The 51,619-nt window shown below is 67.5% G+C and carries 41 protein-coding genes; 22 read left to right on the top strand and 19 right to left on the bottom strand.

Translation table 11 applies throughout. The annotated features are described in order from the left end of the window. Positions 1-630: 630 nt before the first annotated feature. The 3 genes from ABD231_RS22280 to ABD231_RS22270 are packed head-to-tail and all read right to left on the bottom strand — an operon-like array spanning position 631 to position 3,898. Positions 631-1,608 (bottom strand): uroporphyrinogen decarboxylase/cobalamine-independent methonine synthase family protein, encoded by a 978-nt coding sequence (locus ABD231_RS22280; RefSeq protein ID WP_344155131.1) that lies wholly within the window; start codon positions 1,606-1,608, stop codon positions 631-633. After that, positions 1,605-2,696 carry a tRNA 2-thiouridine(34) synthase MnmA gene (mnmA, locus tag ABD231_RS22275; protein WP_344155128.1) on the bottom strand — a complete coding sequence of 364 codons (1,092 nt, stop codon included), beginning with the start codon at positions 2,694-2,696 and terminating at the stop codon, positions 1,605-1,607. The genes ABD231_RS22280 and mnmA overlap by 4 nt, the downstream gene beginning before the upstream one ends. After that, positions 2,696-3,898, bottom strand: a complete 1,203-nt coding sequence (locus ABD231_RS22270; RefSeq protein ID WP_344155125.1) for a cysteine desulfurase family protein — start codon at positions 3,896-3,898, stop codon at positions 2,696-2,698. Before ABD231_RS22270 ends, mnmA begins: the two co-directional genes overlap by 1 nt. 181 nt (positions 3,899-4,079) lie before the next feature. Here ABD231_RS22270 and ABD231_RS22265 point away from each other — a divergent pair, with 181 nt between their 5' ends. Genes ABD231_RS22265 through ABD231_RS22240 form a run of 6 tightly spaced genes read left to right on the top strand, consistent with a single transcriptional unit; the run spans position 4,080 to position 12,751 of the window. After that, entirely contained in the window at positions 4,080-7,391 is a 3,312-nt protein-coding gene (locus tag ABD231_RS22265; protein WP_344155122.1) for a serine hydrolase, read from the top strand. Beyond that, entirely contained in the window at positions 7,391-8,467 is a 1,077-nt protein-coding gene (locus ABD231_RS22260; RefSeq protein ID WP_344155119.1) for a M20 family metallopeptidase, read from the top strand. The genes ABD231_RS22265 and ABD231_RS22260 overlap by 1 nt, the downstream gene beginning before the upstream one ends. Beyond that, the gene (locus tag ABD231_RS22255) at positions 8,464-9,246 is read left to right on the top strand and encodes a GNAT family N-acetyltransferase (RefSeq protein ID WP_344155116.1); all 783 of its coding nucleotides are present in this window, start codon (positions 8,464-8,466) and stop codon (positions 9,244-9,246) included. The genes ABD231_RS22260 and ABD231_RS22255 overlap by 4 nt, the downstream gene beginning before the upstream one ends. After that, positions 9,243-10,340, top strand: coding sequence for an o-succinylbenzoate synthase (gene menC, locus ABD231_RS22250; protein WP_344155113.1), 1,098 nt, complete (start codon positions 9,243-9,245; stop codon positions 10,338-10,340). The genes ABD231_RS22255 and menC overlap by 4 nt, the downstream gene beginning before the upstream one ends. A 48-nt stretch (positions 10,341-10,388) precedes the next feature. Next, the gene (locus tag ABD231_RS22245; RefSeq protein ID WP_344155110.1) at positions 10,389-11,960 is read left to right on the top strand and encodes a PucR family transcriptional regulator; all 1,572 of its coding nucleotides are present in this window, start codon (positions 10,389-10,391) and stop codon (positions 11,958-11,960) included. Next, positions 11,954-12,751 carry a MerR family transcriptional regulator gene (locus ABD231_RS22240; protein ID WP_344155107.1) on the top strand — a complete coding sequence of 266 codons (798 nt, stop codon included), beginning with the start codon at positions 11,954-11,956 and terminating at the stop codon, positions 12,749-12,751. Before ABD231_RS22245 ends, ABD231_RS22240 begins: the two co-directional genes overlap by 7 nt. On the opposite strand, the gene ABD231_RS22235 is transcribed toward ABD231_RS22240, so the two are convergent. Both ABD231_RS22235 and ABD231_RS22230 read right to left on the bottom strand, forming a co-directional pair. Further along, the gene (locus ABD231_RS22235) at positions 12,748-13,404 is read right to left on the bottom strand and encodes a nucleotidyltransferase domain-containing protein (protein ID WP_344155104.1); all 657 of its coding nucleotides are present in this window, start codon (positions 13,402-13,404) and stop codon (positions 12,748-12,750) included. The genes ABD231_RS22240 and ABD231_RS22235 overlap by 4 nt on opposite strands. 46 nt (positions 13,405-13,450) lie before the next feature. Then, on the bottom strand, positions 13,451-14,242 hold the full coding sequence (locus ABD231_RS22230) for a class I SAM-dependent methyltransferase (RefSeq protein ID WP_344155101.1): 792 nt from the start codon (positions 14,240-14,242) through the stop codon (positions 13,451-13,453). Positions 14,243-14,325: 83 nt separating this feature from the next. On the opposite strand from ABD231_RS22230, the gene ABD231_RS22225 reads away from it, so the two are divergent. Further along, positions 14,326-15,000, top strand: coding sequence for a TetR/AcrR family transcriptional regulator (locus ABD231_RS22225; RefSeq protein ID WP_344155098.1), 675 nt, complete (start codon positions 14,326-14,328; stop codon positions 14,998-15,000). Here ABD231_RS22225 and ABD231_RS22220 read toward each other — a convergent pair. Both ABD231_RS22220 and ABD231_RS22215 read right to left on the bottom strand, forming a co-directional pair. Then, entirely contained in the window at positions 14,981-15,928 is a 948-nt protein-coding gene (locus tag ABD231_RS22220; protein ID WP_344155095.1) for an electron transfer flavoprotein subunit alpha/FixB family protein, read from the bottom strand. The genes ABD231_RS22225 and ABD231_RS22220 overlap by 20 nt on opposite strands. Positions 15,929-15,943: 15 nt before the next feature. Continuing rightward, positions 15,944-16,717: an electron transfer flavoprotein subunit beta/FixA family protein gene (locus tag ABD231_RS22215; RefSeq protein WP_344155092.1), complete on the bottom strand. Its 774-nt coding sequence runs from the start codon at positions 16,715-16,717 to the stop codon at positions 15,944-15,946. A gap of 234 nt (positions 16,718-16,951) precedes the next feature. Between ABD231_RS22215 and ABD231_RS22210 the strand changes: the two genes are divergently transcribed. After that, positions 16,952-17,692, top strand: coding sequence for a DUF2382 domain-containing protein (locus ABD231_RS22210; RefSeq protein WP_344155090.1), 741 nt, complete (start codon positions 16,952-16,954; stop codon positions 17,690-17,692). A gap of 72 nt (positions 17,693-17,764) precedes the next feature. Then, positions 17,765-18,499: a class I SAM-dependent methyltransferase gene (locus ABD231_RS22205; protein WP_344155088.1), complete on the top strand. Its 735-nt coding sequence runs from the start codon at positions 17,765-17,767 to the stop codon at positions 18,497-18,499. Here ABD231_RS22205 and ABD231_RS22200 read toward each other — a convergent pair. From ABD231_RS22200 to ABD231_RS22175, 6 genes are read right to left on the bottom strand one after another with little or no spacing between them, the layout of a single operon-like run. Beyond that, positions 18,486-19,292, bottom strand: coding sequence for a hypothetical protein (locus ABD231_RS22200; RefSeq protein WP_344155086.1), 807 nt, complete (start codon positions 19,290-19,292; stop codon positions 18,486-18,488). The two genes, ABD231_RS22205 and ABD231_RS22200, sit on opposite strands and share 14 nt — an antisense overlap. Then, entirely contained in the window at positions 19,285-20,055 is a 771-nt protein-coding gene (locus ABD231_RS22195; RefSeq protein ID WP_344155084.1) for an acyltransferase, read from the bottom strand. The genes ABD231_RS22200 and ABD231_RS22195 overlap by 8 nt, the downstream gene beginning before the upstream one ends. Before the next feature lie 9 nt (positions 20,056-20,064). Beyond that, a complete protein-coding gene (locus ABD231_RS22190) occupies positions 20,065-21,012 on the bottom strand; it encodes a class I SAM-dependent methyltransferase (RefSeq protein WP_344155082.1) in 948 nt (315 codons plus the stop codon). Continuing rightward, complete coding sequence (locus tag ABD231_RS22185; RefSeq protein WP_344155080.1) at positions 21,012-21,791, bottom strand: enoyl-CoA hydratase/isomerase family protein; 780 nt, start codon at positions 21,789-21,791, stop codon at positions 21,012-21,014. The genes ABD231_RS22190 and ABD231_RS22185 overlap by 1 nt, the downstream gene beginning before the upstream one ends. A 48-nt stretch (positions 21,792-21,839) precedes the next feature. Continuing rightward, the gene (locus tag ABD231_RS22180; RefSeq protein WP_344155078.1) at positions 21,840-22,877 is read right to left on the bottom strand and encodes a Gfo/Idh/MocA family protein; all 1,038 of its coding nucleotides are present in this window, start codon (positions 22,875-22,877) and stop codon (positions 21,840-21,842) included. Beyond that, on the bottom strand, positions 22,874-23,881 hold the full coding sequence (locus ABD231_RS22175) for a Gfo/Idh/MocA family protein (protein ID WP_344155076.1): 1,008 nt from the start codon (positions 23,879-23,881) through the stop codon (positions 22,874-22,876). Before ABD231_RS22175 ends, ABD231_RS22180 begins: the two co-directional genes overlap by 4 nt. A gap of 146 nt (positions 23,882-24,027) precedes the next feature. Here ABD231_RS22175 and glgX point away from each other — a divergent pair, with 146 nt between their 5' ends. The 6 genes from glgX to ABD231_RS22145 all read left to right on the top strand — a co-directional run bounded on the left by glgX (position 24,028) and on the right by ABD231_RS22145 (position 30,508). After that, entirely contained in the window at positions 24,028-26,088 is a 2,061-nt protein-coding gene (gene glgX / locus ABD231_RS22170) for a glycogen debranching protein GlgX (RefSeq protein WP_344155074.1), read from the top strand. A 72-nt stretch (positions 26,089-26,160) separates the two neighbouring features. After that, positions 26,161-26,931 (top strand): SGNH/GDSL hydrolase family protein, encoded by a 771-nt coding sequence (locus ABD231_RS22165; RefSeq protein WP_344155071.1) that lies wholly within the window; start codon positions 26,161-26,163, stop codon positions 26,929-26,931. Positions 26,932-26,971: 40 nt separating this feature from the next. Continuing rightward, complete coding sequence (locus ABD231_RS22160; protein WP_344155068.1) at positions 26,972-27,793, top strand: MerR family transcriptional regulator; 822 nt, start codon at positions 26,972-26,974, stop codon at positions 27,791-27,793. Continuing rightward, positions 27,793-28,662, top strand: coding sequence for a transglutaminase-like domain-containing protein (locus ABD231_RS22155; protein WP_344155065.1), 870 nt, complete (start codon positions 27,793-27,795; stop codon positions 28,660-28,662). Before ABD231_RS22160 ends, ABD231_RS22155 begins: the two co-directional genes overlap by 1 nt. 46 nt (positions 28,663-28,708) lie before the next feature. Next, positions 28,709-29,284 (top strand): TetR/AcrR family transcriptional regulator, encoded by a 576-nt coding sequence (locus ABD231_RS22150; protein ID WP_344155062.1) that lies wholly within the window; start codon positions 28,709-28,711, stop codon positions 29,282-29,284. Positions 29,285-29,317: 33 nt separating this feature from the next. Next, positions 29,318-30,508, top strand: coding sequence for a Cmx/CmrA family chloramphenicol efflux MFS transporter (locus tag ABD231_RS22145; RefSeq protein ID WP_344155059.1), 1,191 nt, complete (start codon positions 29,318-29,320; stop codon positions 30,506-30,508). Between the two features lie 303 nt (positions 30,509-30,811). Here the strand turns inward: ABD231_RS22145 and glgP are convergent, their stop codons facing one another. After that, the gene (glgP, locus tag ABD231_RS22140) at positions 30,812-33,409 is read right to left on the bottom strand and encodes an alpha-glucan family phosphorylase (RefSeq protein WP_344155056.1); all 2,598 of its coding nucleotides are present in this window, start codon (positions 33,407-33,409) and stop codon (positions 30,812-30,814) included. Between the two features lie 221 nt (positions 33,410-33,630). Between glgP and ABD231_RS22135 the strand changes: the two genes are divergently transcribed. After that, positions 33,631-35,619, top strand: coding sequence for a maltotransferase domain-containing protein (locus ABD231_RS22135; protein ID WP_344155053.1), 1,989 nt, complete (start codon positions 33,631-33,633; stop codon positions 35,617-35,619). A gap of 227 nt (positions 35,620-35,846) precedes the next feature. Here the strand turns inward: ABD231_RS22135 and ABD231_RS22130 are convergent, their stop codons facing one another. Next, the gene (locus ABD231_RS22130; protein WP_344155050.1) at positions 35,847-36,806 is read right to left on the bottom strand and encodes an FAD-dependent oxidoreductase; all 960 of its coding nucleotides are present in this window, start codon (positions 36,804-36,806) and stop codon (positions 35,847-35,849) included. Next, a complete protein-coding gene (locus ABD231_RS22125) occupies positions 36,803-38,203 on the bottom strand; it encodes an NsdA family TPR-like regulatory protein (RefSeq protein ID WP_486336022.1) in 1,401 nt (466 codons plus the stop codon). The genes ABD231_RS22130 and ABD231_RS22125 overlap by 4 nt, the downstream gene beginning before the upstream one ends. 124 nt (positions 38,204-38,327) lie before the next feature. On the opposite strand from ABD231_RS22125, the gene ABD231_RS22120 reads away from it, so the two are divergent. The 4 genes from ABD231_RS22120 (at position 38,328) to ABD231_RS22105 (ending at position 42,517) form a co-directional block, all read left to right on the top strand. Then, the gene (locus ABD231_RS22120) at positions 38,328-38,693 is read left to right on the top strand and encodes a hypothetical protein (protein WP_344155044.1); all 366 of its coding nucleotides are present in this window, start codon (positions 38,328-38,330) and stop codon (positions 38,691-38,693) included. A 121-nt stretch (positions 38,694-38,814) separates the two neighbouring features. Then, the gene (locus ABD231_RS22115) at positions 38,815-39,933 is read left to right on the top strand and encodes a hypothetical protein (RefSeq protein WP_344155041.1); all 1,119 of its coding nucleotides are present in this window, start codon (positions 38,815-38,817) and stop codon (positions 39,931-39,933) included. 24 nt (positions 39,934-39,957) lie between these two features. Then, the gene (locus ABD231_RS22110) at positions 39,958-40,533 is read left to right on the top strand and encodes an AAA family ATPase (protein ID WP_344155038.1); all 576 of its coding nucleotides are present in this window, start codon (positions 39,958-39,960) and stop codon (positions 40,531-40,533) included. A 43-nt stretch (positions 40,534-40,576) separates the two neighbouring features. Then, on the top strand, positions 40,577-42,517 hold the full coding sequence (locus tag ABD231_RS22105; RefSeq protein ID WP_344155035.1) for a PEP/pyruvate-binding domain-containing protein: 1,941 nt from the start codon (positions 40,577-40,579) through the stop codon (positions 42,515-42,517). A 44-nt stretch (positions 42,518-42,561) separates the two neighbouring features. Here the strand turns inward: ABD231_RS22105 and ABD231_RS22100 are convergent, their stop codons facing one another. Then, positions 42,562-43,140, bottom strand: a complete 579-nt coding sequence (locus tag ABD231_RS22100; RefSeq protein ID WP_344155032.1) for a dihydrofolate reductase family protein — start codon at positions 43,138-43,140, stop codon at positions 42,562-42,564. A gap of 66 nt (positions 43,141-43,206) precedes the next feature. Beyond that, positions 43,207-45,795, bottom strand: coding sequence for an ATP-binding protein (locus tag ABD231_RS22095; protein ID WP_344155029.1), 2,589 nt, complete (start codon positions 45,793-45,795; stop codon positions 43,207-43,209). Between the two features lie 67 nt (positions 45,796-45,862). Between ABD231_RS22095 and ABD231_RS22090 the strand changes: the two genes are divergently transcribed. Continuing rightward, positions 45,863-46,321: a pyridoxamine 5'-phosphate oxidase family protein gene (locus ABD231_RS22090; protein ID WP_344155026.1), complete on the top strand. Its 459-nt coding sequence runs from the start codon at positions 45,863-45,865 to the stop codon at positions 46,319-46,321. Here ABD231_RS22090 and ABD231_RS22085 read toward each other — a convergent pair. Next, positions 46,299-46,901, bottom strand: coding sequence for a winged helix-turn-helix domain-containing protein (locus ABD231_RS22085; protein ID WP_344155023.1), 603 nt, complete (start codon positions 46,899-46,901; stop codon positions 46,299-46,301). The two genes, ABD231_RS22090 and ABD231_RS22085, sit on opposite strands and share 23 nt — an antisense overlap. Positions 46,902-47,189: 288 nt before the next feature. Between ABD231_RS22085 and ABD231_RS22080 the strand changes: the two genes are divergently transcribed. Then, a complete protein-coding gene (locus tag ABD231_RS22080) occupies positions 47,190-51,599 on the top strand; it encodes a S8 family serine peptidase (protein ID WP_344155020.1) in 4,410 nt (1,469 codons plus the stop codon). Positions 51,600-51,619: the final 20 nt, after the last annotated feature.

Below are 51,619 nucleotides of genomic sequence, written 5' to 3'. Positions count from 1 at the left end.
CCACCTCGCCCCCAAAGAGCAGCCCTCCGCTCCCCAACACGCCCGCTGCTCTTTGTGCACCCCACTCATCTTTGGGAACCCACCAACCACTTCGAGCCCACGAAAATGGTTGGTGGGTGCACAAAGTTGGACCTCGTGCACAAAGAGAAGGCGACCCACCTTTGGGGGTGGGGAGGGTGGCGGGTGGGCGTTTCGGGCGGGCGGGTGGGCGTCTCGGGCGGGTGGTTGGCTGTCTGCGCGCCGACAGGACGTATGGGCGTACTGGGCCGGATCCACGCCCAGTACGCGGCGGATCCACGCTCGGTGGGCGGCGGGTGGCACGCTGGCGGGCGTATCCGTCCTGTCCGTTGGAGGATGGGAGAGCCAGCTGCAAGCGGTTAGCCCACCCGCACTCACGTGGGTCAGCCCCAAGGCCGGTTGGTTAGCCGGTTCGGGGTGGTGTCAGGAGCGGTGCTGTACGGCGCGGCTGGGGAGCGCTACCCCACCGAATCGGCGGGTAGGGCTCCCCGGTCCTGGGGAAAGCGTGGTGGTGGTCCCGCCCGAACCGGTTTGGGGAGTTGGGTCGCCCGAGCCGCCTTAACTAACCGGCCTTGGGGTCAGCCCATCAAATGGGGAGGACCAGCCGGGATGTCAGGCGTCGGCGGCTTCGCCTACTACGTCGACGATTTTGCGGAGGAGGTCCAGGCGGGCTCGGGCGTCGCGGGGTGAGGGTGACGCGGCGAGGCCGCAGGCGGGGGTGATGACCACCTGCTTCATGAGTTCGGGGTCGAGGCCTAGCTCGCGCCAGCGACGGATCAGCGGGGCTGCGGCCTGCTCCTGGTTCGGCAACGCACCGGTGGTGGGTACCAGGCCGGCGTAGATGGTGGCGCCGGCTTCGGACGCGATGGCGAGTTGGTCCCAGCCGGGCTCGTTGAGCAACGAGATGTCCACAGCGATCCCGGAGGCACCGGACTTGGTGAACACCTCGATCGGCGGCCGGGCTGCGCAGCAGTGCACCACGGTGGGTCCAAAGCCGGTGAACTGGCTCAGCAGCTCCACCGCACCCGGCCCGTCGACAGACCGATGCTTGCTCCAACCAGATGCGGTCGGGATAGCTCCAGCCAGTACGGCGGGCAGTGCGGGCTCGTCCACCTGCAGTACGACGTCCGCCCCGGGCACGCGTTTGCGAATCTCGGCCAGGTGCTGCTCAACGCCGTACGCCAGCGCCTGAGCGAGGTCACGGCGTGCACCGTGGTCCGCCAGCACCTTGTCACCGCGCGGGCGCTCGACAGTCGCGGCCAGAGTCCACGGACCGGTGACCTGCACCTTCAGCGGACCCACATAGCCGTCGGCGTACTCCTCCAGCACGTCCAGGTCTTCCCGCAGCAGTGCACGCGCCCTGCGCTGGTCCAGACTCGCGGTGGCGTCACCGCCCCCAGTCAGCCGCCACCCGGCTGGCTGCAGGTCCGCGGCCAGTTCGGTCACCAAGGCGATCGCCCTGCTCAGCATGTCGCCGTACGGGCGTGCCGGGAGCTCAGCCAGGAACGGGATGTCGACCGCTTCGAGCAGGACCTTGGTCCACTCGCGCATGTCCTCGCCCGGCAGAGAGCCCAGGCCAGTCGTCGTCACGCGTGCTGCGCAGCTACGCGAGTGACCGCGTCGATGGTGGCAGACCCGATGACGCGGGTGCCGTCGTACAGGACCACGGCCTGTCCGGGGGCTACTGCGGAGGCCGGCTCGGTGAAGTCGACCAGGACCTGGTCGCCCTCGAGGCGTGCGGTCACTGCGATCTCCTCGCCGTGCGCACGCAGCTGGGCGGTCACCTGCAGCTCGGACGTCGGCATCGGACCGCACCAGCGCGGCTTCGAGGCAGTCAGCCCAGTCACAGCGAGCTCTTCGCGCGATCCGACCGTCACCGTGCGGTCGACCGGGCTGATGTCCAGGACGAACCGCGGCTTGCCGTCCGCGGCCGGCGTACCGATCCGCAGGCCCTTGCGCTGGCCGACGGTGAAGCCGTGGGTACCGCTGTGGTCGCCGAGCTTGTTGCCCTGCGCGTCGACGATGTCACCGGGCGACTCCCCCAGGTGCTTGCTGAGGAAGCCGGCAGTGTTGCCGTCGGCAATGAAGCAGATGTCGTGGCTGTCCGGCTTGTCCGCCACCGACAGCCCGCGGCGCGCGGCCTCCTCGCGGATCTCGGTCTTGACCGTGTCACCGAGCGGGAAGAACGCATGGGCCAGCTGCTGCTGCGTGAGCACGCCCAGCACGTAGGACTGGTCCTTGGCCGGGTCCACCGCGCGGTGCAGCTCACGACCGTCCGGAGTGTCGACGATGCGCGCGTAGTGACCGGTCACCACCGCGTCGAAGTCCAGTGCGAGCGCGCGCTCGAGAACCGCGCTGAACTTGACCTTCTCGTTGCAGCGCAGACAGGGGTTCGGTGTGCGGCCCGCGGCGTACTCGGCGACGAAGTCCTCGACCACATCGGCGTGGAACCGCTCGGCCAGGTCCCAGACGTAGAAGGGGATGCCGATCACGTCCGCGGCACGGCGTGCGTCCCGGGAGTCCTCGATGGTGCAGCACCCACGCGCACCGGTCCGGTACGACTGCGGGTTGCGGCTCAGCGCCAGGTGCACTCCGACGACGTCGTGCCCGGCTTCGGCCATCCGCGCCGCCGCGACGGCGGAGTCCACTCCGCCGGACATGGCTGCGAGTACCCGCATCAGGTGTTCCTTCCCACGTTCTGCAGACCGGCGGACTGTGCCCGCTCCACGACCGGTCCGATGTTCTCCAGTACGGCGTCGATGTCGGCCTGACTCGACGTGTGTCCCAAGGTGAAGCGCAGCGACCCGCGTGCGCGCTGGTCGTCGTACCCCATGGCCAGCAGCACGTGGCTCGGCTCGGCGACTCCGGCGTTGCAGGCGGAACCGGTCGAGACCTCGATCCCGCGGGCGTCGAGCAGCAGCAAGAGCGAGTCGCCCTCACAGCCGCTGAACGACAAGTGTGCGTTACCCGGCAAGCGACCGGCCGGGTCACCCGACAGTTGCGCGCCGTCGACAGTCTCCAGGACACCCTTGATCAGTGTGTCCCGCAGTCCGGTCAGCCGGGCGGCCTCCAGCGGCTGCTCCTTGATCGAGTGCTCCACTGCGACCGCGAATCCGGCGATAGCCGGCGCATCCAGCGTCCCGGAGCGTACGTCGCGCTCCTGGCCGCCACCGTGCTGCACCGGGGTCAGCTTGGTCTCCTTGTGCACCACCAGCGCGCCCACGCCGTACGGGCCGCCCAGCTTGTGCGCGGAGACGGTCAGCGCGTCGACACCCAGCGCAGCGAAGTCCACCGGCACCTGCCCGATCGCCTGGACGGCGTCGGTGTGCACGGGGATCCCCCACTCGGCGGCCAGCGCAGCCACCTCCCGGACCGGCTGGACCGTGCCGACCTCGTTGTTGGCCATCATCACCGTGACGAAGGACACCGTCTCCGGTGCCGACTCGATCGCTCGCCGTACGTCGTCCGGCCGGACGCGGCCCAGGTCGTCGACCGGCAGCCACTCGAGCTGTGCGCCTTCGTGCTCGGCGAGCCAGACCGCCGGGTCCAGTACGGCGTGGTGCTCGATCCCGCTCAGCAGGATCCGGCGGCGGCGCGGGTCCTCGGCCAGGCGTGCCCACCACAGCCCCTTCAGGGCCAGGTTGTCCGCCTCGGTACCGCCGGAGGTGAAGACCACCTCGCTCGGCTGCGCTCCCAGCGCGGCGGCGATCGTCTCGCGCGACTCCTCGACGGTCCGGCGAGCGGCCCGTCCGGCACCGTGCAGCGAGGATGCGTTCCCGGTGCGCCCCAGGTGCGCCGCCATCGCCTCGATGGCTGCGGGCAGCATCGGAGTCGTCGCAGCGTGATCGAGGTAGACCGCACGAGGGCGCAAAGAAGTCATAACACCCTCAAGGGTAAGTCCTGCCGGGATGTTCCCGATCCGCCGCCGGGATTCCGGACACGCCGGGCACTTGGTCTGCCCAGACGAATTGCGCCCGATCACTTGTCGAATCCGACAAGTGCATCCCTGGGTACCGCCACCTAGCATCGCCTCAGCAGCTGCTGCCACCGAGGAGGACTTCGTGACCCGACGTCTGCGCATCGATGACCTGGCCGAGCTCGCCGTTCCGGAGCAGCCCACGCTGTCACCTGACGGCAGCCAGATCGCGTACGTCCTGCGGACCACCGATCTGAAGGCCGACCGCGACCTGCGGAACCTCTGGCGAGTCCCGGCGGCAGGTGGCGAGCCACGGCAGCTGACCCGGTCCGACGGCGACAGATCGCCGGTCTGGTCACCGGACGGCACCAAGCTCGCGTTCCTGCGAGCCAAGGACGGCCCGCCGCAACTGTGGGTGCTCCCCACTGACGGTGGTGAGCCGGAGCAGCTCACGACGCTCCCACTGGGCGCTGGTGCACCTAAGTGGAGTCCGGACGGCACGCGGATCGCCTTCAGCGCACCGGTCGACATCGCGCCGGTCGAGGGCGGCGGCCAGGACGCACCGATCGTCACGGATCGGTTGGACTACCAGTCCGATGGCGCCGACTGGCTGCGGACAGTCCGCCGGCACATCCACCTGCTAGAGGTCTCGTCGAAGCAGATCCGGCAAGCCACCGAGGGTGACTGGAACGCGGGCGCCCCGGCCTGGTCACCTGATGGGACGAAGCTGGCGTTCGGCGCAGCTACTGCGACAGATGCGGACCTCACCGCGAAAGCACCGGCGTACGTGCTGGATGCGACCGATGCAAAGGCCACGCCACGCCTGGTCGGTCTGGCCGACGGACAGGTCGCAGCGTCCGGCTGGACGGCCGATGGCGAGTCTCTGCTGCTGGTCGGCAACTTGCACGGACCAGTGGGCCACAGCCGCCTGCTGCGACTGGAGCTGGCGTCCGGCACGGTCACTGAGCTGGCGGAGTCCTTCGACCGCAACGTGATGGTCGGTGAACCGGCCTACCCAGGCGGTCACCCGGTTCTGATCGACGAGGGCAACACCGTCCTGTTCTGTGCGCGCGACCGCGGCTGCACCCACCTGTACGCCGTACCGGTGGCTGGTGGCGTTCCGAGGCGAGTACTGGGCGAGGCGGGTCAGAACGTCTCCGGTATCAGCGTGGTGGGCGGTGTCGTCACGACCACGCTCACCACCGAGACGTCGTACGGCGAAGTTGTCACCGCCGACCTGGAATCCGGTGCGAGCACCACACGGACGTCGTACGGCGAGAAGCTCAAGGACGTCGAGCCCTTCCGCCGAGTCGAGCGCGAGTTCACCATCTCGGACGGGACCGTGGTCGCGGCCTGGCTGATCCGCGACCCGGACGCGACCGGAGCCCAGCCGCTGCTGCTGGACATCCATGGTGGTCCGCACGGCGCCTGGAGCGCTGGAGCCGACGAGATCCACGCCTATCACCAGGAGCTGGTCTGCCGCGGCTGGAGTGTGCTGCTGGTGAACCCTCGCGGCAGTGACGGGTACGGCGAGGAGTTCTTCACCGGTGTGGTCGACGGTTGGGGGACGTCCGACGGCAAGGACTTCTTGGAGCCGATCGACGAACTAGTTGCCGAAGGCATCGCAGACCCCGATCGGCTCGCAGTCGCCGGCTACAGCTACGGCGGTTTCATGACGTGCTATCTGACGAGTCGGGACAACAGGTTCGCGGCGGCCGTCACCGGCGGAGTGATCAGCGACCTGACCAGCATGACGGGCACGTCGGATCTCGGGCACTACCTGACCGCCTTCGAGCTGTCTGGTGGCGACCTGGCCGCGATGTCACCGATGACCCAGATCGATCAGGTACAGACGCCGACGCTGATCATCCATGGTGACGCTGACCGCCGCTGTCCGCTCGGGCAGGCGCAGCAATGGCACACCGCACTGCGGGAACGCGGTGTGCCCGCCCAGCTGGTCCTCTACCCAGACGCAGACCACCTCTTCATCGTGCAGGGCAAGCCATCGCACCGCCTCGACTTCAATCGCCGGACGCTCGAGTGGGTCGAGCAGTACGCCGGTAGTGCGACCGGACCGCGTCGTCCGCGGATCGATGCGGCGCACTGGCAACGCAGACTGACCACACTGGCCGCCAAGCACGGCGTCGTGGGCGCAACGCTCGGAATCCTGCGTGCAGACGAGCTGGTGCAAGCCGCGACCGGCGTACTGAACCAGCAGACCGGTGTCGAGGTCACTACGGACTCGCTGTTCCAGATCGGGTCGATCACGAAGGTCTGGACGACCACTCTGGTGATGCAGCTCGTCGAGGAGGGTCTACTCGACCTGGACGCGCCCGTGGTCGCCGTACTGCCCGAGCTGCAGTTGAGCAATCCGGATGTCGCCAAGCAGATCACCATGCGGCACCTGCTCACGCACACGAGTGGTATCGACGGTGATGTGTTCGAGGACACCGGCCGTGGTGACGACTGCCTGGAGAAGTACGTCGAGGTGCTGGCGAACGTCAGCCAGAACCATCCGCTCGGTGCGACCTGGTCCTACTGCAACTCCGGCTTCTCACTGACCGGACGGGTGATCGAGAAGCTCACCGGCAAGACCTGGGACCAGGTGCTGCGAGAGCGCATCATCGAACCGCTCGAGCTGGAGCACACGGTCACACTGCCCGAAGAGGCCCTGATGCATCGGGCCGCGGTCGGGCACGTCACTACGCCCGACACCGGCACCCAGCTGGCACCGGTCTGGGGCTTCCCGCGGTCCGTCGGGCCGGCTGGGCTCATCACGTCGACCGTCGCCGACGTACTAGCTTTTGCTCGACTGCATCTGGATGCCGGCCTTGATCCGAGCGGCAAGCGGCTGCTCTCCGAGGCGAGCGTCACCGAGATGGCCGCGCAGCACGCCGACCTGCCGGACAAGCACACGCTGGCTGACTCCTGGGGACTCGGCTGGATGCGGTTCGAGTGGGACGGCCGACGGCTGATCGGCCACGACGGCGGCACCATCGGACAGGCGGCGTTCCTGCGGATCCTGCCCACCGAAGGACTGGCCGTCACGCTGCTGACGAACGGCGGCGGCGCCGGCGATCTGTACGACGAGCTGTTCCGCGAGATCTTCGAGGAGCTGGCCGAGGTCACGATGCCAACTCCCCTGGTGCCACCGGCCACGCCGCCTACGGCCACCGTGGAACGGCACACCGGACGCTACGAGCGCGGTGGTTCGATGCAGGAGGTGCTGGTCCGCGATGGTGAAGCGGTACTGCGCACCACAGTCACCGGACCGCTGGCAGCGCTGGTGCCCGAGGTGGTGCAGGAGCGCACTTTGGTCGCGGTCGACGACAGTGGCGACCTGTTCGCGTTCCAGCCGGACGGTGTGTTGGCTTGGACTCCTGTGACGTTCTATTCGCTGCCGACCGGTGAGAAGTACCTGCACCTCGGCTTACGCGCGACACCGAAGGTGGACTGATGGATCTGCTCGCGGATATCGAGACCCTGGTGACCTGCGAGTCACCGTCGGCCGACAAGACCGCAGTTGCGGCCAGTGCGGACGTCGTTGCCCAGCTGGGGACCGAGCGCCTCGGCAAAGCACCGGAGTACGTCGTCATCGACGGCTGGACGCACCTGCGCTGGAAGTTCGGCGACGGGCCGAACCAGGTGCTCGTCGTCGGCCACCACGACACGGTCTGGCCCTTGGGCTCGCTGGCGACCCACCCGTTCCAGATCGAGAACGGCGTCATGCGCGGACCGGGGTCCTTCGACATGAAGACCGGTGTGGTGATGGCGTTCCACGCCATTGCCGCACTCCCTGACCCGAGCGGTGTCACGCTGCTGGTGACCGGTGATGAGGAGCTGGGCTCACCGTCGTCCCGGGCGCTGATCGAAGCCGAGGCGGCCGGCTGTGTGGCCGCACTGGTGCTGGAAGCGTCGGCGGACGGCGCACTCAAGCTGGAACGCAAGGGCGTCTCCAACTACGAACTCCGGATCATCGGTCGCGCCTCCCATGCCGGACTGGAGCCAGAGCTCGGTGTGAACGCCAGTGTCGAGGCCGCGCATCAGATCCTCGCAGTCAACGAACTGGGCAACCCAGCGGCGGGTACTACGGTCACACCGACCAAGCTGGTCTCTGGCACGGTCCGCAACACCGTCCCGGCCGCGGCGAGCTTCCTGGTCGACGTCCGCGCCCGGACTGTCGCAGAGCAACTCCGAGTGGACGAAGCGATGCGAGCACTCCAGCCCGTGCTGCCGGAAGCAAGGCTGGAGCTGATCGGCGGACCGAACCGGCCGCCGTTCGAACGCAAGATGGCCGAAGACCTCTACGAGCACGCCTCTCGACTCGCAGCAGAGCTCGGTCAGCCGCCACTGCGCCAGGTCTCCGTCGGCGGTGCGTCCGACGGCAACTTCACCGCAGGCATCGGTACGCCGACTCTCGACGGCCTGGGCGCGGTTGGCGGCGGCGCACACGCCGACGACGAACACGTCATCGTCGAAGAGATCGAACCCCGCACCCGACTTCTCACCAGACTCATCTCCGAGTTGCTATGACTGAGACCTCCACAGCTGTCCAGGTGCGCGAACTGACCGAACTGGCCGACCTCGAAGCGGTCTACCAACTGTTCGACGCCATCTGGCGACCGGACCCGAACAATCCGCCCGTGACCACCGAACTGTTGCGCGCGATGTCCCACTCGGGCAGCTACGTGAGCGGCGCGTACGACGGCATCGAACTGGTCGGCGCGTGTGTCGGATTCTTCGGTGCGCCGTCGGAGCGGACTCTGCACAGTCACGTGGCCGGTGTGTCCCGTCAGGCCCGCAGCCGAAACGTCGGGTTCGCCCTGAAGCTGCACCAGCGGGACTGGGCGCTGCAGCGTGGTCTCACTGCGATCGAGTGGACCTTCGATCCGCTGATCCGTCGCAACGCGTACTTCAACTTCGTCAAGCTCGGTGCGCGACCGAAGCAGTACCTGACCAACTTCTACGGTCAGATGCGCGACGAGATCAACGGCAACGACGAGAGCGATCGGCTGCTGGTGCGCTGGCAGATCGACGAGCCGGTCGGCGGTGTCGAGGCATCGGCGACAGCCATCGCCCTGGATCGCGGCAGCGACGGTCGACCGATCCGCACTGAGTTGCCGATCACCGGCCCGGTGGCAGTCGCCGTACCGGGTGATGTGGAGAGCTTGCGTGCAACGGACTTCACTGTGGCTCAGGAGTGGCGGCTGGCGGTGCGTGAGGTGCTCGGTGGCTTGCTGGCGGACGGTGCGCGGGTCACGGGCTTCGATCGGACCGGATGGTACGTAGTCGAACGAGAGGGAGTGGCATGAAGCTGACCGGAGTCGAACTGCGACGGGTGTCGCTACCGCTGGTGTCGCCGTTCCGGACCTCGTTCGGGACCGAGGTCACGCGGGACGCGTTGCTGGTCCGGGCGGTCGGCACCGAGGCCGAGGGCTGGGGCGAGTGCGTCGCCATGGCCGCACCGCTGTACTCCGAGGAGTACGTCGACGGCGCGATCGACGTACTGCGCAGATACTTCGTGCCCGCGATGGCGAACGTCTCCGAAGCCACCCAGGTGGCGCCGGCGCTGGCGAAGTTCCACGGGCATCGGATGGCGAAGGCCGCGCTGGAGACCGCCGTACTGGATGCCGAACTGCGGACCGAGGACCGGTCGCTGGCTCGTGAACTGGGCGCTGTCCACGACCGTGTCCCCTGTGGAGTGTCCGTCGGCATCATGGACTCCATTGATCAACTGTTGACTGCCGTTGACGGCTATCTCGATGAGGGATACCTCCGAATCAAGTTGAAGATCGAGCCCGGCTGGGACATCAAGCCAGTCGCCGCGGTGCGGGAGCGGTTCGGCGACATCTTGCTGCAGGTCGATGCCAACACGGCGTACGGCGTCTCGGATGCCCGGCACCTGGCCCAGCTCGACGCGTTCGACCTGCTGCTGATCGAGCAGCCGCTCGACGAGGAGGACATCCTCGGCCACGCGGAGCTGGCCCGGCAGGTCAAGACACCGATCTGCCTGGACGAGTCGATCACGTCGGCCCGCGCGGCCGCTGCGGCCATCTCGCTGGGCGCGTGCTCGATCGTCAACGTCAAGCCCGGCCGCGTCGGCGGCTACCTGGAATCCCGGCGCATCCACGACGTCTGCGTCGCGAACGGCATCCCGGTCTGGTGCGGCGGCATGCTCGAAACCGGGATCGGCCGCGCCGCGAACGTGGCCCTGGCCGCCCTGCCCGGCTTCACGCTGCCCGGTGACACCTCGGGGTCCTCGCGGTACTACCAGACCGACATCACCGCGCCGTTCACGCTGGCGGATGGTCACCTCGCCGTACCGACCGGCCCTGGCATCGGCGTCGAGCCACTGCATGAGGAGCTGGCCGCGTTCACCACCTCCACCGAATGGCTGCCCCTGTAGGAATCAACAAAGGACGGTCCGAAAGCTGTCCGGATGCACAATGGCTGAGTGACCCAACGACCCCGGGCCAGCCTCGGCCGTGTACTCGATGATCTGGGCGCGACCCTGCTCGAGCTCGTAGCCGGCGACCCGGACACGCCTATCGGCGGCGTCGTCATCCACGACCCGCTGGACGACCCGGTCCTCCCCCAGCACGCGCTCGTCCTCGGGGTCGGTCTGCACGACTCCGAGGAGATCACTCAAGTACTGCGCGACCTTGGCCGCCAGCAGGCGGCTGGGCTGGTACTGCGGAGTCCGGTCACCGTGGACGAGCAGACTGCCGACGAAACGGGCGTGGCCGTCCTCGCACTGACCAGAGGCGCCACCTGGGACCAGCTCGGCATCCTGCTGCGCTCAGTCCTGGACGTAGGCGTTGCGGAAGCCGAGACTCTCGGCGGCCTGCCCGCAGGCGACCTGTTCGCCCTAGCGAATGCCACCGCCGCACTACTCGACGCACCGGTCACCATCGAGGACCGCAGCTCCCGAGTGCTCGCCTTCTCCGGACGTCAGGACGAGGCCGACACCGCACGCGTCGAGACCGTCCTCGGCCGACAGGTCCCCGAACGCTACTCCCGGCAGCTATCAGAGCGCGGCGTCTTCCGAGAGCTCTACCGATCCGACCAGCTGGTCTATGTGGCCCCGATTCCGGTCGCTGAGCCCGAGAGCGCGATGCCACGCGTGGCCGTCGCAGTGCGAGCCGGCGACGAGGTACTGGGGTCCATCTGGGTCGCTGTCCATGAGCCGTTGAGTGCTGAGCGTTCTGAGGCGCTACGCGATGCCGCCAAAGTCGTTGCCCTGCACATGCTTCGCATCCGCGCCGGTGCGGATGTCGAACGCCGGCTACGCGCCGACCTGGTCAGTACGGCGCTCGACGGTTCCCGGGAGTCGCTCGACCGACTCGGGCTCGCCGACCGGACACTCGTCGTACTGGCACTCGCCGTACCGGAGTCGTCAGAGCGGCAGCGAATGGCCGATGCGTTCGCGATGCACCTCGGTGCGGTCTTTCCGCGGTCGGCGGCGGCACTGGTGAGTGACGTGGCCTACGGACTCGTGCCGGCCGACAGCGAGGAGCGCGCTGCGCGGGTCGCTCAGGACTTCTTGGACCGGGTCGGCGAGCGGTCCGGAGCCGTCATCGGAGTCGGCACGGCAGTGCGGTTGCCACAGGCACGGGCCAGCGCAGATCGCGCGCTGCGAGTCCTGCGGACCAGTCGGCGCGCACAGCGCGTAGCCCGCCTGGCCGACGTACAAGTTGAGGCCCTGCTGCTGGAACTGCGCGACCTCGTCGAGGCGCGCGGTGAGCAGCTGACCGGACCGATCGCGAGGCTGGTGGCCTACGACCGAGAGCACAGCGCCGCACTGGTCGAGACGCTGCGGGCTTGGCTGGATGCCTTCGGCGACGTGACCACTGCCGCGGCTGCGGCCTACGTGCACCCGAACACCTTCCGGTACCGGCTACGGCGGCTCGCTGAGGTCGGCCAGCTCGATCTGAGCGACCCGGACGCACGGTTCGCGGCAATGCTTCAGCTGAGAGTGCTTGCAGCTGACACCGTGTCAGGCGGTTCGCTGGACGCACCATGTTGAGTATCGGAGACCTCGCCCGCCACACCCGCATCTCGGTGCGGATGCTGCGGCACTACGACGCACTAGGGCTGGTTGTGCCCGAGCGCGTCGACCCGCACACCGGGCACCGGTTCTACGCGCTGTCACAGATCTGGCGTGTCGACAGTCTGGTCGCGTTGAAAGAGCTGGGGTTCACGCTGGAGCAGTGCGGCGCAATCCTCGACGAACAGCTCCCTGTCGAGGAGCTGCGCGGAATGCTGCGCCTACGGCGTGCACAGCTCGAGCAGCGGATGACTGCGGACGCGGACCGGCTGACGGAGGTCGAGCGGCGGCTCCGATCGATCGAAAGAGGACTGACCATGACCAACCGCACCCTCAAGCTCGGCCCGTTGCCCGCCATCCGCCTACTGCACCTGCAGGCCGAGGTGAACGACGAGTCCGAGATCGGCGGCGCTGTGATGGCACTGAGCGAAAAGCTGGACGCACTGCAACTGTCCGGCCAACGCGTGCACACGTACTACGGCCGCCCGGACGGCAGCAAGATCGAGGTGTCGGTCGGCATCGCGGTCGGCGCGGCTGAGAACAAGGCGACCGGCCTGGACCTGACCGACATCCCAGCCGTGCCACAGGGTGCGTCGGTGACCTACAGAGGCCCGGCAGAGGGCGTCGCCGACACCTGGCGGACGCTGGACGTCGCACTGGACGAACAGGGCCTCGAGTCGTACGGCGTCTATCGCGACATCCGCGTCAACACAGAAGACCCCGAGCAGGTCGTGGTCGAACTGCAAGCAGCTGTCCGGTCAGCCTCCTAACGGATTCGCGCCGGCCAGGGGTGGCCGGGGTGCAGGTGGTCGATCATGTCGGCCAGCCAGACCCGCTGGTCGTTGGACAGCAGTGGGAGGGCGGCGTTGAGGTCCAACTCGTCCTTCGGCCGGGCCTGCTTCGCCTTGTAGGCCAGGGCCATCTCCGGGTTGAGGTACCGCACACCGTCGGGCGCCCGCCAGGTGATGTCGTCGAGAGCGAAGTCGAGCATCGGATCGCGCCGGAACACCCAGCGCCCGTCGCGATCCGGGTTCACCACCACGTCGAACTCCCACGGCGACAGCGCATGCTTGCGCAACCAGATCTGGTCCGCATCCTCCGGCTGCTCGGGCCGCTCGTCGGTGAGCGGCTGGAACCGCCCACCGGCGTTCGACCACAGGTCGTACGAACCACGCAGGTGCAGCCGGAGCTTCTCGATGTCACGCCGCCACAACGACACGTCGACATCCTCGTGCTCCCGGTGCACTCCGGTGAACGCGTCGATGGCCCATCCCCCGGCCACCCACCAGTCCCCGTCGTACCGGCTCAGCATTGCCAGCGCATCAGCCGGCGTCGACCGCTTCCACGGACCGTGCAACCGGTGGAACGCCAAGTCCTCGGGATCCAGCCCGTCGTCGTACCAGAACCGTTCCTCGTCAGCCACCTGCCGATCTTCACACACCAGCAGCACCACCGGCAGGCGGTACGGGTTACTGAGCGGTGGCAACGATCTGGAGGTACTGTGCGCCGGCCAGCAGGGTCCCGTCGGTCGCCCGGTTGGCACGCTCGTACGCACCTTCAGCCGCCGCTACAAAGGCGGACTGCGCTGTGGCGTCGAGCTGCTCGTACAACATCCGCCACGGCGGCAGATGCGTCAGCATGGTCGCCACCTGGTCCCGTGCAGACCTCGCGAACGTCTCCTGCACCAGTACGTCGCTACTGGTCACTGCGATGCGGTCGCCGAACAGCTCCTTGTAGTGCTGCTCTGTCCCCCACAGATGCGGTGACTGCGCACCCGGCGGTGGTGGCGGCAGTACGTCGGCCAGCGCGGACTGCAGGTCTGCCATCAGCCCGGTCAAGCACCAGCTCACCAAGCCGATCCGCGCACCGGGCTTACACACCCGCAGCAACTCGTCGGCAGCCCGCTGCTGGTCCGGTGCATACATCACCCCGAACGTCGACAGCACGACATCGAAGGTCGCATCCTCGAACGGCAACTGCTGCGCATCGGCGAACTCTGTCTCGATCGACAGCCCCTCAGCCGCAGCACGCCGTACGGCGCGTTCCAGGCCGACCGGACTGAAGTCCGAGGCCGTCACCCGGGCACCGCGCCGAGCCGCAGCGAGGGCGGTGTTCCCGGTCCCGGCGGCGATATCCAGCACGCGGTCACCCCACCGGACCGCGGTCGCCTGCACTTGCAGCTCACTCGTCAGCATCGACTGGTGGGCCAGTGGTTGATAGTCGATCTCGGCACACCAGGCCGCCTGCATAGGTGTCGTCATCTCGTCCCCCGCAGTATTGATTATTTGGCACTCCGTAATTCGCTAGCCTTTGCGGCTAGTCAATTGAGGACTACGGTAGCGGGGTGGCCGACAATGTCAACCCTCGCCGGTACGCCTCGCCCGTTCGGGAACGCCGGGCGCAGGAGACGCGGACCGCCGTACTGGACGCGGCCGAGCAGATGTTCACCACCCGCGGCTTCGTCCGGACGACGCTGCCCGCGGTCGCGGATGAGGCCGGGGTATCCCTGGCGACGGTCAAGCTGGCCTTCAAGACGAAGACCGAGCTACTGCTGAACGTCTGGCACCGCACCCTGGCCGGCGGCGTGGACGATCAGGTGCCCGTTGTCCAGCGGGAGTGGCACCTGAAGCAGTACGAGATCGCCGACCCGGTCGAGCGCATTCGGTTCGCGAGTGACAACGGCGTGATGATCCGGCAGCGGATCGCCGGATTGGTCGCGGTCATCGAGGCAGGCGCGCTGGTCGACGACACGCTGGCCGAGCTACGGGACCGGATGTTCGAGGAGCACTGGCAGGTCACCCGGATCTTCGCGCAGCGGCTGGCCGACGACGGTCATCTGCGGGACGGACTGGCGGTCGAGCGAGCCACGGATGAGCTCTGGCTGCTCAACCACGTGAGCAACTACCGGCAGTTGACCGAGACGCGTGGCTGGTCGGCCGAGGAATACAAAGCGTGGCTGACCAGGTCGGTCAGCCACGCCGTACTGAAACCTGAGCTGCTCAGGACTTGCGCTTGGTGACCTCTTCGGTGGCGGCCGGGAGGACCTTGTGCAGGTCGCCGACGACGCCGAAGTCGACCAGCTCGAAGATCGGCGCCTCGTTGTCCTTGTTGATGGCGACGATGGTCTTCGAGGTCTGCATACCGGCCCGGTGCTGGATCGCGCCGGAGATGCCGGCGGCGACGTACAGCTGCGGGGAGACGGTCTTGCCGGTCTGGCCGACCTGGTAGGCGTGCGGGTACCAGCCGGAGTCGACCGCGGCGCGGGATGCACCGACCGCAGCACCGAGGGAGTCGGCGAAGGCCTCGACCGGACCGAAGTCACCGCCGGTACCGCGACCACCAGAGACGATGATCGCCGCCTCGGTGAGCTCCGGACGACCGGTGGCAGCGCGCGGCTTCGACTCGGTGATGCGCGCCGTCTTGGCGGCATCCGAGATCGTCACGTCGAACTCCTCGACCTCCGGGGAGGTCTCCGCGGCCTCGGGGGTCGCGGCGTTCGGCTTCACCGTGATGATGGCCGTGCCCTTGGTGATCTTCGACTTGACGGTGTAGTTGCCCGCGAACACCGACTGCGTGGTGACCGGGCCTTCCTGTACGTCGACGGCGTCGGTGATCAGGCCGGACTCGAGCTTGACCGCGAGCCGGGCCGCGATCTCCTTGCCCTCGGCGTTCGACGAGATCAGGATCACCGACGGCTCGATCTTGGCCGCGACCTGCTGCAGTGCCTCCGCCTTCGGCGACACCAGGTACTGCGAGAGCTCCGGATTGGTCAGCGCGATCACCTTCGTGGCGCCGTACTGACCGAGGGCGGGCAGGGCCTCCGAAGCGTTGTCGCCGATGAAGACCGCGACGGGCTCGCCGAGGCGGCGGGCGATGGTCAGGAGCTCGGCGGTCGTCTTGCGCACGACGCCCGCGGTGTGGTCAACGAGAACCAGAACGTTCGACATAAGACTGCTCGCCCCTCAGAGGAACTTGTTGGTGGACAGGAACTCGACGAGCTGACCCGCGCCGGAGCCGTCCTCATCGGTCACGATCGTGCCCGCGGTACGCGCCGGACGCGCGGTCACCTCGACGACCTCGGTCCAGGAACCGACCTGGTCCGGGGTGATCTCGAGGTCGGCCAGCGACCAGGTCTCGACCGGCTTCTTCTTCGCGGCCATGATGCCCTTGAACGACGGGTACCGCGGCTCGTTGGCCTGGTCGGAGACGCTCAGCACCAGCGGCAGCGTGCCCTCGACGGTGTCGCTCGCGGTGTCGCCGTCCCGGCGGATCCGCACGGTCGTGCCGTCGACGGTGACCTCGGAGCCCAGCGTCACGGCCGGCAGGCCGAGGCGCTCCGACACCATCGCGGGCACGACGCCCATGCCACCGTCGGTCGAGCTCATCCCGAACACGACCAGGTCGGCCTCGAGCTTGGTCAGCGCCCTCGACAGCACCAGCGAGGTGGCGACCGCGTCGGAGCCGTGGATGGCGTCGTCGAGCACGTGCACACCCCCGTCCGCGCCCATCTGCAGGCCCTTCTTCACCGCATCCGCAGCCTGCTCGGGGCCGACAGTGAGGATGGTCACCTCAGCGTCCCCGGCCTCCTTCACGGTCAGCGCGGTCTCGACGGCGTACTCGTCCAGTTCGGACAGCAAGCCGTCCACACCGGCACGGTCCACCGTGTTGTCCTCCGGGCGGAAGCGGCGGTCCGCCGTGGCATCCGGCACGAACTTCGCGCAGACGACGATCTTCATAGCGTGTGGGACCCCTTCTGGTTAACGGTCTCTCCAAGCCTGCCACGGATGTTACTCGCGAGAAACATATGCCACGTGCGAGCCCCATCACACCGCCGGCGCCTGCTCAGGCTATCCCGTTCTCCCGGCAACCTGGAGTGAGCCGTTGGTCACCCCGTGTTTGCGGATGAACACCCCGGGCACCGGACCCGGCGTTAGTTGCTACGCGCAAACAACGACACGGGGTTGATAACGATGACCATGCAGGGAATCGAGCAGGTCGTGGGCGAGACGGCGTACGACGCGACCGGGGACAAGGTCGGGTCGGTCGGCACTCTCTATGCCTCCGACACCAGCGGACGCCCGGAGTGGGTGACGGTGAACACGGGGATGTTCGGGACCAAGCACAGCTTCGTACCGCTGGACGGCGCTCACGTCGAGAAGGACGGACTGCACCTCGCGACGTCCAAGTCGAAGATCAAGGACGCACCGCGGATCGACAGCAACGGTCACCTGAGCGCGCAGGAAGCCTCCGAGCTGTACCGCTACTACGGCATGCAGCTACCGCAGACCAGCGCTGGTACGGCGCCGGACGGGCGGATGGCTGAGCACGACGGCTCGATGGTCCGTCACGAGGAGCGGCTGCGCGCCGGGACCGAGACCGTCGAGACCGGGCGGGTCAGTCTGCACAAGCACGTCGTGACCGAGGAGCAGCAGGTCACGGTGCCGGTGAGCCACGAGGAAGTGCACGTGGTCCGCGAACCGGTGGCGGACGGCGAACTGGGCCGGGCCGGTGAGCTCGGCGACGACGATCGCGAGGTCGTACTGCACGAGGAGCGGCCGGTCGTCGGCAAGGAGACCGTTGCCGTCGAGCGGGTCGGCCTCGAGACCGAGACCGTCCGTGGCGAGGAGAACGTCACCGAGACCATCCGCAAGGAGCAGGTCGAGGTGGAGGGTCTAGATGACGACGGGACCGGTCGGCACAAGCGGTCCTGACGGATAGATCCAACAACGGCGGTGTTCGGGCTGGGCGGGCCCGAACACCGCCGCTGTGCGTAAGGTGACCGCGTGACCGAGATATTGACCCTCACCGGTGAGCGAACCGCGCCAGGGATCTGGCACGAGAACTACTGGTTCGCGCGGCACGAAGCGGCGTACCGGTGGATCGTGGCCGAGCTGCTGCCGACGGCCGGCCGGGTGCTCGAGGCGGGCTGCGGCGAGGGGTACGGCGCGGAGCTGCTCCGGACCGCCGGGTCCGAAGTCGTGTTCGGGCTGGACTACGAGGACAACACCCTCCAGCACGTACGGCGGGTGTACCCGCAGGTGCACGTGATTCGAGGGAACCTCGTGCAGACCGCGTTCGCGGACGCGAGTTTCGGACTGCTGACGTCGTTGCAGACGATCGAGCATTTGTGGGAGCAACCGCGGTTCGTCAGCGAGTGCGCGCGAATCCTCGCGCCGGGCGGGATCGCCGTACTGAGCACTCCGAACCGGCTGACCTTCCCGAGTGGGAACTGGTACCACACGCGCGAACTGACGATGGATGAGTTCACCGAACTCGTCGAGCCGGAGTTCGAGATCACGCACACGCTCGGTCTGCATCACGGCTCGCGATTGCAGGCCTGGGAGGAAGAGCACGGCTCCTGCGTGGATGCTCAACTGGCCGGCCCGCATGACGAGTGGCCGGATCACCTGCGCGAACTGGTGACCAGCACGACGTACAAAGACTTTGAGATCAGGCCGGGCGACCTGGACGAGTCGCTCGACCTGATCCTCGTTGCGGTGAAGCCTACGGACGGATGAAGCGCTCGAGGATCTTGCCGGCGATCAGGTAGACGAGCGCGGCGATCCCCCAGTTCACCAGCAGGGTGTTCTTCGCGGTCTCGAGCCGGAACAGGTCCTTGAACGGGCCGACCAAGTCGTGACCGCGCTCCAGCACCCAGCGCACGATCTCGTTGCTCTGGTTGGTCTGATCGAGTGCGGTGAACAGCGCGCCCAGCGCCAGCAGGGCTGCGGCGAGCACGGCGATCAGCCAGATCACGGAAGCCAGCAGGTTCCGCAGCTGCCGGACACCCGAGCCCACCGAGCTCAGCGCCTGCTTGCCCGCGGCTGATCCCTTGGCCGGCGCCTTGGCCGCCGAGGACGACGTCGCCGTCGTGACTCGGCTGACCGGCTTGGTCACCGTGGTCTCATCCGGGGTGCTCGAGGTGCCGGACGAGCCGGACGCGGCCGAAGCTGCGGCCTCCTCGCGGGCCTTCTGCTCGGCGACGATCTCGGCCGCCGTGCGTGGCTTGGCCGTCTTGGTCGCGGTCGCCGCCGCGACGGGAGCGTCCTCGGGTGCCTTCGGTTTGTCGTCGTTGCCCACGTCACCCATCTCCTCAGCCGGGTTCGGTTCCTCACCTGCGCCCGGAACCGGTGCGGCCGCCTTCCTCCGGCGGCTGACCGGGACCGGTCGCGGCGACAACCTGCGCCGGGCCCCGGCGAGCGGGGCCGGCGCGGCGGTCGTTGTCACGTCGTCAGTCGTTTGCAGCGCTGGATCCAACGTAGCGCGCAACGGGTCGGCCTCGGATCCCTCGGGCCTGGCGTGCTCAGCCACGCTGCGTCTCCTCTCCGACAACCATCCGGTCGTGCGGGACATAGTGCCCGACTGATGAGTAACTTGAGAACCCCTCGGCACCCTTCGTGCCGGAGCGCAGCCGGGCGGCGGTCGCTGCGTTCACCTCGGCGAGCTCGGCCAGGTAGGCACGGCGCGGCGCGTCGGCGGCATAACGGGTGGTGCGGTCGGCGACGACGACCGCCGGAACCCCGGCGGCGACGGCGTACGCAGGAATGTTGCCACGGGCAACGCTGTTCGCGCCGATCACCACGCCGCGACCGATGTCGGTTCCGCGGGTGACCGTGACCTTGGTGGCCAGCCAGCAGTCCGGGCCGATCCGGACCGGCGACTTGACCAGCCCCTGGTCCTTGATCGGCAACCCGAGGTCCTCGGTCTTGTGGTCGAAGTCGCAGATGTAGGTCCAGTCCGCGATCAGGGTGGACGCGCCGATCTCGATGTCCAGGTAGCAGTTCACCGTGACATCGCGGGCGAACACGACCTTGTCGCCGATCCGCAGCGTGCCTTCGTGCGCGCGCAACCGGGTCTCGTCACCGAGGTGCACCCATTTGCCGAGGATGATCCGGCCGTGGCCGGGCCGTGTCTCGATCTCGAGTTTCTTGCCCAGGAAGACGAAACCCTCGGTGATGACATGGCGGTGCCGGAGCTTGAACCAGGCGAACCGCCAGTATCGCTTGAGGTAGTACGGCGTCCACGCCCGGTGGCGCAGCACCCAGCGCAGATTCGCCACGGACAGCAACCGCATCTGCTTACCCTACTGCGCAACTCCAGTGATCGAGACGTTGTAGTACAGCTCGTCCGGGACAACGTTGGACAGAACCTTGTCCACCTTGGACAGCTGCAGCCACGACTTGTAGGCGAACATCCGCCAGCCGAAGCCGAGCTTCTGCTCCGGTACGGCGGCCTCGAACGTGCGGATCGGCCAGCCCAGCCACGCGGCGGTCAGCTCCTCAGTCACCGTCTTCACCTCGACGGCACCCGCACGTGTTGCTGTCCGGGCCAGCGTGTCGGGGTCGAAGGTGTGCAGGTCCACAACGGCTTCCAGCGCAGCAGCACGAGAGGACTCGTCGAGCTCCTCCTGCGGACGCCGCCAGTCCGAGAGTGCGGGCAGCTTGGTGACGTTGGTGGTCGCCCACCAGGTCAGGCGGGACAAGCGGCGGGCGATGAAGTCGCCGTACCGGGTGGGTTCGCCGCAGATGACGAAACGGCCGCCCGGCTTGAGGACGCGGAGCATTTCGCGGAACGCGAGCTCGACATCCGGGATGTGGTGGATGACCGCGTGACCGATGACGAGGTCGAAGCTGTCGTCGTCGTACGGGAGCTTCTCCGCGTCGGCGACCCGGCCGTCGATAGCGAAGCCCAGTGTCTTGGCGTTCTTCTTGGCCGCCTCGACCATGCCCGGCGAGAGGTCGGTGACATGCGCCTCGTCCATCACGCCGGCCAGCTTGAGGTTCAGCGTGAAGAAGCCGGTACCGGCGCCGATCTCGAGCGACTTCCCGTACGGCCAGCCCTGGTCACCGGCGATGTCGGTGAACCGGTCGCGCGCGTAGGCGACGCAGCGCTCGTCGTACGAGATCGACCACTTCTCGTCGTACGTCGAGGCTTCCCAGTCGTGGTAGAGCACCTGGGCCAGCTTGTTGTCGTTCCAGGCGGCTTCAACCTGCTCGGCGGTCGCAGCGGGCTTCTCGGCGGAGGTCGTCATCACTGTCCTTTGAACTCGGCCTTGCCAGGGCCATTTTCTACGAAAGACTTCATTCCGATAGTGCGGTCTTCGGTGGCGAAGAGAGCGGCGAACTGCTGGCGCTCGATCTCCAGCCCAGTGGCCAGATCCACGCCGAGTCCGGCATCGATCGACTCCTTGGCGGCGCGCAGCGCGAGCGCGGCTCCCTTGGCGAACTGCGACGCCCAGGCGACCGCGGCGTCGTACACCTCGGCGGCCGGGACGACCTTGTCCACCAGGCCGAGCTGCAGCGCCTCGGCGGCGTCGACGAAACGGCCGGTGTAGATGATGTCCTTGGCCTTCGACGGGCCGATCAGGCGCGACAACCGCTGGGTACCGCCCGCGCCGGGGATGACGCCGAGCAGGATCTCCGGCTGGCCGAGTTTCGCGTCCTCGGCGGCGATCCGGTAGTCGGTGCACAGGGCGAGCTCGCAGCCGCCACCGAGTGCGTACCCGGTGACGGCCGCGACCGTCGGCTTCGGGATCGCGGCCACGGCGGACAGGGCGGCCTGCAGCGGACCGGAGCGCTTGACCATGTCGGCGTACGACATGTCGGCCATCTCCTTGATGTCCGCGCCGGCGGCGAAGACCCGCTCGCCGCCGTACACGATCACCGCGCGGACGTCGTCGTTCGCCGTCGCCTCGTCGGCAGCGGCCCGGATCTCGTCCTGCACCTGGACGTTCAGGGCGTTCATCTTCGGCCGATCCAAGCGGATCGTGCCGACACCATCACTCACGGTCAGGTTGACGAACTCACCCATTACGTCGCTCCTTCTCCTACCGGCCGGTCACAATCACCCGGAACCGTACTACAGGTCCACGGGCTGACCGGAAGCGGCGGAGCGGCGGGCTGCGTCCACGATCTGCAGCGTGCGCAGGCCCACAGCACCATCCGGCTGCGGTACGACGGCCGGCTGCTGACCGGGGACCGGGGGGCCGGACTCGCGGACCGCACTCAGGAATGTCGCCAGCAGCGACTCGTCCAGATTGCCACCGAAGGCCAGGAAGACCTCACCGTCCGGGTCCGTCCCACCAACATGTGGCAGGAAGGGCTCGATCTCCACTGAGCCGTTTGTACCGGTGACCTGCAGCGAGACACCACCCCAGGTCGGACCGTTGTCCGGGACGCTCCACGAGCAGTCGATAGTTGCCAACAGCCCGTTGTCGTAGGTGATGGTGACCAGTCCGCCGGTCTCGACCTGCACACCCTTGTCCTGGTGCAGCACATGGTTCGCAGCGGCGTACACGCGCGCAGCGGACGCACCACCGGTCAGACCGTCGATCAGGTCCGCACAGTGCACGGTGTGGTCGACCAGCGCACCACCGCCGGCCAGCGCCGCATCCGTGAACCACTGACGAGCGTCGTACGGGATCTTGCCGTTGTTGGTGCCCAGTACGGCGAACACGTCGCCAAGCCGACCTGCTTCGACCATGGCACGCAGCCGCAGGTACGACGGCGCAAAGCGAACCGGGTACGCGATCATCAGGATGGAACCCGCTGCGGCGCAGGCATCCAGCATGGCTTGGCCATCTGCCACCTCAGTGGCCAACGGCTTCTCGCACAGCACATGTGCGCCGACTGCTGCGGCCCGCTCGACCAATGCGCGGTGGCCGGCGTTCTCGGACGTCACCACGACAGCGTCCGGTCCCCACGCGAACAGCTCGTCGTACGAGTCCACATAGGGCACACCGAGCTTCTCGGCGAGCTCAGCGCCGCGCGGACCGGCGTCCGGCGCCGCTGCGCCATCCGGGTCGGCGGACAGCACCTCTGCGTCGGGCATCTGGCCCAGCAGGTAGGCGTACGAACCAGCGTGGGTGTGAGCGAACGAAGCGATCGCAACCTTCATGCCACTGCCCCGTTCAGCTCGACGGTCTTGCCGGACTCCATGGACAGCCGAGCGGCTTCAGCGAGGTCGACGGCTGCAACCCCATCAGCACCGAGCACCCGTGGCTCTGGCCCACCCCGCAGTGCTATCGCCAGCTCCCGCAGCTGTGTCAGATAAGGGCTCTCCCCCAGTGCGGACGCCGGGATCAACAGATCGACAGCGTCCTCATCGTTCTGCAGCTCCTCGACGAATCCGGTGTCCACACCCGACGTGTGCTTCAGTACGCCGGATGCACCGGCGACGTGGAAGCCGGTCCGGAACGGGGTCCCGGGCACACCCCAGGTCGCTCGGCACAGCGAGATCGCACCGGACTCGTGGGTCAGCGTCACGTGCGCGGAGACGTTCACCGGGCTGATGCCGTCCACAGTCGGCGGGTTCTGGACGGCGTACACGCTGGTGACCTTGCCGCACAGCCACTGCGCCTGGTCGAGGTCGTGAACCATCAGGTCCATGATCACGCCGCCGGAGCGGGCGACATCGCGGTACCAGCCGGCACCGGCCGGCGACGAGGCCTGACGGAAGAAGCGGGCCACCGCGACCGCGCCGATGCGCCCGCCCTGCACCGCGTCGTACGCGGCCTTGTACTCGGGGAAGTAGCGCACCACGTGCGCCGGGTAGACCTTCACCCCGGCGGCGTCGGCGGCTGCCATCACCTCGTGCGAGTCGGCCGCGGTGAGCGTCAGCGGCTTCTCGCAGATCACGTCCTTGCCCGCTGCGATGGCCGCCAGCGTCAGCTCCTTGTGCGTCGGCGACGGCGTGACGATGTCGACGAACTCGACCTCGGCGAGCAGGTCGTCCAGCGACGCCGCCACCTCCAGCGCGTACTGCTCGGCCAGCGACTCCGCGCCTTCGACCGAGTACACGACCACTCGTGCGCCGAGTGCTTTCCACGCCGCGACGTGGACGTGCGCGATATTGCCCGCGCCGATCAGACCGACAGTCAGATCGGTCAGCTGTTCCGCCATGGAGGCCCTCACAGGAGTTCGGGTAGTTTGTCGTAACTTAGGAACGATCCTTGCCTATCATTGCGCACAGACGTTCACAACCACCGTCTCACGAACACTTCACGGGCAGATGCGACCGTTTGAGAGGACTTGTGCAGAATGTGCCGGTGACTGAAGCCTCCGAGCCTCGTCTGGGGGCAGTGGTCCAGACCGATGGGACAACCTTCACGCTGTGGGCCCCCGCGGCCGAGCGGGTGGAGCTCGCGCTGATCGCCGACGACGGCAGTCAGCGCAACCTCGACCTCGCGCACACCGGTGAGTTCTGGACTGGTTTCGTGGCCGGTGTCGGTCCGGGCCAGCGGTACGGGTACCGGGTGCACGGTCCGTTCGACCCGTCGCACGGACTGCGGTTCAACCCGTCCAAGCTGCTGCTCGACCCGTACGCGCGCGCTGTCGACGGCACGCTCGATTTCGCGAGCCCTTTGATCTACGACTCGTCAGAGGGTGACTCAGCCGGACATGTCCCGGTCAGTGTCGTGGTCGGCGACTCCGAGCCGCCACCGCCGATCTGCAAGCCGGTGCACTGGGGCGAGACCGTTGTGTACGAGCTGCACACCAAAGGCTTCACCAAGCTGCACCCCGACGTACCGGAGCACCAGCGCGGGACGTACGCCGGCCTGGCGCACCCCTCGGTCATTGCGTATCTGCAGGAGCTCGGGGTTACCTCGGTCGAGCTACTGCCGATCCACCAGTTCCTGACCGAGCCTGCGATCGCACACCGCGGTCTGCCGAACTACTGGGGCTACAACACCCTCGGGTTCTTCGCTCCGCACGCGGAGTACTCGTCAGCCGGCACACGTGGTGAGCAGGTGGCCGAATTCAAGGCCATGGTGGCCGCATTCCATGCCGCCGGCATCGAAGTGATCCTCGACGTGGTCTACAACCACACCGCCGAGGGCGGGTTCGACGGGCCGACGCTGAGCTTCCGCGGGATCGACAACCGCGCGTACTACCGGCTCGGCCCCGGCGGCACCATGTACGACGTCACTGGCACCGGCAACTCGGTCGACACCTCGCACCCGCAGGTCCGGCGGCTGCTGATGGACTCGCTGCGGTACTGGGTCGAGGAGATGGGAATCGACGGGTTCCGGTTCGACCTCGCAGTCACGCTGATCCGCAACGAGCGTCACGAGGTCGATCTGGTCGACCACCCGTTCCTGTCCGAGGTGGCGGCGGATCCGGTGCTCAGCGGGGTGAAGCTGATCTCCGAACCCTGGGACATCGGGAACTTCGGCTACCAGGTCGGCAACTTCGGCACCCCGTGGTCGGAGTGGAACGGCAAGTTCCGCGACAGCGTGCGCGACGTCTGGCGCAACACCTCCGACGGCGTGAAGGACCTGGCCTACCGGCTCTCCGGCTCCAGCGACCTGTACGGCGACGACGGCCGCTACCCGTACGCGTCGATCAACTTCGTCACTGCGCACGACGGCTTCACCCTGCGCGACCTCGTCAGCTACGACCACAAGCACAACGAGGCGAACCACGAGGACAACCGGGACGGTACCGACGACAACCGCTCCTGGAACTGCGGTGTGGAGGGCGAGACCGACGACCCGTCGGTGAGTGCGTTGCGGAAACGCCAGATGGCGAATCTGATGTCCACCCTGATCCTGTCCACCGGCGTACCGATGATCACCATGGGCGACGAGTGCGGGCGGACGCAGGGCGGTAACAACAACGCCTACTGCCAGGACAGCGAGCTCTCCTGGTTCGACTGGTCGCTACCTGAACAGTGGGCCGACCACCTCGCTCTGACGAAGAAGCTGATCGCACTGCGCTCGGCACACCCCACTCTGCGGCAATGGCACTACTTCTCCGGACAACCCGTCGTACCGGGCGGCCGGAAGGACCTGTCCTGGATCGCACCGCACGGTGGCGAGATGAACGAGTCCGACTGGCACGACGGGAACCTGCGCACGATCGGCATGTTCCTGGCCGGGGACGCGCTGCGGGCTACTGACGCGGCCGGGAACGCACTGACGGACAGCTCGTTCCTGCTTGCATTGAATGCCACCTCCGAGGTGCGGGAGGTCGTCGTACCGGATGCGTCGTGGGCGCCGGGTTATGAGGTCGTTCTGGACACCAGCAACAGCATGGTGACCGAGGTCGAGGCCGGCGCGACCGTGCCGCTTCCCCCGCGCTGTTTGGTGCTGCTGCGCGCGCTCTGAGGTGTTCCTGGGGTTGTTAACCTTCGCCTTGTACCTTCATTGGTCACCTGCTGTTCATGTTTGGGGGGACCAATGTTTCTACTGCGCCGCGCCTCACGCCGCGAGCGGACTACGCCCATCGGCGCGCTGCACCGCGGCATCATGCGGTGGGGCGAGGCGGAGCGGACAAGTTCCCGGCTGGCTGTGCAGCGCTGGCTCGACGGGGTCGCGTACGTCGACGTCCAGGCGCGCACGTACGCCGACTACTGGACCCAGCAGAACCAGACCGCTTTGACGACCACCGGTCCGCTCTGGGTGGTTCTGGGCGACTCCACGGCCCAGGGGCTCGGCGCCTCCAGCCCACTCCACGGCTACGTCGGTCAGGTGCTCAACGCACTCCGCCGTACCGGCTCTCCATGGCGCGTGCTCAACCTGTCCCGCTCAGGCGCGCAGACCCAGCACGTCCTGAAAGACCAGCTCCCCCTGCTCGCCGGTCTGCAGCCCGCACTCGTCACCTGCGGCATCGGCAGCAACGACATCCTCGCCACCCCACCGAAGCGTTTCCGCGACCACCTGCGCGAGGTGATCGAGCGCCTCCCCACCTCCTCGGTCGTGATGGACCTGACCGTGCCGGACCGCCTCTGGCGCGTCGGCGGCGCCGTCAGTCCGTACGTCGCAGGCATCAACCAGCACATCAGCACCACCGCCTCAGACCGCGGACTGCCCGTGGCTGAGGTCTCCCGGTACGCCCGTCCGCCCTGGCGCGGCATGCTCGCCCGCGACAACTTCCACCCCAACAACCTCGGCTACCGCCGCCACGCCGACGCCCTGCTCGCCGCACTCCCCGCAGGCGTGCGCAACTGACGCTTTACTCTGCCCCTGGGGCAGAGGGTTTGATAGTCGCGTGTTGACGATCAGTGAGTTCGGGCGGCGGGCAGGGCTTTCACAGAAGGCCTTGCGGCTGTACGACGTGTCGGGGCTGCTGGCGCCGGCTCGAGTGGACCCGGCCAACGGGTACCGCTTCTACGACGAAGAGCAGTTGGAACGCGCTCGGCGGATCAGCGTGCTGCGGCAACTGGACATGCCGCTCGCGACGATCGCCGCCGTACTGGCGGGGTCGGATGCCGAGGCCGTCATCCGGCTCGATCGGTGGTGGGCGGCCGAGGAGGCCACGACGGCTGCGCGGCGCGCGACGCTCGAGTACCTGCGGAGCCGGCTGACCCACACCGCCACCGGTCTGACGCCACGGCCGGTGCTGGTCCGCGACGTACCGGCGACGAAGGTCGCGACGATCCGGACCGATACCGATCAACAGTTCCTGGTCGGGGCGATCGTGTCCGCGACCAACGAGATCATGTCGTACCTGAGCTCGGTCGGCGCATCGCTCACCGGTCATTCGTGGGTGATCTACCACAGCGCCGTGACGCCGGAGGCGGAAGGAACGGTCGAGATCTGCGTGCCGTTCGACGGGCTGGTCGACCCGGCCGGTTCCATCGCGATCCGGGTCGAGCCTGCCCATCGTGAGGCGTACTGCACGATCACGATGGACGAGTGTTCGTTCCCGCGCATCATGCTCGCCTACGACCTCGTCTTCGACTGGGCCCGGAGCAGCGGCACCCCCGAGGCGGGACCACCTCGCGAGCTCTACCTCCCCGACTGCCATCTCCTCCCCCGCGACGAACCTGCCGTCGACATCGCCCTACCCATTCTCGAGAGGAACGTTTGATGGACTACGCACTGCAGACGCCGTACAGCGATCCGGGCGAGTTCGCCCACCTGTTCGACGCCCTGCCGGACGACATCCCGGCCATCGGCGCCGTCGTCCGCAATCTGCTCATCCACTACCGCGGTGGCGGTATCGAGTTCACCGGCGACCGCCTGGCCGAGATCGACCACCGCTGGGTGTCGTCGATTCTTGCCACCGACGAACACCGCAACGGTACGGCGCTCGCCGTACCGCGGGAGCCGTTCGACCGCGTCGTGGGCTGCTGCCGCGACTACACCCTGCTCTTCGTCTCCGCCCTTCGCCACAAGGGCATTCCGGCCCGCAGCCGGATCGGGTTCGCGGTCTACTTCGGCGAGGGCTTCAACCACGATCACGTCGTCGCGGAGTACTGGAACGGCGACCGCTGGGTGATGACGGATGCCCAACTCGATCCCGCCGACGACCACCCCTTCAACACGCTCGACATGCCGACCGGCCCGTTCGTCTCCGCCGCCGAAGCCTGGCGCGACGCCCGCGCCGGACGGGTCGACCCCGATGTGTACGGCGTCGAGCCGGGCGTCAACGTTGGCGGGCTCACCCTGCACGGCTTCTGGTTCATCCGCACCTACGTCTACTACCAACTCGCTCACCTGATGGGCGAGGAACTCCTGCTCTGGGAGAGCTGGGGCGACCTCGGTCCCACCTTCACCGAGGCCGAGGCGGTCGCCACCGACGAACTCGCCGAGCTCCTGATCGCCGCCGACAACGGCGACGACGCGGCCTGGAAGGAACTCGTCAACCGCTACCCGACCCTCGGCCCCAACGGCCGCACCTTTCTCACCTCGCCTTCCGGTCGCCCGCATGCCTGGGTGGAGCTGGCCAAGCACTGAGACCAGTTTTGGATAGCTCAGTCCAAAACGTGCTACGGTCGATCTCATGGTCAGGCCGCGGATGTTCGACGAGGAGCAGGCTGTCGATGCTGCGATGCGCGTGTTCTGGGCGTCGGGGTACGAAGCGACCTCGACGCAGGAGCTCTGTACGGCGACCGGGCTCGGGCGCAGCAGCATCTACAACACGTTCAGCAGCAAGCGGTCGCTGTTCGATCTCGCGCTGCAGCGATACATGGAGCAGACGACGTCGGCGCAGCTCGAGCTGATCCGGCGTACCGAGCTGCCGATCCGGGAACGGGTCCGGCAGATCCTGTGGCGTGCTGTCGAGCCCGATCCGGGTGATCCGTCCGGCTGCCTGGTCATCAACACCGTGGTCGAACTCGGCCCGACCGATCCCGAACTCGTCGAGATCCTCGACCGCGACCACGCCGTCAAACTGACTGCGCTCGCCGACGAGATCCGCGCCGCGCAAACCGCGGGTGACGTCGACGCGAGTCGGGACCCGGACGCGCTCGCCGACTACGTGTACGTCGTACTCGGCGGGCTGCGGGTCGCGGCCCGCCGAGGTGCGCCGGCCGGTGCCCAGCAGTCCGTCATCGAGGCCGCGCTCCAAGCGTTCTGAGCAGAGGAACCCATGTCCGTCCAAGGCAAACCCATGCCCTTCGCCGTCTACTTGCTCGGCGCCGCGATCTTCGCCCAGGGAACTTCGGAGCTCATGCTGGCCGGGCTCCTCCCCGAGATCTCCACCGATCTGCACGTCTCGATCCCGGCCGCCGGTCTGCTGATCTCGGCCTTCGCCGTCGGCATGCTGGTCGGCGCTCCAGTCCTGGCCGTCGTCACCTTGCGCTGGTCCCGGCGCGCCGCGATGCTCGCCTTCCTGGTCGTGTTCGCCCTCACCCACGTCGCCGGCGCACTCACGTCCGACTACGGCTTCCTGCTCGCCACCCGAGTCGCCGGTGCCTTCGTGTACGCCGGCTTCTGGGCAGTCGCCTCGGTCACCGCCATCCAGCTCGCTGGACCTGAATCCCGGGCTCGCGCCATGAGCGTCCTGGCCGGCGGCCTCACCGTCGCCTCCATCGTCGGCCTACCCGCCGGCACCGCCCTCGGCCAGCACCTCGGCTGGCAATCCGCCTTCTGGGCAGTGGCCGCGATGTCAGCCCTCGCCATGGTCGGCGTCATCTTCACCATCCCCGGCGGCCGCTCCTCAACAACCCCCGAACTCCGCCAAGAGTTCCGCGCACTCCTCAACCCAAGCCTCTGGCTCGCCTACGGAACCACCGCACTGTCCACCGCAGCAATCCTGGCGATCTTCTCCTACCTCGCCCCACTACTCACCGACTCCACCGGCCTCTCCGCCGCCTGGGTCCCCGCAGTCCTCGCCGTCTACGGCATAGGCGCCCTGATCGGCATCACCACCGCCGGCCGAACCGCAGACCGCCGCCCCTTCACCACCCTCACCGTGGCGCTAACCGGCCTCATCGCCGCCGCCGTCACGCTCGCCCTAGGCGCCGGCACCCCCTGGCTCGCCGTACCCGCCATCATCCTGGTAGGAGCCTTCGGCTTCGCCAACAACCCCGCCGTCAACGCCCGAGTCTTCACCCTCGCCGGCAACGCCCCAACCCTCGCCGCCGCCTTCAACGTCTCAGCCTTCAACGTAGGCATCACCGTAGGCCCCTGGCTAGCCGGCCTAACCCTGGACGCCGGCGCCAGCTACCCCTCCGTCGGCTGGGTAGGCGCCCTCTTCGCACTCCTTGCCCTAGGCACCATTCTCCTAGCCACCCGCCTGAACAGCGGACCGCCAACACTCACCAACCCTCCTCTCAGCCACAAAATCACCACCCGCTGAGCGCAAACCAAACGAGCTCCACCGACTTACTGAGTGCTGGCGGTCCGCTTCACACCTCGAACAGCACACCGACTGTGCACTCGCTGCGTGCATGCGGTGAGGGGCAGCCCGGAGGCAACGTGGAGCCGCGATCAAAGGGACCCGAGATCGCGGGCCGGCGATCACCTTGAGCACCCGTCAACCACCTTCCGGCCGCGCACGTGGTTGAACCGTGCTCAACGTCGTACCGGCTCGTGTGGAGGCTGGTTGCGGCCGGCCGGGGAAAAAGAAACCCCGCCTGGTGAGGCAGGCGGGGTTGGGGGGTTAGAACTCGGAGCCGGCTGGTAGGTCCGGGGCGCTGGGGTCGTCGGGGTCGGACGGACCGGCGGCTAGACCTAGTTCGGCTGGGCTGGCTAGGGCCTTGTGTTGGGGGACGACACGCACGGTGTAACCAAAAGGTCCTGTGCGGTCGAGTTTGAGTTCGCCTTCGTAGCGGTGGCGGTTGCCTTCGTAGGTTTCGGCCAACGACAGGGTGGCGCGGACGGGGTCGGTGATTTCGTCGTTGGCGTCTACGCGGCCGTGGAGGACCTCTACGCAGATGTCGGTGGGCTCTAGGTCGCCCAGTGCGGCGAAGGCGCGGACGCCGACGGTTGTACCTAGTTGCGGTACGTCGCCGAGACCCTGGAGCTCCACGTGGTCTACGCGGATCTGCGGCCAGGCGGCGCGGACCTTCTTCTTCCACGCGGCGAGATCGCGGGCGCCGTCGTACGTGGCGTTCAACGCACGGGACGAGAGTGCCGCCGGGACGTAGAGCTGCTCGACGTAGTCGCGGACCATGCGGGTCGCGAGGACCTTCGGGCCGAGTTCCTTGATGGTGTGCCGGAGCATTTCGATCCAGCGGCCGGGGACCTCGCCGTCGTAGAAGCGCGGGGCGACCTGCTTCTCGATCAGGTCGTAGAGCGCGTGCGCCTCGAGGTCGTCGCGGCGGTCGGTGTCCTCGATGCCTTCAGCGGACGGGATCGCCCAGCCGAACTCGTCGTCGTACCACTCGTCCCACCAGCCGTCGCGGATGGAGAGGTTGAGCGCACCGTTCAGTGCCGCCTTCATGCCGGACGTGCCGCAGGCCTCGTACGGGCGGAGCGGGTTGTTCAGCCAGACGTCGCAGCCCGGGTACATCGGCTGCGCGAGCGCGATGTCGTAGTCGGGCACGAAGACGATGCGGTGCCGCACCTCGGGGTCGTCGGCGAAGCGGACCATCTCCTGGATGAGCTTCTTGCCGCCCTCGTCGTGCGGGTGCGACTTGCCGGCGATGACGATCTGGATCGGCCGGGTCGGGTGCAGCAGCATCGCCTTCAGGCGCGCGGGGTCGCGCAGCATCAGCGTCAGCCGCTTGTACGACGGGACGCGGCGCGCGAAGCCCATCGTCAGTACGTCGGGGTCGAGGATCTCGTCGACCCAGCCGAGCTCGGCGTCGCTGGCACCGCGGTTGATCCAGGACTGCCGGACCCGCGACCGGGTGTCGTCGATGAAGCGCTGGCGCAGGATCCGCTTGGTCTCCCAGATCTGCGCGTCGGTGGTCTTGTCGAGGCCGTCGAAAATGTCCTCGGACTCGGACCGGTCGGTCGTCGCCAGCGTCAACTGGTTGATCTCGCGCGCCACCCAGGTCGGCGCGTGGACGCCGTTGGTGATCGACGTGATCGGTACGTCGGTGCTGTCGAAGCTCGGCCACAATCCGGCGAACATGCCGCGGCTGACGAGCCCGTGCAGCTTGGACACACCGTTCGCGCGCTGAGCGAGACGCAGACCCATGATCGCCATGTTGAAGACACCCGGGTCACCGCCCTCGAAGTCCTCGGCGCCGAGCTGCAGGATCCGGTCGATCGGCACGCCCTCGCCGAACGCGTCGGCCGAGAAGTGCTGCTGGATGAGCTCGACCGGGAACCGGTCGATACCGGCCGGGACCGGGGTGTGGGTGGTGAAGACGGTGCCACCGCGGTTGACCTCGAGCGCGGTGTCGAAGTCGAGGCCCTTGTCGGCGGCGAGTTCGCGGATCCGCTCGACGCCGAGGAAACCGGCGTGCCCCTCGTTGGTGTGGAACACCTCGGGCGCGGCATGTCCGGTGATCCGGCAGTACTCACGGACCGCGCGGACACCGCCGACCCCGAGGAGCAGTTCCTGGAGCAGCCGGTGCTCCGTCGTACCGCCGTACAGCCGGTCGGTGACCTCGCGCTCGGCGGGCTCGTTCTCCTCGATATCGGAGTCGAGCATCAGCAGCGGCACGCGGCCGACCTGGGCGACCCAGATCTGGGCGCGCAGCTCGCGCTCCTCGGGCAGCGTGATCGAGATGGTGGCCGGGGTGTCACCGTCGCGGAGCAGGCTGATCGGCATGCCGTCGGGGTCGACGAGCGGGTAGCGCTCCTGCTGCCAGCCCTCGCGGTTCAGCGACTGCGTGAAGTAACCGTGCCGGTACAGCAGGCCGACACCGATCAGCGGTACGCCGAGGTCACTCGCCGCCTTCAGGTGGTCACCGGCCAGGATGCCGAGACCACCGGAGTACTGCGGCAGCACGTGGGTGATGCCGAATTCCGGGGAGAAGTAGGCCACCGAGCTCACCGGCGTACCGGCCTCGGCCTGGAACCACCTGGCGTCGGAGACGTACCCGTTCAGGTCGGAGACGGCCAGCTCGAGCCGGCGCAGGAAGGCCGGGTCGCTCGCCAGCTCGTCGAGCCGGGCCGCCGGAACCTCACCGAGCAGCCGGACCGGATCACCGCCGGTACTGCGCCACAGCTGTGGATCCACGGCCTCGAAGACATCCTGCGTCTCCGGGTGCCAGGCCCAGCGCAGGTTGTTCACCAGGGTGCCGAGACCGGTCAGCGGCTCGGGCAGGACAGGGCGGACGGAGAATCGTCGTATCGCTCGCACCGGGACACCGTACCGGCCATCAGCTGGCAGAACACCCCCGGCATGCATCTTTTTTGCAACACGAGCAAGACTTTGCAGAGCTACGTCCGGTGACCGGTTGTTCACATCCCAGACAGTGGACCGAACCGTGACCCATGCTTGCGCGGTGTGGACGCTGGGAACCGATACGGTCAGGCTTGTAGTTCAACGATCACCCTAGAGAGCGAAGGTTCTGCCACGCCATGACTGGGCGCATCCCGATCACCGACGTCAGCCCGACCGTCGACGCCGGAGCGTATCCGGCCAAGGCCGCGGTCGGCGAGACCTTCACCATCGCGGCCACGGTGTTCCGCGAAGGCCACGATGCGGTGAATGCGAACGTCGTCCTGACGTCGCCGACGGGACAGACCAGACGGATGCTGATGACACCAGGTGCCCCGGGCACCGATCGCTGGAGTGTCGACGTCACCTTGCAGGAGCAGGGCGCGTGGACGTTCGCGGTCGAGGGCTGGAGCGATCCGTACGGGACGTGGCGGCACAACGCCGAGATCAAGATCCCGGCCGGTCTCGACGTCGAGCTGATGTTCGCCGAGGGGGCTGCCTTCTTCGATCGCGCGGCGGCCGGCGTACCGCCCGCCGTACGGGCTGATCGGGCCACGCTGGGCGATGCCGCGCAGGCCTTGTCCAACAGTGCGCTGCCGCCGGAGGCACGGCTCGCCGCCGGCATCTCGCCGCAGGTGCGGGCCGCGCTCGGGCGTTATCCGGTGCGTGAGCTGATCACCTCGTCGGAGACCTACCCGGTGTGGGTCGACCGGGTCCGCGCGCTCTACGGCAGCTGGTACGAGTTCTTCCCGCGCTCCGAAGGCGCCGAGTACGACGAGGCCACCGGCGAGTGGAAGTCCGGCACGCTGCGGACCGCAGCCGAGCGGCTCGAAGCGGTCGCGAAGATGGGCTTCGACATCCTCTACGTGCCGCCGATCCACCCGATCGGCACGGCGTTCCGCAAGGGCCCGAACAACACGCTCGACCCGAAGGAAGGCGACCCGGGGTCGCCGTGGGCGATCGGTTCCGAGGACGGCGGCCACGACGCCATCCACCCCGAGCTCGGCACCTTCGAGGACTTCGAGTACTTCGTCGGCCGCGCCCGCGAGGTCGGTCTCGAGGTCGCCATCGACCTGGCCCTGCAGGCTTCCCCGGACCACCCGTGGGTCAAGGAGCACCCGAAGTGGTTCTCGGTCCGCGCCGACGGCTCGATCGCGTACGCCGAGAACCCGCCGAAGAAGTACCAGGACATCTACCCGATCAACTTCGACAACGATCCCGAAGGCATCTACGCCGAGGTACTGCGGATCGTGAAGCTGTGGATCGACAAGGGCGTCACGGTGTTCCGGGTCGACAACCCGCACACCAAGCCGGTGAACTTCTGGGAGTACCTGCTCGGCGAGATCCGCAAGACCGACCCGGACGTGGTGTTCCTGTCCGAGGCGTTCACCCGGCGGCCGATGATGCACGAGCTGGCCAAGGTCGGTTTCCACCAGTCCTACACCTACTTCACTTGGCGCAACGAGAAGTGGGAGCTCGAGGAGTACCTGGAGGAGCTGACCAAGGAGAGCGGCCACTTCCTGCGGCCGAACTTCTTCGTGAACACCCCGGACATCCTGACCGCCTACCTCCAGTACGGCGGCCCGGGCGCATTCAAGATCCGCGCTGCGATCGCCGCCACGTCATCCCCGTCCTGGGGTGTCTACGCCGGCTACGAGTTGTTCGAGCACGTCGCCCTGCGACCGGGCTCGGAGGAGTACCTGGACACCGAGAAGTTCCAGCTCCGCCCGAGGGACTGGGCCGCTGCGGACGCCGAGGGCCGGACACTCGCGCCGTACCTGACCTTGCTGAACACGGTCCGCCGCCGACACCCGGCGCTGCAGCAACTGCGCAACCTGTCGCTGCACACGACCGACGACGAGGCGATCATGTGCTTCTCCAAGCGCACGACCGCCCCCGACGGCCACAGCGACACCGTGATCATCGTCGTCAACACCGACCCGCACGCCGTCCGCGAGACGGTCGTCCACCTCGACATGGCCGCGCTCGGCATGCGCCCCGAGGACACCTTCACCGTGTACGACGAGATCACCGGCGCGACCTGGCGTTGGGGTCAGCAGAACTACGTGAAGCTCGACCCGAACGGCGAGCCGGCCCACATCCTCGCCGTACGACGAGGCCAGGCCTGACCCCGCGGCGCTATCGCACGGCTCCTCCGTCGCCGAGCTACGCGCCGCACCCCGCCCACCCCCCGCTCAGCGCGGTCCATCCCCTCCCGGCCACCGCCGGGACCTGCGAGCTACCGCTCGCCACCAACAGCCCGGGCCGGCGCCTCTTCGGAGCGCCAACGGGCTGACGGGGCTAGGTAGCTCCTGTGATCCCGCCGAAGGCGTTTTCAGCGGGACCAGGGGTCAGGTCAGTTCGCTGCGGAGACCAGTCCGGCGACCTCTTGGGCGCAACCCCAGCTGAGGCTGACTCCCGCGCCGCTATGGCCGTAGTTGTGAATGATCAGAATTCCAGTTGCCGACCGCACAGCCTCGAGACGAACGGTTGGCCGGGTCGGCCGTAGCCCGACTCGATGTTCCAGGATCGTGGCCTCGGCGAGTCTGGGCTCGAGCTTGACGCATCGGTCAACGATCGCTGTCGCGATCTCGTCATCGGCAGCACGGTCCCAGACACCGGGCTCGGCGGTCCCACCAAGGACCACGTGCTTGCGATGGGGGTAGATGGCCAGCAAATCGGCGCCATCCTCAGTGTCTGCCTCAAGGAAGTCCGTCAATCCGGGGTTGGTGACCACGACGTGGTAGCCACGAACCGGAAAGAGCGTCTCGTCTGGAACGAGCGACCTTGCGCCGATGCCCGAACAGTTCACAATCGCGGCCTGCGGGTCTGTGCTGACGTCATCCAGAGACGTCAGCCGTCGTTCCGTCACCGCTCCGCCGGCGGATTGCAATCGCGCGAGCAAGTAGTCGAGATGAACAGGCATATCAACCAGTGGCGCGCTGTAGCGCACGCCGTGCATGTACCCAGGCGGCAACTCCTCCGGTGTGCACGGTCTCCTGTCCGGCTGCAGACCAGCCCAGTCCGGTGGGCCGTAGTCCACCCGGGACACCTCAATGCCGGATGCAATCCGAACGCCGGAAGCCGGAACCTCAGCGAGTGCCCTTAGAGCCTCCAGGCTCTGCGCCGCCCACCGAAGCACCCGCTCGCGCGGCTCAACCAGCCAAGGGCCCCACAAGGCGCCCGCGACGGCTGAAGTCGTCTCCTGAGACAGCTCAGCAGTCACCACCTCCACCCGGTGCCCGAGCTCAGCGAGCTCGACCGCCGTAGTCAGCCCGATGACACCAGCCCCAACAACGACAACCGGTTTGGTCACGGTGATGGCCTCCTCTTCAAGCACGTTTCGAGCAGCGGCAGGAAATCTCTCACGTACTCGTTGCGCTGAGCTCGCCGCAGCCGCGCTGCGAGCCTGGCAAGCACCTCAAGACTCCGAGCAGAGCGCACCGTCGCAGTCCGGGCCACAGCTGTTCTCCCGAGTGCGCAGGCCTCTTCAAGGTTGCCTCGACCGGCGGCTGCGGTCGCGAGCCAGGCGCCTTCGAAGAGCGCTCGCCGCTGCGAGGTCTCGGTCATGGGTCTGTCGTACGCCCCTTGCCGGAGTAGCTTCTCACCGTGACGCAGCAGGGACCGACCTGCTGCCGCTCTGCCGCTTTCCGCAGTAAGGACACCTACGTGCGTCAGCGCGTAGCCAGCCTGCGCATCAAGGTGGCTCGGCGTCAGGTAGTACATCCAGGCCGGGTCATCCGACCGGTCGCCGTCGGCCAGCACATCAAGAGCAGTTCTGTGAGCCCGCTCGAATGCAGGGAGATCACCAGCGACGGCATACCCGTAAGCGAGACGGGTCTGAACTGAGGCACGGACACTCGCAGGAGCGCGCTGGGCGATCCGGACTGCCGATTCCCCGAGGCCGACCGCGTCTGACGGCCGCTGCCGGCTAGCTGCCTGAAACGCCAGGTCAGCAACAATGTGTGCGGCCAGTGGTCTGTACCCGCATTCGTGCGCTGCGCGCAGCGCGGTGAACAGATAGCGCTGCGCCGGGCCGTGAAGCCCCGCATCGAATGCCATCCAGCCAGCCAACTGACCGATCTCAGCGAGTGCGGCAAGCAGACGAACCTCGATCGCGCGCGGTTGGCTGCCTTGGCGCACCAGCAGACCTACTGAACGAAACTGCGCACCTACGTACTCAATGTGGCTACCGCCGCCGCTGGCGTCATCCAGTCTTTGGAGCAGCGGGATTGCCTGCTCAATCTGCTCGATCAGCGGACTCTCCGCCACAGCGGACGCAGCGGCTTGAGACGACGTCTCAGCATCAAGATAGCCGCTAGCCATCGAGGTGAGGCCGGCGCCAGAAATCGCCAGGAACCGTCGCCTGTCCAACAAACCCGTCACGACCCAGTCGTCGATCGTCCCTAGCGCCCCGGCTCTGTTCCAGGGCCTCTGCATCCCGGCGTCTGCTGGAAGGACCAGCGGGGAGTCCCCTGCTCGCCCCTGCCAGAGCTCGCGAACCGTGACCAATCGTCCAAGCTCGCAAGACAGGAGATGCGCCACAAGCGCGGGAAGCGGGGGTCTGGGGACACCGTTTGAATCCCGCCAGTGGTAGGGCGCAGTCTCTGTGACCGTCGCGGTGCCAAATTCGCGGTTGAGACAGCGCGCCAGCGTACGGGGTGACCAGCCCAGCTCCCTGAGTAGGTCGTCCAGAACCTCATTCGCCTGCACACAAGCTCCCCGTGTCGGTGTGCGTAATTCTCGCAGAAGTTGACGCTTTTGACGCGACTAGTACCTCCCCGTAGTCGGTGGCCGTGACCGAGGCTGAGATCTACCGAGCAAGAAGGGAGCGGCCATGACGACAAAGCACCGCGAAGTGCGGACAACTCCGAGCAGTCCGTCGCAGTCGTCGGCCATAGGACTCGTGTCGATGCTCTTCGTGAGAGACCTCGGCGAACTCCTGGCAGTGCGGCGAAAGCTGGTGGTCTGCGCCGCGACGTACGGATTTCGGCTGACGACCTTGTTCGCCCAAAGCGTGGGCCAACCCGACATCGCCTTCGACATCTTCACTTCGTTGCTGGAGTCGGATGGCTCGCCGCTCATCGTCCCGACCTTGCACCACCTGGCTCACCTCGGCAATCCACTAGCTGTCCGCGACCACCTCAACCACAGCGGCCATCCGGTACTGGTCGCAACCGAAGGGGCGGAGCCGACGTGCTGAGAGGCGGCACGCCTACTCCGGCGATCGCCTGTGCTCCGCGTCCGCTCCGCCCATCCATCCATCCATCAGATCGGAGAGCGATGTTCGAGTCAGGGCAGCCGTGTTCAAAGGAGACAGCACCATGAATTCCGACCAGAGTGCCCTGACCTCGGCACCAACGGCCTGTGCTGATGCCCGGCAGACTGTATTGCTGGCCGGGCCGGTAGGGCTGCGCCACGACGTGCCGGCGCCAGATCTGACCGTCATCGCGGTAAACATCGGCTCGGCGGCAGTAGTTGCTGGAGCGAACACAGCCATCCTGACCATAGACGCCACCTTGCGCGCACAATGCCAAGGCCTGGCGCCACTGTTCCTGCTGCAGTTGGACGAGCGCCGATGGGTGCCGTACACCCAGCAGTCCTTCACCGGCACCGATGCGTTGTTCGTGGCCCTCGAGGGTCCGGCCCTGGATGGCAATCCCGCCATTGCGGCCCATGTCGCAGCCTGGGCGCAGGAACTGTCGGCGCGGCACCGTGCCTGCGGACCACGGGCCGTCAATCATCAACGCTGGTTCGTCAACGCGCTGCCCGGCCAGGAACTGGAGCACAAGTTCACCCTCGAAGGACAACCCGACCTGTGGGGTCTGACTACTGGCATCCTGGACACCGTCCGTGCAGGCGGCGTCCAGGGCTGGATCTGCGAGCACGGCAACAACGGCGGATTCGAGCAGTGGGACTTCGACAACCACCTGTTCGAAATCACTGGTCCTCGGGCAGACCGCGGCTACATCGCCTTTATCCCCGCGGTCGACGGCACATGGATCATTCGTCGCAAGAAGTTCCTCGCCGACGCTGCGATGCGTCACGAGGAGCTGATCGAGAGCGTGCAACTGGGCCACGACCCTGACCTCGCGGCAGTGATCGCCGACCGATGGGGACTACGGCCCGCCTGGGGTCAGCTCTACCGTCGGGTCCGGTACAACGTGCTGCTGGAGTCGCTTGCCTCGGGCCACGTCTTCTCAATCATGATCGACCGCTGTACCGAGCGCGCCGGTCTGGTCGACCCCTTGCATCAAGTCGAGGTCGAGTATGTTCGCAGCCGCACGCTGCGGTCTGCCAACCTCGCTCTGTTGCGTGACGAGTACGAGGAGCTCGTTGCCTTCACCCGGAAGTTCCTAGCCGACCGCGGTGTCGCCAACCTGGAGGACCATTGGTCGAAGCTATCCTGGTTGCGCCCAGGCGCCGCGAGGCAATGGGTATGAACAGATCGGGGAAGGGGACACGCAGTGGGCACGCCTCCGCGCAAGTTGGCTCTCTACGGGCTCGCCGGGTCGGGCAAGTCCACAGTGGCCGCCAGCCTCAAGACCGGGCTCGAAGAGCGTGGGCATAGCGTCCAGGTCATCAAGCTCGCCGAGCCGCTCTACCGGCTCCAGAGCCACATCTACGCCACCGCGGGCAAGCCGATTGGACTTTGGGAGCACGACAACGACGTGCTCCGCACGACAGCAACCTGGCTGCGGCGCATCAACCCCGACTATCTGGCCGACGACTTCATCGCCCGGGTTAAAGCCTCCACCGCCTCTGTTGTGATCAACGACGATATGCGAGACACCGCGGTCGACTACCCCCGGCTGTCCGGTAACGCCTTCTCGTTCGTCCAGATCACCTGCGCCGACGAGGTGCGGGCTCAGCGGCTCGAAGCTCGCGGAGACCACACCGTCGTTCCCGATTCGAACGCAACCTGGGGCTACGACACGATCTGCCCGGACTACAGCGTCGACACCACGATGCTTGAGCCGCGCGATCTGCGCGACCAGGTCGACACCCTTCTTACCAAATGGCTGGCTCAACCGCCTAGTTAGCGGTTCTCGTGTCCAGCCCTGAGCTGGACAGCGAGGACCTGTAGTGACTCATATCCTTCCCCTTATCGGCTTAGCCGCGGGCGATGCCACCAACCCCGCCAAGACCGGTGCAAAGTTCGCGAACCTCGCCAGCGTGGCCAATCTGGCCGGTGTCGCCGAACGGGCCATCGTGCCGCATGCCGTCTGCATCCCCGCCGACGCCTTCACCGACGCTCTCGGACCTGCCCGCGAAGCCGCCTTGGACGACCTGTTCCACGAGCTGGCTGCTACCGCAGGCAACGAGCTGATCAACCTCGACGCCCGGTTGAGCGCCATCCTGGAGTCGCTCACCCTGCCGTCGACGTTGTGGAAGGCACTGGCTGGCTGGTGTGCAGGCAGCGGTCCATGGGCCGTGCGGTCATCCAGCCTGGTCGAAGACGGCACCGCACACAGTCACGCTGGCCTGTACGAATCGTTCCTGCACCTGACCACACTCGCCGATGTCGCCGCCGCAGTCACTGCTTGCTGGGCCTCGTTCTACAGCCCCCGCGCCGTCCTGGCGCGGCTCCGCGCCGGAGATACCGACCCGAGCCCACGCATCGCGGTGATCGTCCAACACATGGTCGACGCAGACCTGGCCGGAGTGGCGTTCACACAAGACGACCGGACCCTCGTAGACGCGACAGTCGGTACAGGGGAACACCTGGTCTCAGGCCTGACCACCGCGCACCGCTACGACATCGCGGACCAGGCCAGCCCACCACCGCCCTACGATCAGATCGCCTCCCTGGCAGGAGAACTGCGCACTCACCTGGGCCACGAGGTCGATATCGAATGGGCATGGCAGCCCAGCGGGCTGCGGCTGCTTCAAGTCCGCCCCGTCACCGCCGCCTTGTCCGTCACCGAACATGCCGGGCCTCTCTTCGCGGCCGCATCGCTGTACTACAGTGAGCAGTTGCCCGAGGGCATCGCACTCGGCGACTGTGCCGAGGTCTATCTCAGCGTCACCACCAAGCGCACTCCAGCATTTCGCCTCGCTACCCGGCACGGTGTGACAGTGGACGACGGCTGGCTGATCACCCTCAATGGCAGCGGCCTCCAGGAGCCTGGCCTGAGGCCGCCATGGTGGGACCAGCTCAGCGGGGCGGTCATCGTCGACCTCGGCCCGGCTGCCCGCCAGAACATCCTCGCTGCCACTGACCTCGCGACATTCCTGGACACAGTCCTTAACCTGACCGGCGCCCCACACACCCAGCACACGCTCCTGCTGCGGCCGTTCATCCGAGGAATCTCCGGCGCGGTTACCCGCGCGAACGCCGACGGGACAACCACCATGGAACACTCCCCTGACGGATTGCTCGCCATCAATCGCGGCCTCACCAGCCCTGCCTCCCACATCCTGCCCGCCATTGACGACGCAGGCTCCTGGACCGATCTGAAGGTCCCCGGACCGTGGACCGTTGACGACCTGCGGAAGGTCGCCGGTTTCACCGACACGCTTACCAAGCTGTACCCCGGCACCTATCTCGAATGGGTCCACGACAACGGCACACCGCATTTCCTCGACTACTCCACCAACGAGACCAGCATCGTCAGCAGCGAACGCGGCAGCACCCTCAGCGTCGGCATGGCGCGTGGCCCACTCCTGGTACTGCCGGACGACGAAGCCCTCACCCGGCTGTCCATCGCGCCCATCGTGTCCATCAGCGGCGACGCTGACGTTCCCGAAAGCCGCTACATCACCGAGTTGCTCAGCCGCATCGCCGAACTACCCGAACCTCCGATCCTCTACGCCAGTCGGCCTTACGTGATCTTGTCCCGACTGATCGGGCATGTGGCTGGGTTCGTCTTCGCTGGCGGGTCCGACCTCTGCCACCTCGCGATCCTGCTGCGCGAGGACCACGTACCCGCCGTCGTCGCCGACCTTCCGGTCGAGGCAGGCGACGGCCACCTCGCCGTCATCGGCAACGGTCGCCTCCACGTCACTGCACCAATTCACATCTGACACCGTGGGTGCTCTCGCTCGGCGGGTGGGAGTGACGTCGGTGGCTAGCGGACGATCTGGTAGCGGAGGTGGGTTACTCCGCTACCGGCTTCGACTACTCGGTCGCGGTTCAGGGTGACTGGGCCGCTACCGAGCAGGTCGAAGAGGCGGACGCCTCCGCCGAGTAGTACCGGCACCAGGCTCACGTGGAGCTCGTCGAGCAGACCGACGGCCAACGCCTGTTGGGCTGCGGTAGCGCCGTGGACGCCGACAGTCTTGTCCCCCGCCACCGCTTTGGCCTGGGCGACTGCGCTCTCGATGCCGTCGGTGACGAAGGTGAAGACGGCCGGCGACTCGGCCGGCGGGTTGTGCGTGAGGACGAAGCACGGGGTCTGACCGGCCGGGCCGCCGTCACCCCAACCACCGTCGCCGACGCAGAAGTCGTACGAGCGGCGTCCCATCAGAATCGCGCCGACGCCGTCCGCCATCTCCTGGATGACCGCCTCGTCCGCGGCTGTCGCGGTGACGCCCAGCCAGTGGTGCAGTACTTCGCCGCCTTCGCCGAGCGGCTTCTCCCGACTGTCGTGCGGCCCGGTGACGAAACCGTCCAGCGACATCGACATCCCTGACGCAACCTTGCCCATCGCTCCTCCTCCTTCAAAGGTGTTTCGCTAAGCCTGTCGCTCGAGGCACCTTCCGGGGATCCGTGGTCACCACTGAACAGTGCGTTCGAAGGCCGCGCCGATGCGATCCCACTGCGCTACCGCTTCAGCCATCAACTGCTGATCGCCAGTGTGGCGGGCCTTCGCCCGGGTCAGACAGGCCGCGGCCCACTGGTTCTCGACGGCCGCCGCTTCGGCAGCCGCGATGCACTCGACCGCATCGGGTAGTCCGGCGACGACCGCCAGTTCAGCCCCGGCGGCATGCGCGTAGGGCGACCACCACTTCTCCGGGAACGGCGCGAGCGCGGCATCCACCAGGGCGCGAGCGTCGTCGTACCGGCCGGTGTGTACGGCGATCCGCGCGTCGACGAACGCGGCCGGCGCGGCCAGCGAGAGTGAGTCGGCGGGGTTGTCGACGTGAGCGATCCGCCGGGCCCGCACCCGCCATTCCTCGTACGCCGGTCCGTCGCCGCGCAGGCCGTGGACCATGGCAACGATCGCCGCGGCCGACGATGGCCAGTGGCCGCGCAGTGAGGACAGCTCGGACTCCACGCCGTACGTGGCCGCGCACAACCAGCCGTCCCAGAGGATGTCGGCTTGTTCGAGTGCCTCGTCGAATCGTCCGGTCAGCCCGTACAGCCGGATCAGTCGCGGCGCGACGATCGCCGGATGCGTACCCGCCTCGGTGTCCCGGGCCGCGATCATCGCTGCGGCCGGTAGATCCCCCGCCGCGATGGCCGAGGTCGACGCGACGTGGAAGAGGTCGACCAACTCAGCCGCAACCGCGGGGTCGGACCGAGATGCCGTGGCGGCCAGCCGCAACCGTTCGTCGGACAGCCGGTGTGCCTGACGAAGATGACCCGCGTTGGCGAGCGCCGTACCCAATGCATCCAACGCGCCCAGCACCAACGCCACATCACCCGTACGGCGTGCCGCCGCGACCGCATTCCGCGACAGCTCGAGATCCGGGTCGAGCGGATTCTCGCCCGACGCCCAGGCCCGCGCCATCGCCAGTACGGCGACGCACCGTTCGTCACGAGGATCCGCAAGAGCCGTCGCCTCGGTCAGCAACCCGATCAACCGCTCGCGCGGAACCGGCTCAGCGAACGACATCGAGAACCGCGTCGCCGCGATCACCGCCGAAGCGAGTGCGACCGCCCGCGCCGTACCCACGGCTCTATCGCTTGCCTCCAGCAACAACCCGAACGCGACCTCGTCGGCGCTGATCAGCGCGACGTCTGCTGCCGACTGCAGATCCTCGGCAGCTCGGTCCGGGTTCAGCTCTGCGGCCCGGACGTAGTGGTTGCGGGCAGCCACGATCTGACCGTGCACGAAGCTCAAGTGGGCAAGGGACTTCGCGAGGCGATAGCTGTCCGGCGTGGTATAAGTGAGAGCGTTACGCAGGTCGTCCGCAACTGAGGTGAAGCCAGCGGCTGCGTCGGCGGCCTTGCCTCCGGCCGTGTCGGCGGCCGTGTCAGCGGCCAGGTCTGCAGCCCAGCGGACGTAGCGCGGGATCAGGTCCTCGCCACTCAGCTCCAGTTCGTGGGCGGCGACTGCTCGTACTGTCTCCAGCAGCGACCACCGTTCCCGATAAACGATCAGGCTGCGGTCAGCGAGCCGACCGATCAGGTCGGCGACCGCACCGACCGACAGCTCCGGGCTGAGCGCAGCAGCGGCCGGTAGGTCGAAGCTTCCGACGAAGACTCCGAGCCGACGAAACAGCAGTCGTTCTTCGTCGTCCAGCAGGTCGAGGCTCCAACTGATCACGTCCTGGAGCGAGTGGTGCCGCTGGTCAGGACCGCGTCCGCCGGAGATCAGCCGCAAGAGGTCATCGAGCGCCGCCTCAATCCCGTCCACTCCCAGCGATGCGGTGCGAGCAGCCACCAACTCGATGGCCAGCGGCATACCGTCGAGCGCCGCACACAGTCGTTCAACCGCCGCGACATCGGAGACAACCCCGGTAGCGCGCTCCAGAAACAGCTGCGGCGCTGAGGCGCCGAGCGACGGCACCTCCACCAACCGCTCCCCCGGTACGGCGAGGCGTTCGCGGCTGGTGGCGAGAATCCGCACCTGCGGGCACAGCCGAAGGATGCGGGCGACCAGCTCACCCACCTCACCGATCACGTGCTCGCAGTTGTCCAGCAACAGCAGTGCGCGGTCAGACCGCAGCCGCTCGACCACTGCATCGGTCGGCGTACCAGGTGGTCGCTCGACAACCCCCAGCGCCTGCGCGACCGCCTGACCGACTCCCCCGGCCCGCACCGGCACCAGGTCGACGAAGACCGCGTCCTGATCCGCGGCGACCTCGACAGCCAGCCGTGTCTTGCCCATCCCGCCGGACCCGACGAGACTCACCAGCCGCGCCACACCGAGCGCTGCGGCGACCGCCGTACGCTCCTCTTCTCGCCCAACGAAAGACGTCGGAAAGACAGGCAGACCAGACACCGGCTCTTCAGCCAGCGCGGCCAGACTGCGGCGATCCGGTACGCCGGCCTTGCGTAGCAGGGAAGCAACATGGCTCTCGACCGTGCGGATGGACAGGTGCAACCGAGCCGCGATCTGTGCGTTCGACTGGTGACCGCGAATCGCGGCCAGCACCTCGGCCTCCCGCGCGGAAATCAGCTCCAGCCACTCCATCTCCGGCACTCTAATCTCCGTAGTGGCCACGGATGCCTGGAATGCCGCACCGGCCGAAGCTGGACGTATGACACCTCAAGAGACCGCGCACCGAGTCATCGCCGCGAACAACTACCTGACCCTCGCCACCGCAGACGGCGACGGACACCCGTGGGCCTCACCCGTCTTCTACACACCCGACGGTGACGACTTCTACTGGGTGTCCCGTCCGACCAGCACGCACTCCCGCAACCTCGCGGAGCGCCCCGAGGTCGCGATCGTCATCTACAACTCCCAGGTGCCACTGGGCGCAGCTGAAGCCGTCTACCTGACCGCGCACGCCGAACAGGTCGGCGCACAGGACCTGTCCCGCTGCGCACAGCTCTACAGCAGCCGACTACCCGAACAGACCGTCTTCGAACCTGAGCAACTGCAGGACCCGGCCGACTTCCGCCTCTACCGCGCCCGAGCGGTAGAAGCGTCTGTCCTGCTGAACGACGGCGGCCCCGATCTCCGGGTGCCGATCAGCCTGCGCGCAGACTCGTGATGGCCGGGTGCTGGTGGTCGGTGAGGCGGAACCCGGTACCGCGGACAGCGTCGATGGTGACCGTCGTACCGAGGTCGTCGAGTTTGCGCCGCAGGCGTTTCACCACCGAGTGGACGTCTGCGGTGCCGCGGAGTTCGCGGGTACCCCAGACGGCCTGGTGGAGGGCGTCGTAGGTCCAGACCCGCACCGGTGCGGACATCAACCGGGAGAGCAGATCGTGCTCGAGTTCGGTGAGCTGGACCTCGCGGCCGCGCCACCGGGCGACCGAGCGAACCCGGTCGATGGTGAGTACGTCGGCCTCCGGCGAACCGTCCTGGCGCGCGGTCGACGTACTGTCGGCGGACTCGGGTTCGGGGGGCTCCGGATGTTCGGCCGGCGGCGGTTGCCGGCCGGGAACCAGGAGCTTGCGCAGTTCGTCGAGACTGGAGACGAGCAGCAGCGGCGCGACGTCGTCGATGAGCTCGGCGAGGCGGACACGCTGTTCGGGCGAGGCTGCTACTGCGATGAGCAGCGGGAACGGATGGGCGTCGGTCGTGGTCAGATCGACGTCCGCTGGGGCGGGGACACGGGCGGTGACCATCCCGTCACGATGTCAACCTCTGCCTCAGATCGTCAACGGATTGCCAATCTTTGACTACGTTGCCTCGATTGGCACGACCGTTAGTCACATCTTGCTCACCAACTGTGCTTGTGACCCGGTTCAGATGACACATAGGGTCCTCGACAGGCTCGCCGTGTCACACGCGGCGACCTGGGGGGCACGCAGCGTTCGTTCAACGATTCACCGCCAGGCCGAGCGCCTGCCCTCTGCGCACCACATGACTCGGGGGAGTCAACTCGGGGTCGTCACAGTGAGGGGCTGCGAAGAATGTCAGACAGCAGACGTAGGGGGCTCGCCAGAACTCTGGTCGGCGCCCTGGCGACGGTGGCCGTCGTCGCGACCGGGCTAGGCGCAACCGGCGCCGCCCTGGCCGCGCCGCCCACCAAGCCGACCGGAACGGACCCGGCGAGCAAGATCAAGCCGGACCTGATGGCCAAGTTCACCGCCAAGGACGCCAAGGCCGCGAACGACTACTGGGTCTACTTCGGTCAGAAGGCGGACCTGACCTCCGCCAGCAGGATCAGCGACTGGACCGAGCGCGGAACCGCCGTGGCCGAGAAGCTGCGCGCGACCGCCACCGCGACCCAGAAGGACGTCAAGGCCGAGCTGGACGCGCAAGGCGTCAAGTACAAGGCGTTCTGGGCCACCAACGCCATCCGGGTCAACGGTGGATCGTTCGAGCTGGCCAAGAAGCTGGCCGCGCACAGCGAGGTCGCCGGGCTCTACAACCCGATGCAGGTCGAGGTCCCGAAGATCACCGAGGGCACGGCCGAGCACGAGATCAACGCGGTCGAGTGGGGCGTCGCCAACATCAAGGCGAACCAGGTCTGGACCCAGTACGGCGACAAGGGCGCCGGCATCACCATCGCGAACATCGACACCGGTGTGCAGTTCGACCACCCGGCGCTGGTGAAGCAGTACCGCGGAAACCTCGGCAACGGGACGTTCGACCACAACTACAACTGGTTCGACGCGGCCGGTACGTCGCCGAACCAGCCCGCCGACGGCAACGGTCACGGTACCCACACGATGGGCACGATGGCCGGTGACGACGGCGCCGGGAACCAGATCGGTGTCGCGCCCGAGGTCAAGTGGATCGCGGCCAACGGCTGCTGCCCGAGCGACCAGGCACTGATCGAGTCCGGTCAGTGGATGCTCCAGCCGACGAACCTGGCCGGGCAGAACCCCGACGCCAGCAAGCGGCCGAACATCATCAACAACTCGTGGGGCTCGCAGCTGCCCTCGAACGACCCGTTCATGGAGGACGTCACCCTCGCCTGGGCGGCTTCCGGCATCTTCGGTGCGTTCGCCAACGGCAACAGCGGCTCGGCCTGTAACACGTCCGGCTCGCCGGGCAGCTCGACGAGCAACTACTCGGCCGGCGCCTACGACATCAACAACAACATCGCCTCGTTCTCCGGCCGCGGTGCCGGTCAGAACGGCACGATCAAGCCGAACATCTCGGCCCCCGGCGTGAACGTCCGCTCCAGCCTGCCGGGCAACACGTACGGCGCCTTCAACGGTACGTCGATGGCCACGCCGCACCTCGCGGCCGCGGTCGCGCTGCTGTGGTCGGCCTCGCCGACGCTGAAGGGTGATGTGGCCGCTACCCGCGCGCTGCTGAACACGACGGCGATCGACACGGCCAGCACCCAGTGCGGTGGCACCACCGAGAACAACAACGTCTTCGGTCAGGGCCGCCTCGACGCACTCGCACTGCTGAACGCCGCTCCGGTCGGCGACACCGGCACCCTGGCCGGCAAGGTCACCGCCGCGACCGGCGGCGCCGCACTCGCCGGAGCCACTGTCACGGTCAAGGCGGCCGGCCAGGCCGACAAGGTCCTGACCACCAGCAGCACCGGCACCTACTCGAGCGTGCTGCCGGCCGGGTCGTACGACCTGACCGTCGCATCGTTCGGCTACAAGTCGCAGACCGCCACCGCGGTCGTCACCACCGGCCAGACCACCACGAAGGACTTCGCACTGGCGAGTTCCCCGCAGGTCAGTGTCGGCGGCACCATCTCCGACGGCTCCGGCCACGGCTGGCCGCTCTACGCGAAGGTCAGCGTCGAGGGTCCGGGCGGTGTGTTCGACTACACCACGCCGAGCAACGGCCGGTTCAGCTTCAAGGTTCCGGGTGGAGCGGCGTACAACCTGAAGGTCGAGTCGCAGATCCCGGGCTACGAGACCACCACCGTTCCGGTCACGGTCGGAGCGAGCAACGTGACCAAGAACGTGGCCGTCAAGGTCCGGCAGGACTCCTGCCTGACCGCACCGGGCTACAAGAACGGCTCGGACGGCGTGTACGAGACGTTCGACGCCGCTGCGGCGCCGAGCGGCTGGACCGTGCAGGACGGCAAGGGCAACGGCCAGGTCTGGAAGTTCGACGACCCGGGTAAGCGTGGCAACCTGTCCGGCGGTACCGGCGCGTTCGCGATCATCGACAGCGACAAGTACGGCTCCGGCGGCGCGCAGGACACCTCGCTGGTCAGCCCGACTGTCGACCTGTCCGCGGTCACCACTCCGGTGATCCGGTTCAACCAGGACCTCAACTGGCTCGGTGGCGAGAAGGCCGACGTCGACCTCTCGATCGACGGCGGTGCCACCTGGACCAACGTGCTGCGCCAGGCCACCGCGGACGCCCGCGGTGTCAAGGAGATCGCCATCCCGACCGCGGCCGGCAAGTCCGCCGTCCAGGTCCGCTTCCACTACTACGACGCCTCGTACGAGTGGTGGTGGGAGGTCGACAACGTCCTGATCGGCAGCCAGGTCATCTGTGAGCCGGTCGGCGGCGGTCTCGTCGTCGGCAACGTCAAGGACGCCAACACCGGCGGCGCCGTCAACGGCGCGGTCGTCACCCGGGACGGTTCCACCGAGTCCGGTACGTCGGTCGCCACGCCGGAGGACACCGGTCTGGCCGACGGCTTCTACTGGCTGTACTCCTCGGCCGACGGCGACCAGGGCTTCACCGCCAAGGCCGGCAACTACGTCAGCGCGCAGTCGACCGTCTCGGTCGAGGCGGACTGGGTGACCAGTGCCGACTACACGCTGGCCGCCGGACAGCTGAGCGTCACCCCCGGTGACATCGGCGCCACCTTGCCGCTCGGCGGCAAGACCAGCAAGAACGTCACGGTCACCAACACCGGCGGTGCGCCGGTCAAGGTGAAGTTCGGTGAGAAGGACGGCGGGTTCGTCCTGGAGAACGCCAACGGTTCCAAGACCACCAAGGCGCAGGTGCTGAGCAGCCAGGGCGCCCCGCTGCAGCGGATCCAGGTGCCGACGTCGTTCGCCCAGACCCTGTCCGGCAAGCCGATCGACGCTCCGGAGAGCAACGTTCCGGGTGCGGCACCGTGGACCGGTATCGCCAACTACCCGGGTGTTGTCATGGACAACCGCGTCGTGACTGTCGACGGCACGGTCTACTCGATTGCCGGTGGCAACGGGTCGGCCTCGACCGGGAACAGCTACAAGTACGACGCGGCCGCCAAGGCGTGGACTGCGATCGCCCCGCTGCCGGGTGCTCGTAACGCCATCACCCTCGGTGTCGTCAACGGCAAGATCATCGCCAGCTCCGGCTGGGGTCCGTCCGGTCCGGACGCGGCGACCTGGTCCTACGACCCGGCTGCCAACGCCTGGACCGCAGTGGCCGCCAACCCGGCCCCGCGGGCCGCGGCTGGTCAGGCTGTCGCCGGCGGCAAGCTGTACGCGGTCGGTGGCTGCACCACCGCGAACTGCCTGCCGATGAGCAACTCGGTGGTCAGCTACGACCCGTCGAGCAACACCTGGGCCACGCTGGCCAACTACCCGCAGTCGGTGGCGTTCGCCTCCTGTGGCGCGATCGACGGCAAGGTGTACTGCGCCGGCGGTAACGACGGCACCAACTCGCTGAAGAACGCGTACGTCTACGACCCGGGTGCCAACTCGTGGACCGCGGTCGCCGATGCCCCGGCCGACCACTGGGCCGGTGCGTACGCAGTCGCCGCAGGCAAGCTCCTCGTCGTCGGTGGTGTCCAGGCGGGCGCCGTCACCAACGCGGGCTTCGCCTACGACCCGGCCGCCAACACCTGGGCCGCCCTGCCGAACGCCAACCAGGCCCGGTACCGCGGTGGCGCGGCCTGTGGCTTCTACAAGGTCGGTGGCTCGTCGGGTGGCTTCAACGCCACGGCGGACTCGGAGAACCTGCCGGGTCTCGAGGACTGCTCGGAGTCCGCGGCCGACGTGAGCTGGCTGGCGCTGGACAAGACCGAGGCCGAGCTGGCCCCGGGCGAGTCCACGACGGTCAAGGTCACCCTCACCGCGAACGTCGACCAGCCGGGTACCTACACCGGTGGCGTCACCATCGGTGAGGACACGCCGTACACGGTGAACCCGGTCGACATCAAGCTGACCGTCACGCCGCCGTCGACCTGGGCCAAGATCCAGGGCACGGTGACCGGTGTCAGCAAGACCGGTACCCGGGCCGCACTGCCGGGTGCGACCGTCCAGGTGGACTCGTGGGCCCAGTCCTACACGTTCATCACCGACAAGGACGGTAAGTACGCGTACTGGCTGGACATCCGCAACAACCCCCTCACGCTGATCGCGGCCAAGGACGGCTACAAGCCGCAGACTCGCAGTACCGAGCTGCTGTCCGGCGAGCCGATCACGGAGGACTTCGCACTGCTCGCAACCAAGTAAGGCCCACAACTGAATAGTCA

This window comes from Kribbella yunnanensis, from assembly GCF_039529655.1.
In the GTDB taxonomy this organism is placed as follows: Bacteria; Actinomycetota; Actinomycetes; order Propionibacteriales; family Kribbellaceae; genus Kribbella; species Kribbella yunnanensis.
The sequence above is the reverse complement of the archived record's forward strand: the minus strand, read 5'-3'. Positions and strand labels throughout refer to the sequence as shown.

Excerpts from the sequence above, each read along its gene's own strand:
- mnmA (WP_344155128.1), bottom strand. The coding sequence starts at position 2,696 with ATGCGGGTACTCGCAGCCATGTCCGGCGGAGTGGACTCCGCCGTCGCG.
- ABD231_RS22270 (WP_344155125.1), bottom strand. The coding sequence starts at position 3,898 with ATGACTTCTTTGCGCCCTCGTGCGGTCTACCTCGATCACGCTGCGACG.
- ABD231_RS22260 (WP_344155119.1), top strand. The coding sequence starts at position 7,391 with ATGGATCTGCTCGCGGATATCGAGACCCTGGTGACCTGCGAGTCACCG.
- ABD231_RS22255 (WP_344155116.1), top strand. The coding sequence starts at position 8,464 with ATGACTGAGACCTCCACAGCTGTCCAGGTGCGCGAACTGACCGAACTG.
- menC (WP_344155113.1), top strand. The coding sequence starts at position 9,243 with ATGAAGCTGACCGGAGTCGAACTGCGACGGGTGTCGCTACCGCTGGTG.
- ABD231_RS22240 (WP_344155107.1), top strand. The coding sequence starts at position 11,954 with ATGTTGAGTATCGGAGACCTCGCCCGCCACACCCGCATCTCGGTGCGG.
- ABD231_RS22230 (WP_344155101.1), bottom strand. The coding sequence starts at position 14,242 with ATGACGACACCTATGCAGGCGGCCTGGTGTGCCGAGATCGACTATCAA.
- ABD231_RS22220 (WP_344155095.1), bottom strand. The coding sequence starts at position 15,928 with ATGTCGAACGTTCTGGTTCTCGTTGACCACACCGCGGGCGTCGTGCGC.
- ABD231_RS22215 (WP_344155092.1), bottom strand. The coding sequence starts at position 16,717 with ATGAAGATCGTCGTCTGCGCGAAGTTCGTGCCGGATGCCACGGCGGAC.
- ABD231_RS22210 (WP_344155090.1), top strand. The coding sequence starts at position 16,952 with ATGACCATGCAGGGAATCGAGCAGGTCGTGGGCGAGACGGCGTACGAC.
- ABD231_RS22195 (WP_344155084.1), bottom strand. The coding sequence starts at position 20,055 with ATGCGGTTGCTGTCCGTGGCGAATCTGCGCTGGGTGCTGCGCCACCGG.
- ABD231_RS22190 (WP_344155082.1), bottom strand. The coding sequence starts at position 21,012 with ATGACGACCTCCGCCGAGAAGCCCGCTGCGACCGCCGAGCAGGTTGAA.
- ABD231_RS22185 (WP_344155080.1), bottom strand. The coding sequence starts at position 21,791 with ATGGGTGAGTTCGTCAACCTGACCGTGAGTGATGGTGTCGGCACGATC.
- ABD231_RS22180 (WP_344155078.1), bottom strand. The coding sequence starts at position 22,877 with ATGAAGGTTGCGATCGCTTCGTTCGCTCACACCCACGCTGGTTCGTAC.
- ABD231_RS22175 (WP_344155076.1), bottom strand. The coding sequence starts at position 23,881 with ATGGCGGAACAGCTGACCGATCTGACTGTCGGTCTGATCGGCGCGGGC.
- ABD231_RS22165 (WP_344155071.1), top strand. The coding sequence starts at position 26,161 with ATGTTTCTACTGCGCCGCGCCTCACGCCGCGAGCGGACTACGCCCATC.
- ABD231_RS22155 (WP_344155065.1), top strand. The coding sequence starts at position 27,793 with ATGGACTACGCACTGCAGACGCCGTACAGCGATCCGGGCGAGTTCGCC.
- ABD231_RS22150 (WP_344155062.1), top strand. The coding sequence starts at position 28,709 with ATGGTCAGGCCGCGGATGTTCGACGAGGAGCAGGCTGTCGATGCTGCG.
- ABD231_RS22145 (WP_344155059.1), top strand. The coding sequence starts at position 29,318 with ATGCCCTTCGCCGTCTACTTGCTCGGCGCCGCGATCTTCGCCCAGGGA.
- ABD231_RS22135 (WP_344155053.1), top strand. The coding sequence starts at position 33,631 with ATGACTGGGCGCATCCCGATCACCGACGTCAGCCCGACCGTCGACGCC.
- ABD231_RS22120 (WP_344155044.1), top strand. The coding sequence starts at position 38,328 with ATGACGACAAAGCACCGCGAAGTGCGGACAACTCCGAGCAGTCCGTCG.
- ABD231_RS22115 (WP_344155041.1), top strand. The coding sequence starts at position 38,815 with ATGAATTCCGACCAGAGTGCCCTGACCTCGGCACCAACGGCCTGTGCT.
- ABD231_RS22100 (WP_344155032.1), bottom strand. The coding sequence starts at position 43,140 with ATGGGCAAGGTTGCGTCAGGGATGTCGATGTCGCTGGACGGTTTCGTC.
- ABD231_RS22095 (WP_344155029.1), bottom strand. The coding sequence starts at position 45,795 with ATGGAGTGGCTGGAGCTGATTTCCGCGCGGGAGGCCGAGGTGCTGGCC.
- ABD231_RS22090 (WP_344155026.1), top strand. The coding sequence starts at position 45,863 with ATGACACCTCAAGAGACCGCGCACCGAGTCATCGCCGCGAACAACTAC.
- ABD231_RS22085 (WP_344155023.1), bottom strand. The coding sequence starts at position 46,901 with ATGGTCACCGCCCGTGTCCCCGCCCCAGCGGACGTCGATCTGACCACG.
- ABD231_RS22080 (WP_344155020.1), top strand. The coding sequence starts at position 47,190 with ATGTCAGACAGCAGACGTAGGGGGCTCGCCAGAACTCTGGTCGGCGCC.